This window comes from Sinomonas soli, assembly GCF_054782415.1.
The window spans coordinates 227,479-283,524 of the sequence record NZ_BAAGSN010000006.1 but is presented as its reverse complement, the minus strand read 5'-3'; the positions used below and the strand labels follow the sequence as shown (position 1 = coordinate 283,524).

General features: G+C 73.4%; 47 protein-coding genes, 1 tRNA gene and 1 riboswitch (1 of these 49 only partly in view). Of the genes, 16 read left to right on the top strand and 32 right to left on the bottom strand.

The genetic code is table 11. The features are described 5' to 3' along the window. On the bottom strand, positions 1-732 hold the 5' portion of the coding sequence (locus tag ACYVKZ_RS06935) for a pseudouridine synthase (RefSeq protein ID WP_460991336.1). Its footprint begins 222 nt before the window's first position; the window shows 732 of its 954 coding nt (coding positions 1-732); it begins with the start codon at positions 730-732; its stop codon lies off the left edge, out of view. A 48-nt stretch (positions 733-780) separates the two neighbouring features. On the opposite strand from ACYVKZ_RS06935, the gene ppc reads away from it, so the two are divergent. Then, on the top strand, positions 781-3,639 hold the full coding sequence (ppc, locus tag ACYVKZ_RS06930; RefSeq protein ID WP_460991334.1) for a phosphoenolpyruvate carboxylase: 2,859 nt from the start codon (positions 781-783) through the stop codon (positions 3,637-3,639). Positions 3,640-3,740: 101 nt separating this feature from the next. Further along, a complete protein-coding gene (locus tag ACYVKZ_RS06925) occupies positions 3,741-4,166 on the top strand; it encodes an Hsp20/alpha crystallin family protein (RefSeq protein WP_460991333.1) in 426 nt (141 codons plus the stop codon). A 196-nt stretch (positions 4,167-4,362) separates the two neighbouring features. Here ACYVKZ_RS06925 and ppsA read toward each other — a convergent pair whose 3' ends face one another. Then, entirely contained in the window at positions 4,363-6,771 is a 2,409-nt protein-coding gene (gene ppsA, locus ACYVKZ_RS06920) for a phosphoenolpyruvate synthase (protein WP_460991332.1), read from the bottom strand. 6 nt (positions 6,772-6,777) lie between these two features. Then, positions 6,778-7,188, bottom strand: coding sequence for a four-helix bundle copper-binding protein (locus ACYVKZ_RS06915; RefSeq protein ID WP_307007286.1), 411 nt, complete (start codon positions 7,186-7,188; stop codon positions 6,778-6,780). A 188-nt stretch (positions 7,189-7,376) separates the two neighbouring features. Here ACYVKZ_RS06915 and ACYVKZ_RS06910 point away from each other — a divergent pair, with 188 nt between their 5' ends. Then, a complete protein-coding gene (locus tag ACYVKZ_RS06910) occupies positions 7,377-9,077 on the top strand; it encodes a GAF domain-containing sensor histidine kinase (protein ID WP_460991329.1) in 1,701 nt (566 codons plus the stop codon). 35 nt (positions 9,078-9,112) lie between these two features. Here ACYVKZ_RS06910 and ACYVKZ_RS06905 read toward each other — a convergent pair whose 3' ends face one another. After that, positions 9,113-9,790: a response regulator gene (locus ACYVKZ_RS06905; protein WP_460991327.1), complete on the bottom strand. Its 678-nt coding sequence runs from the start codon at positions 9,788-9,790 to the stop codon at positions 9,113-9,115. Between the two features lie 146 nt (positions 9,791-9,936). Between ACYVKZ_RS06905 and ACYVKZ_RS06900 the strand changes: the two genes are divergently transcribed. From ACYVKZ_RS06900 to mgtA, 3 genes are all read left to right on the top strand, one after another. Beyond that, positions 9,937-10,560 carry a helix-turn-helix domain-containing protein gene (locus tag ACYVKZ_RS06900; protein WP_460991326.1) on the top strand — a complete coding sequence of 208 codons (624 nt, stop codon included), beginning with the start codon at positions 9,937-9,939 and terminating at the stop codon, positions 10,558-10,560. Beyond that, positions 10,557-11,270 (top strand): SRPBCC family protein, encoded by a 714-nt coding sequence (locus ACYVKZ_RS06895; RefSeq protein ID WP_460991324.1) that lies wholly within the window; start codon positions 10,557-10,559, stop codon positions 11,268-11,270. The genes ACYVKZ_RS06900 and ACYVKZ_RS06895 overlap by 4 nt, the downstream gene beginning before the upstream one ends. A 73-nt stretch (positions 11,271-11,343) precedes the next feature. Next, positions 11,344-14,103 (top strand): magnesium-translocating P-type ATPase, encoded by a 2,760-nt coding sequence (mgtA, locus tag ACYVKZ_RS06890; RefSeq protein WP_460991323.1) that lies wholly within the window; start codon positions 11,344-11,346, stop codon positions 14,101-14,103. On the opposite strand, the gene ACYVKZ_RS06885 is transcribed toward mgtA, so the two are convergent. Together ACYVKZ_RS06885 and ACYVKZ_RS06880 are read right to left on the bottom strand one after the other, a co-directional pair. Then, positions 14,100-14,981, bottom strand: coding sequence for a DNA-formamidopyrimidine glycosylase family protein (locus tag ACYVKZ_RS06885; protein ID WP_460991322.1), 882 nt, complete (start codon positions 14,979-14,981; stop codon positions 14,100-14,102). The two genes, mgtA and ACYVKZ_RS06885, sit on opposite strands and share 4 nt — an antisense overlap. Before the next feature lie 12 nt (positions 14,982-14,993). Next, on the bottom strand, positions 14,994-20,093 hold the full coding sequence (locus ACYVKZ_RS06880; RefSeq protein ID WP_460991320.1) for an Lhr family ATP-dependent helicase: 5,100 nt from the start codon (positions 20,091-20,093) through the stop codon (positions 14,994-14,996). 125 nt (positions 20,094-20,218) lie between these two features. Here ACYVKZ_RS06880 and ACYVKZ_RS06875 point away from each other — a divergent pair, with 125 nt between their 5' ends. Further along, positions 20,219-20,350, top strand: coding sequence for a hypothetical protein (locus ACYVKZ_RS06875; RefSeq protein ID WP_460991319.1), 132 nt, complete (start codon positions 20,219-20,221; stop codon positions 20,348-20,350). A gap of 241 nt (positions 20,351-20,591) precedes the next feature. On the opposite strand, the gene ACYVKZ_RS06870 is transcribed toward ACYVKZ_RS06875, so the two are convergent. The 10 genes from ACYVKZ_RS06870 to tadA form a co-directional block, all read right to left on the bottom strand. Beyond that, positions 20,592-21,239 carry a DUF4232 domain-containing protein gene (locus ACYVKZ_RS06870; RefSeq protein ID WP_460991317.1) on the bottom strand — a complete coding sequence of 216 codons (648 nt, stop codon included), beginning with the start codon at positions 21,237-21,239 and terminating at the stop codon, positions 20,592-20,594. Between the two features lie 111 nt (positions 21,240-21,350). After that, the gene (locus ACYVKZ_RS06865) at positions 21,351-22,547 is read right to left on the bottom strand and encodes a sulfite oxidase (RefSeq protein ID WP_460991316.1); all 1,197 of its coding nucleotides are present in this window, start codon (positions 22,545-22,547) and stop codon (positions 21,351-21,353) included. Positions 22,548-22,611: 64 nt separating this feature from the next. Further along, positions 22,612-23,799 carry a cation:proton antiporter gene (locus ACYVKZ_RS06860; RefSeq protein WP_460991315.1) on the bottom strand — a complete coding sequence of 396 codons (1,188 nt, stop codon included), beginning with the start codon at positions 23,797-23,799 and terminating at the stop codon, positions 22,612-22,614. A 273-nt stretch (positions 23,800-24,072) separates the two neighbouring features. After that, positions 24,073-24,157, bottom strand: a tRNA-Ser gene (locus tag ACYVKZ_RS06855). Between the two features lie 103 nt (positions 24,158-24,260). Further along, a complete protein-coding gene (locus ACYVKZ_RS06850) occupies positions 24,261-25,142 on the bottom strand; it encodes a DNA-3-methyladenine glycosylase family protein (protein WP_460991314.1) in 882 nt (293 codons plus the stop codon). A gap of 54 nt (positions 25,143-25,196) precedes the next feature. Further along, positions 25,197-25,793, bottom strand: coding sequence for a DNA-3-methyladenine glycosylase I (locus ACYVKZ_RS06845; RefSeq protein ID WP_460991313.1), 597 nt, complete (start codon positions 25,791-25,793; stop codon positions 25,197-25,199). An 11-nt stretch (positions 25,794-25,804) separates the two neighbouring features. Beyond that, positions 25,805-26,476 carry an alpha-ketoglutarate-dependent dioxygenase AlkB family protein gene (locus tag ACYVKZ_RS06840; protein ID WP_460991312.1) on the bottom strand — a complete coding sequence of 224 codons (672 nt, stop codon included), beginning with the start codon at positions 26,474-26,476 and terminating at the stop codon, positions 25,805-25,807. Then, entirely contained in the window at positions 26,473-27,138 is a 666-nt protein-coding gene (locus ACYVKZ_RS06835; RefSeq protein ID WP_460991311.1) for a methylated-DNA--[protein]-cysteine S-methyltransferase, read from the bottom strand. Before ACYVKZ_RS06835 ends, ACYVKZ_RS06840 begins: the two co-directional genes overlap by 4 nt. Then, a complete protein-coding gene (locus ACYVKZ_RS06830; RefSeq protein ID WP_460991310.1) occupies positions 27,135-27,635 on the bottom strand; it encodes an RNA polymerase sigma factor in 501 nt (166 codons plus the stop codon). Before ACYVKZ_RS06830 ends, ACYVKZ_RS06835 begins: the two co-directional genes overlap by 4 nt. Positions 27,636-27,710: 75 nt before the next feature. Beyond that, complete coding sequence (gene tadA, locus ACYVKZ_RS06825) at positions 27,711-28,208, bottom strand: tRNA adenosine(34) deaminase TadA (protein ID WP_460991309.1); 498 nt, start codon at positions 28,206-28,208, stop codon at positions 27,711-27,713. A 96-nt stretch (positions 28,209-28,304) separates the two neighbouring features. Here tadA and ACYVKZ_RS06820 point away from each other — a divergent pair, with 96 nt between their 5' ends. Then, on the top strand, positions 28,305-29,087 hold the full coding sequence (locus tag ACYVKZ_RS06820; protein ID WP_460991308.1) for a phosphatase PAP2 family protein: 783 nt from the start codon (positions 28,305-28,307) through the stop codon (positions 29,085-29,087). A gap of 59 nt (positions 29,088-29,146) precedes the next feature. Next, positions 29,147-29,782, top strand: coding sequence for a uracil phosphoribosyltransferase (upp, locus tag ACYVKZ_RS06815; protein WP_460991307.1), 636 nt, complete (start codon positions 29,147-29,149; stop codon positions 29,780-29,782). A 30-nt stretch (positions 29,783-29,812) separates the two neighbouring features. Here upp and ACYVKZ_RS06810 read toward each other — a convergent pair whose 3' ends face one another. From ACYVKZ_RS06810 to ACYVKZ_RS06800, 3 genes are all read right to left on the bottom strand, one after another. Continuing rightward, on the bottom strand, positions 29,813-30,628 hold the full coding sequence (locus ACYVKZ_RS06810) for a hypothetical protein (RefSeq protein ID WP_460991306.1): 816 nt from the start codon (positions 30,626-30,628) through the stop codon (positions 29,813-29,815). Next, complete coding sequence (locus tag ACYVKZ_RS06805) at positions 30,625-31,212, bottom strand: RNA polymerase sigma factor (RefSeq protein WP_460991305.1); 588 nt, start codon at positions 31,210-31,212, stop codon at positions 30,625-30,627. Before ACYVKZ_RS06805 ends, ACYVKZ_RS06810 begins: the two co-directional genes overlap by 4 nt. A 110-nt stretch (positions 31,213-31,322) precedes the next feature. Then, a complete protein-coding gene (locus ACYVKZ_RS06800; protein ID WP_460991304.1) occupies positions 31,323-32,015 on the bottom strand; it encodes a protein tyrosine phosphatase in 693 nt (230 codons plus the stop codon). A gap of 200 nt (positions 32,016-32,215) precedes the next feature. On the opposite strand from ACYVKZ_RS06800, the gene ACYVKZ_RS06795 reads away from it, so the two are divergent. Continuing rightward, complete coding sequence (locus tag ACYVKZ_RS06795; RefSeq protein WP_460991303.1) at positions 32,216-32,590, top strand: VOC family protein; 375 nt, start codon at positions 32,216-32,218, stop codon at positions 32,588-32,590. Positions 32,591-32,623: 33 nt separating this feature from the next. Here the strand turns inward: ACYVKZ_RS06795 and ACYVKZ_RS06790 are convergent, their stop codons facing one another. From ACYVKZ_RS06790 to ACYVKZ_RS06775, 4 genes are all read right to left on the bottom strand, one after another. Further along, positions 32,624-34,801, bottom strand: coding sequence for an ATP-dependent DNA ligase (locus ACYVKZ_RS06790; protein WP_460991302.1), 2,178 nt, complete (start codon positions 34,799-34,801; stop codon positions 32,624-32,626). Positions 34,802-34,845: 44 nt separating this feature from the next. Beyond that, a complete protein-coding gene (locus ACYVKZ_RS06785; RefSeq protein WP_460991552.1) occupies positions 34,846-36,933 on the bottom strand; it encodes a mannosyltransferase YkcB-related protein in 2,088 nt (695 codons plus the stop codon). Then, positions 36,933-39,131, bottom strand: a complete 2,199-nt coding sequence (locus tag ACYVKZ_RS06780) for an ArnT family glycosyltransferase (protein WP_460991301.1) — start codon at positions 39,129-39,131, stop codon at positions 36,933-36,935. The genes ACYVKZ_RS06785 and ACYVKZ_RS06780 overlap by 1 nt, the downstream gene beginning before the upstream one ends. 91 nt (positions 39,132-39,222) lie before the next feature. Further along, positions 39,223-40,584, bottom strand: coding sequence for a bifunctional glycosyltransferase family 2/GtrA family protein (locus ACYVKZ_RS06775; RefSeq protein WP_460991300.1), 1,362 nt, complete (start codon positions 40,582-40,584; stop codon positions 39,223-39,225). Positions 40,585-40,814: 230 nt separating this feature from the next. On the opposite strand from ACYVKZ_RS06775, the gene ACYVKZ_RS06770 reads away from it, so the two are divergent. Further along, entirely contained in the window at positions 40,815-41,723 is a 909-nt protein-coding gene (locus ACYVKZ_RS06770) for a DMT family transporter (protein ID WP_460991299.1), read from the top strand. Between the two features lie 49 nt (positions 41,724-41,772). On the opposite strand, the gene ACYVKZ_RS06765 is transcribed toward ACYVKZ_RS06770, so the two are convergent. Then, positions 41,773-43,272, bottom strand: a complete 1,500-nt coding sequence (locus tag ACYVKZ_RS06765) for a HAMP domain-containing sensor histidine kinase (RefSeq protein WP_460991298.1) — start codon at positions 43,270-43,272, stop codon at positions 41,773-41,775. A gap of 2 nt (positions 43,273-43,274) precedes the next feature. Further along, positions 43,275-44,015: a response regulator transcription factor gene (locus ACYVKZ_RS06760; protein ID WP_066495139.1), complete on the bottom strand. Its 741-nt coding sequence runs from the start codon at positions 44,013-44,015 to the stop codon at positions 43,275-43,277. 167 nt (positions 44,016-44,182) lie between these two features. Here ACYVKZ_RS06760 and ACYVKZ_RS06755 point away from each other — a divergent pair, with 167 nt between their 5' ends. Then, entirely contained in the window at positions 44,183-45,184 is a 1,002-nt protein-coding gene (locus tag ACYVKZ_RS06755) for a hypothetical protein (RefSeq protein ID WP_460991297.1), read from the top strand. A 106-nt stretch (positions 45,185-45,290) separates the two neighbouring features. Here the strand turns inward: ACYVKZ_RS06755 and ACYVKZ_RS06750 are convergent, their stop codons facing one another. Beyond that, the gene (locus tag ACYVKZ_RS06750) at positions 45,291-46,097 is read right to left on the bottom strand and encodes an aggregation-promoting factor C-terminal-like domain-containing protein (RefSeq protein ID WP_460991296.1); all 807 of its coding nucleotides are present in this window, start codon (positions 46,095-46,097) and stop codon (positions 45,291-45,293) included. Positions 46,098-46,104: 7 nt separating this feature from the next. Further along, a riboswitch (cyclic di-AMP (ydaO/yuaA leader) is annotated at positions 46,105-46,297 on the bottom strand. A gap of 642 nt (positions 46,298-46,939) precedes the next feature. On the opposite strand from ACYVKZ_RS06750, the gene ACYVKZ_RS06745 reads away from it, so the two are divergent. Both ACYVKZ_RS06745 and ACYVKZ_RS06740 read left to right on the top strand, forming a co-directional pair. Next, a complete protein-coding gene (locus tag ACYVKZ_RS06745; protein ID WP_460991295.1) occupies positions 46,940-47,764 on the top strand; it encodes a winged helix-turn-helix domain-containing protein in 825 nt (274 codons plus the stop codon). A 55-nt stretch (positions 47,765-47,819) separates the two neighbouring features. Further along, entirely contained in the window at positions 47,820-48,356 is a 537-nt protein-coding gene (locus ACYVKZ_RS06740; protein ID WP_460991294.1) for a SixA phosphatase family protein, read from the top strand. Here the strand turns inward: ACYVKZ_RS06740 and ACYVKZ_RS06735 are convergent. The 5 genes from ACYVKZ_RS06735 to ACYVKZ_RS06715 all read right to left on the bottom strand — a co-directional run bounded on the left by ACYVKZ_RS06735 (position 48,319) and on the right by ACYVKZ_RS06715 (position 53,327). Then, positions 48,319-48,936, bottom strand: coding sequence for a hypothetical protein (locus ACYVKZ_RS06735; RefSeq protein WP_460991293.1), 618 nt, complete (start codon positions 48,934-48,936; stop codon positions 48,319-48,321). The two genes, ACYVKZ_RS06740 and ACYVKZ_RS06735, sit on opposite strands and share 38 nt — an antisense overlap. A 37-nt stretch (positions 48,937-48,973) precedes the next feature. Continuing rightward, positions 48,974-49,618 carry a TetR/AcrR family transcriptional regulator gene (locus ACYVKZ_RS06730; protein ID WP_460991292.1) on the bottom strand — a complete coding sequence of 215 codons (645 nt, stop codon included), beginning with the start codon at positions 49,616-49,618 and terminating at the stop codon, positions 48,974-48,976. After that, positions 49,615-51,648: a YhgE/Pip domain-containing protein gene (locus ACYVKZ_RS06725; protein ID WP_460991291.1), complete on the bottom strand. Its 2,034-nt coding sequence runs from the start codon at positions 51,646-51,648 to the stop codon at positions 49,615-49,617. The genes ACYVKZ_RS06730 and ACYVKZ_RS06725 overlap by 4 nt, the downstream gene beginning before the upstream one ends. Continuing rightward, complete coding sequence (locus ACYVKZ_RS06720; protein WP_460991290.1) at positions 51,645-52,325, bottom strand: ABC transporter ATP-binding protein; 681 nt, start codon at positions 52,323-52,325, stop codon at positions 51,645-51,647. The genes ACYVKZ_RS06725 and ACYVKZ_RS06720 overlap by 4 nt, the downstream gene beginning before the upstream one ends. Before the next feature lie 111 nt (positions 52,326-52,436). Next, positions 52,437-53,327 (bottom strand): helix-turn-helix transcriptional regulator, encoded by an 891-nt coding sequence (locus ACYVKZ_RS06715; RefSeq protein WP_460991289.1) that lies wholly within the window; start codon positions 53,325-53,327, stop codon positions 52,437-52,439. Between the two features lie 203 nt (positions 53,328-53,530). Here ACYVKZ_RS06715 and ACYVKZ_RS06710 point away from each other — a divergent pair, with 203 nt between their 5' ends. After that, positions 53,531-53,728 (top strand): hypothetical protein, encoded by a 198-nt coding sequence (locus ACYVKZ_RS06710; RefSeq protein WP_460991288.1) that lies wholly within the window; start codon positions 53,531-53,533, stop codon positions 53,726-53,728. Positions 53,729-53,769: 41 nt separating this feature from the next. Next, complete coding sequence (locus ACYVKZ_RS06705; protein ID WP_460991287.1) at positions 53,770-54,615, top strand: aldo/keto reductase; 846 nt, start codon at positions 53,770-53,772, stop codon at positions 54,613-54,615. Positions 54,616-54,700: 85 nt separating this feature from the next. Here the strand turns inward: ACYVKZ_RS06705 and ACYVKZ_RS06700 are convergent. Then, positions 54,701-56,046 (bottom strand): dihydrolipoyl dehydrogenase family protein (locus ACYVKZ_RS06700; protein WP_460991286.1); only part of this gene is annotated, 1,346 nt, incomplete at its 5' end.

The following is a 56,046-nucleotide window of genomic DNA, read 5'->3' as shown; positions in this document are numbered from 1 at the left end:
GAGCCGGAACAGCGCGCGCGGCGCGTCCGCCGGCCCGCCCACGCGCTCCAGGTTCACGCGGGTCTCGGCGTTCGGCTCGCCCTCCGCCACCGAGGCGAGGAGGTAGTCGCGCCGCTTCTCCATGCGGTTGCGCACGACGACGGGTGCCGCGAACCGCTCGGCCGCCCACCCGGCGTCGTGGGCCCCGGCCCCGGCGGGGGCCAGCGCGGAGACGCACTCGTACTCCTTCTGCACGGCCCGCCGCTCGAAGAGGACCTGGTACTTCCCGCGGGTGGCCGGGTTCACGGAGAACAGCAGCACCCCGGCCGTCATGCGGTCCAGTCGGTGCATGGGGATGAGGTCGGGCAGGTCCAGGGCGTTGCGCAGCCGCACCAGCGCGGACTCCTGGATGTAGGCGCCGCCCGGGGTGGTGGGGAGGAAGTGCGGCTTGTCCGCGACGAGGACGTGCTCGTCGCGGTGCAGCACGGTGATCTCCACCGGAAGCCTCTCCTCCGGCGGCAGCGTGCGGTAGTACCAGATGAACGTGTGCTCCTCGAGCGGGGTGGCCCGGTCCAAGGGCGAGCCGTCCATCCCGACGATCTCGCCGCCGTCGAACCTGGCCAGGATCCCCTCCGGGTCGATGTGCCCCCAGCGGTGCAGCATGTAGTCCAGCGCGGTGTCCCACGGTCCCTCGGCCGGCAGGCGCAGGCGGGTCGCGTTGACGCCGTCGCGTACGGGCAAGGGGGATTTCATCACCTATCAAGGGTATCCTCGCGCTGGAAACCTAGCCTCTGGAGTGCCATGCCCGCGTCTTTCGACGCCCCAGATCCCGCCGCCACGCCGCCGGAGGACGCCGCCCCCGCCGCGGAGCTGCGCGCCGACGTCCGGCGCGTCTCGACTCTGCTCGGCGAGTCCCTCGTGCGCCAGCACGGCCAGGGGCTCCTGCGCCTGGTCGAGGAGGTGCGGCTGCTGACCAAGGAGTCGAAGGAGGCCGCGCGCGGCGGGGCGGGGGCGCTCGGCCCGTGGAACGCGGCCGACGTCGCCGCGCAGGTCCGCGAGCTGCTCGCCTCCCTGCCGCTCGAGCAGGCGACCGAGCTCGTGCGGGCCTTCGCGTTCTACTTCCACCTGGCCAACGCCGCAGAGCAGCTGCACCGGGTGCGGGAGCTGGGGGAGAGGCCGGACGACGCCGGGTGGCTGGCCGCCGCCGTCCGGGACATCGCCGAGCAGGCCGGCCCGGAGGCCCTCCAGCAGGCGGTGGACTCCCTTGACGTCCGCCCGGTCTTCACGGCCCACCCCACCGAGGCCACGCGCCGCTCGGTCCTGGACAAGCTCCGGGCGATCGACCGCATCCTCGAGGTGCCCGCCGCCGAGGGCTCGGCGCTCAGGCGGCGGCAGGACCGGCGCCTGGCGGAGATCATCGACCAGATGTGGCAGACCGACGAGGTCCGCCTCGTGAGCCCGGCCCCGCTCGACGAGGCCCGCAACGCGGTCTACTACCTGGGCGAGATCCTCACCGCGGCGCTGCCGGAGGTCCTCGACCAGCTCACCGACCTCCTCGCCGAACACGGGGTCACGCTCCAGCCGGGGCGCGTGCCGCTGCGGTTCGGCTCCTGGATCGGCGGGGACCGGGACGGCAACCCGAACGTCACCCCGGAGGTGACCCGCGAGATCCTGGGGCTGCAGAACCAGACCGCGGTGCGGATCGCCGTGGGGGTCATGGACGAGCTCATCAGCTCCCTGTCGAACTCGACCGACCTCACGCCGGTGGTGCCCGAGCTCGAGGAGTCGATCCGCCACGACCTGGACCGGCTCCCGGCGCTCGACCCGCGCGTCCTGGAGCTCAACGCCCACGAGCCGTATCGGCTCAAGCTGACCTGCATCAAGGCCAAGCTGCTCAACACCGGCCGCCGCGTGGCCTCCGGTGCAGCCCACGAGGCCGGCCGCGACTACATCAACGCCGCCCAGCTCGCGGCGGACCTCGACGTCGTCGAGCGGTCCCTCCGCTTGCACTCGCCGCTGGCGGCCGACGGCGTGCTGGGCACCGCCCGCCGCGTCCTCGCCTCGTTCGGACTGCACCTCGCGACGCTGGACATCCGCGAGCACGCCGACTACCACCACGAGGCCGTGGGGCTCCTGCTCGACCCGCTCGGCGAGCTGCCGAGGCCGTTCCTCGAGCTGCCGCGCGCCGAGCGCCAGCGCGTCCTGGCCCGCGAGCTCGGCTCGCGGCGTCCCCTCTCCGGCCACCCGGTGGTCCTCCCAGGGCACGCGGGCAGGATCTACGAGACGATGCGGGTGATCCGCCAGGCCCGGCGGCTCCTCGGCCCCGACGTCATCGAGACGTACATCGTGTCCGTGACCCGCGGGCCCGACGACGTCCTGGCGGCCGCGCTGCTGGCCCGCGAGGCCGGGCTCGTCCGGCTGTTCGGGGACGAGCCGTACTCGCACATCGGGTTCGCGCCGCTGCTCGAGTCGCTCGAGGAGCTGCGGCATGCGGCGGAGATCGTGGACGGGCTGCTGTCGGAGCCGGCGTACCGCGAGCTCGTGCGGCTGCGCGGGGACGTGCAGGAGGTCATGCTCGGGTACTCGGACTCCAACATGGAATCCGGTGTGTTCACGAGCCAGTGGGAGATCCATAAGGCCCAGCGGAACCTGCGCGACGTCGCCGCCCGCCACGGGGTGCGGCTGCGGCTGTTCCACGGCCGCGGCGGCTCGGTGGGCCGCGGCGGCGGCCCCACGTACGAGGCCATCATGGCCCAGCCGAACGGTGTCCTCGAGGGCGAGATCAAGTTCACCGAGCAGGGCGAGGTCATCTCGGACAAGTACTCGCTGCCCGGCCTGGCGCGGGAGAACCTCGAGCTCTCGCTCGCCGCCGTCATGCGGGCCACGGCGCTGCACCGGGACCCCCACACCGCACTGCGCGACCGCGAGCGCTTCAGCGCCCTCATGGACCTCGTCTCGGATGCGGCGTTCGCGCGGTACCGGACCCTCATCGACGACCCGGACCTGCCGGCCTACTTCCTCGCGTCGACGCCGGTGGAGCTGATCGGCCGGCTCAACATCGGGTCCCGCCCGGCGCGGCGGCCCGAGGCCGAGCCGGCCTCCGACGGGCTCCCCGGGCTGGAGGGGATGCGGGCGATCACCTGGGTCTTCGGCTGGACCCAGTCGCGGCAGATCGTCCCCGGCTGGTTCGGCGTCGGGTCCGGGCTGCGGGCGGCGCGGGAGGCGGGCAAGGACCGCGAGCTGCGCGAGATGTTCGCGCGCTGGCCCATCTTCGCCTCGGTCATCTCCAACGTCGAGATGACTCTGGCCAAGACGGACCTGGAGATTGCCTCGCACTACGTCTCGACCCTCGTTCCGCCCGGGCTGCACCGGTTCTTCGACGCCATCCGCGCCGAGTTCGAGCTGACGGTGGCCGAGGTGCGCCGGCTCACCGGCGAGTCGGAGCTGCTCGATGCCTCCCCGACGCTCAAGCGGACGCTCGAGATCCGGGACCAGTACCTCGACCCGATCAGCTACCTGCAGGTCGAGCTGCTGCGCCGGCTCCGCTCGGGCGCGGAGGGGGAGCACGACGTCGAGGGGCCGGGGACCGCGGAGAAGCTGCAGCGGGCACTGCTCATCACCATCAACGGCGTCGCCGCGGGCCTGCGCAACACCGGCTAGCCCAGGGGGGACCATCGGCCCTTCCTCCCCGGGCGGCTGCGCGGCAGGCTGGTTCCGGCGGGACCGCCAGGAGCCCCGCCGAGGGAGGAAGGTGAGCAGAGATGACTGAACTGACCCGATGGTTCGACTCGCGTCGCACGCCCTTCGAGCTCATCGAGAGGCTCTTCGAGGGCGACGCGGGCCAGGGCGCGGCCATCAAGGTCGAGGAGGTGCGCGACGGCGATTCCCTCGTGGTCCGGGCCGAGCTCCCCGGCATCGACCCCGAGAAGGACGTCGACGTGAGCGTCTCCGACGGCGCCCTCCACATCAGCGCGCACCGCGAGGAGAAGTCCGAGGAGAAGTCGAAGGGCTCCTACCGCAGCGAGTTCCGCTACGGCTCGTTCTCCCGGACGCTGCCGCTGCCGGAGGGCGCGACGGCCGAGTCGGTCACGGCTTCCTACAAGGACGGCGTGCTCGAGGTCCGGGTGCCGGTTCCCACGACGCCCCCCGCGCCGCCGTCATCCAAGGTCCAGGTCACGCGCGGCTGAGGCCTGGCGTCCGGGCAGCGGCCTCAAGCAGCTGGGACTGCCGCCCGGAAGAGGTGGCCCCGCACCGCACAGGGACATCCTGTGTGATGCGGGGTCACCTCCCTGCGTTGAGGGGTCATGTCCCTGCGCTGACCAGGCGGCGGACCCAAGGCCCCCATGACCCTGGCTCCACAGCCCGGAGTGTGATGGGCGGTGTCTACTCGTGCCGCCGGAGGCGGGCCTCGGCCGCTGCGATGATCGGCACGGTGCGCAGCACGCTGTCCGGATTGAGAGAGATCGAATCGATCCCCTCGCCCACGAGGAACTCGGCGAAGTCCGGGTGGTTGCTGGGCCCCTGGCCGCAGATCCCGATGGGGATGCCCGCGGCGTGCGCCTTGCGGATGGCCTCGGCGATCATCGTCGTGACCGCCTCGTCCCGCTCGTCGAACTGCGCGGCCAGGCGCGCCGAGTCCCGGTCTACGCCGAGGACGAGCTGCGTGAGGTCGTTGGAGCCGATCGAGAAGCCGTCGAAGCGGGCCGCGAACTTCTCGGCGAGGACCACGTTGGAGGGGATCTCGCACATCATGTAGACCTTGAGACCGTTCTCGCCCCTCGCCAGCCCGTGCTCCGCCATGGCGGCGAGGACGGCGTCGGCCTCCGCCGGGGTCCGGCAGAACGGGACCATGACCACGACGTTGGCGAACCCGAGCTCCTCGCGCGCCTTCTTCAGGGCGCGGCACTCGAGCGCGAACCCTTCCCGGTAGCGCTCGTCGTGGTAGCGGGAGGCGCCGCGGAAGCCGAGCATCGGGTTCTCCTCGGCCTCCTCGAAGGCGGCCCCGCCGAGCAGGTTCGCGTACTCGTTGGTCTTGAAGTCGCTCAGCCGCACGATCGCCGGGCCGGGATGGAACGGCGCCGCGATCTTCGCGATGCCTGTCGCGAGACGGTCCACGAAGTACTCGGTCGGGTCCCGGTACCCGCGGGTGAGCGCCGCGATCTCCTCCTGGTCCGCGGCATCGGCGACCTTCTCGGGGTGCACGAGCGCCATCGGGTGGACGCGGATGAGGCCCGAGATGATGAACTCCATCCGTGCGAGCCCCACGCCCGCCGCGGGGAGCCGCCACCAGCGGAACGCGGCGGACGGGTCGGCGAGGTTCACCATGACGTGCGTGCGGGTCGCGGGGAGGGCGCCGACGTCGGCCTCTTCCACCGTGAACGGGATCCTGCCGCCCAGCACGAGCCCCTCGGCGCCCTGGGCGCACGAGAGCGTGACCGGCGCGCCGTCGGCGATGGCCGAGGTGCCGCTGACCGTGCCCACCACGGCCGGGACACCGAGCTCCCGGCTCACGATCGCCGCGTGGCTCGTGGGGCCGCCGTGGTCGGTGACGATGCCGGAGGCCCGTTTCATCACGGGCACCCAGTCGGGGTCGGTCATGGTCGTCACGAGCACGGCGCCGTCGCGGAAGCTGGCGATCTGGGAGGGGTCGGCGATGACGCACGCCTCGCCCGCGGCGATGGCCTCCCCGATCGCGGCACCCCGGGCCAGAACCGGTCCCGTCCCCTCGAGCCGGTGGACCGTCAGCGCGCCTGCGCTGCGCTTGGCCTGCACCGTCTCCGGCCTGGCCTGGACCATGAAGAGCTCGCCCGTCTGGCCGTCCTTGGCCCACTCCATGTCCATCGGCCGGCCGTAGTGCTCGGCCACGGCGGTTGCCCAGCGCGCGAGCGTGAGGACCTCGGCGTCGTCGAGCACGAACGCGGCGCGCTCCGCCTCCGAGGTCTCGAGCAGGACCGTCCCCGAGCCGCCGGGGGCGAAGACGAGCTTGTGCTCCTTGGCGCCCGCGGTGCGCCCGATGATCGGCCGCAGGCCCGGATCAGCCAGGAGCGGGGAGAACACCTCGTACGAGTCCGGGTTCACGGTGCCCTGCACCACCGTCTCGCCCAGCCCCCACGCCGCGCTGATCTCCACCACGCGCGGGAACCCGGACTCCGTGTCGAGGGAGAACATCACGCCCGAGCCAGCAAGGTCGGAACGGACCATGCGCTGCACCCCGATCGAGAGCGCCACGTCCAGATGGTCGATCCCGTGCAGCTCGCGGTACGTGATCGCGCGGTCCGTGAACAGCGAGGCGTAGCACCGCCGGCAGGCGGCGAGCAGCTCGTCCTCGCCGGAGACGTTGAGGAAGGTCTCCTGCTGGCCCGCGAAGCTGGCCTCGGGCAGGTCCTCCGCTGTCGCACTGCTGCGCACTGCCACGGCGGGCCGCTCCTGGCCCACGCGGCCGGCGAGGTCGCGGTAGGCGGCGGCGACCGCCGTCGTGAGCGCCTCGGGGATCGGCGCAGCGAGGACGAGTTCCCGGATGGCTGCGCCGGTCGCTCTGAGGCCAGACTGCCCCGCGCGGAATGCGGTCAGCAGAGAGGCCATCGCGGGACGGATGCCGGCGTCGTCAAGGTAGAGGCGATAGGCGTCCGCGGTGGTGGCGAAGCCCTCGGGAACGGCCACGCCCACCGAGGCGAGGTGCCGGGTGAGCTCGCCGAGCGAGGCGTTCTTCCCGCCCACCCGCGGGACGTCGGCGATGCCGACGTCGTCGAACGCCACCACGAGCTCGGTGCCCGGGCGGGCGGGGGCGCTCATGCTGGCTCAGTCCAGCGCGAGCATGGCCGCGGCGGCTGCGCGGACGCGGGTGCAGGAGTCGGCGGTGACCCGGCAGTGCGGGTAGGCGCCCGCATACACGCGGCACACGTCCTCGCACAGCGCGCTCACGTCGTCGAGAGCACGCAGGACGGACGCGGGCGTGGGCCCGAAGTCCGAGCCGAAGCGGGAGAGGATCTGCGCGGACGCGGAGCAGATCGCCGCGCAGTTCAGCTGGGCCCGGATAACGCGCGTCAGATGGGCGACCCCGGGCTCCTCGAGGCAGCTGTCCGCACCGGTCGTGCAGGCCTGGGTGCAGGCGAGCGCCGCGTCGATGCATTCGCTGAGGGCCGTTCGCTGCGCCTCGGTCATGTCCGGCGCGGCCGGATGCACGACGAGGGCCTGACGGGCGTGTGACATGGGCTCTCCTGGTCATCGGTCACGGTGCGGGACGGACGATGCCGCTCCTCAGAGATTGTGCCGAAGCGTCCCCTGGGAGCGCGAGAGTCTTTGGTCCCGAGGCCTCGAATCATGCGCGGCCACAAGGGTGGTGGAGGGGACCCCTCGTGTGCATACTGATGACGGGGGAGGGGCGGTGGAAGCTTTCCATGGATGATGCATCGATCTTGCCTGGAAGCGCTGCGAGCCGGATCGAGGACCTGCTCCAACAGTTCGTCTCACGGGCCCACGAGCTGCTCGAGACCCAGGAACGGATGCGCGGCCTGCTGGCGGCGGTCGTCTCCATCGCCGAGGACCTCACCCTCGAAGCCGTCCTGGACCGCGTGGTCACGTCCGCGCGGGAGCTCGTCGGGGCCAAGTACGCGGCCCTCGGGGTCCTCGGTCCTGGGGGAACCGCAGTGAGCCACTTCCTCACCGTCGGGATGGACGAGGAGACCGTGCAGCGGATCGGGACGCGGCCCACCGGCCACGGCGTCCTCGGGCTGCTCATCCACGATCCGCGCCCTCTGCGGCTCCACGATCTCGGCACCCACGCCGACTCCTACGGGTTCCCGCCCAACCACCCGCCGATGAGGACCTTCCTCGGCGTCCCGATCCGGGTCCGCGACGAGGTGTTCGGGAACCTCTACCTGACCGAGAAGGCCGACGGCGAGGACTTCAACGCCGAGGACGAGGACCTCGTGGTGGCGCTCGCCGCCGCGGCCGGCGTCGCGATCGAGAACGCGAGGCTCTTTGCGGACATCGGCCGGCGGCAGCGCTGGCGCGAGGCGAGCATGGACGTGGCGGGGAAGCTGTTCGGCCTCGAGGACCTCGCCGGGGGCAGCAGCTTCATCGCCGAGCAGACCGTGGCCATCGCCGGGGCGCAGGTGGTGGCCATTGCGCGCGCCCGGGCCACCGGGATGGGGCACGAGTGGCGGGCCGTCGCGGGCACCCGCAAGGAGTGCTTCGACGAGACGGCACGGGCCGGGGCGATCGCGCTCGCGGCCAGGGTCTCGATGACAGGCGAGACGCTCGAGCTCACGGGCCCCGAGGTGTTCGGCCCCGACACGCCGGTGCGGTACGCCCTCGTGGTGCCCTGCGGGCAGCCGGGGCAGGACGCGGGCGCCGTGCTGATCGGGCGGGTGGAGGGGGAGCCGGCCTTCGACCAGGTGGACATCGAGATGGCGCCCGTGTTCTGCTCCTACGCCTCGCTCGCGCTGCAGGTGGCGCGGCAGCACCGGCAGCGCGAGGAGCTGCTCGTCTTCACCGATCGCGATCGGATCGCCCGCGATCTCCACGACGTGGTGATCCAGCGGCTCTTCGCGGCGGGCCTGAGCCTGCAGGGGCTGCGGCGGTTCTGCACCCCGGGCCCGGACGGCGTGCGCGCTGCGGAGAAGATCGACTCGATCACCGGCGAGCTGGACGAGACGATCGCCGCGCTGCGCAACACGATCTACTCGCTCAACGACGCCAAGTCGGGGGACAGCCTGAGCGCCCGCCTCGTCCGGGTGGTCCAGGAGGTGACCGGGGAGCTGCCCACCACGCCGCGGGTGGAGCTGCTCGGGCCGATCGACACGGCGGTCCCGCCGGCGGTGGCCGACCAGGCGCTGGCCGTGCTCACCGAGGGGGTCTCCAACGTGGTCCGGCACGCCCAGGCGGACTCACTGTGGGTCACGGCGACGGTGGCCGACGGCGAGTTCGAGCTCGTCGTGGCCGACGACGGGCATGGGCTCGGGGCCACGACGAGGCGCAGCGGGCTGAAGAATGTGGCCGAGTGCGCCGAGGCCCTCGGGGGCCGCTTCGAGCTCGGTCCGGCGGAGGACGGCGGCACGCGGCTGTGCTGGACCGTCCCCATCACCGTCATCGGCTGAGGAACCCGCGAACTCGGCTCAGTGGAAGGCGCGGCTCAGTAGAAGTGGGGCGCGTTGCGGGCCACGAACAGCGCGGCCTGGGTCCGCCGCTCGAAGCCGAGCTTGGCCAGGAGGGAGGAGACGTAGTTCTTGACGGTCTTCTCCGCCAGGAACAGCTTCTCGCCGATCTCCCGGTTGGTCATGCCCTCGCCGATGAGCGCCAGGACCCGGCGCTCCTGCGGGCTGAGGAGCTCCAGGCGCGGATCGAGCTCCTCTTCCTGGGGCTTGAGCCCCTCGAGCGCCTTGGCCTTCACCACCGGGTCGAAGAGGGAGGCGCCGTGGGCCGCGCGGCGCAGCGCGGTCACGAGGTCGGTCCCGCGGATCTCCTTGAGGACGTAGCCGCTCGCGCCGGCGAGGATCGCACCCCGGAGGGACTGGTCGTCGTCGTAGCTCGTGAGCATGACGCACGCGAGGGACGGGTCCACCGAATGGACGTCGCGGCACACCTCGATCCCGGTCCCGTCCGGCAGCCGCACGTCCAGTACTGAGACGTCCGGCTTGAGCGCAGGGATGCGGCGCGTGGCCTCGGCCGCGGTCCCCGACGTCCCGACCACCTCGAACCCCTCGCCCTCGAGGAGCTCCTGGAGCCCCCGGCGCACGAGCTCGTGGTCGTCGAGGATGAAGACGCGCAGGCACTCGTCCCCCGGGGCCGGGGTGGGCGTTTCGTGCGGCACGGCGGCGGTCCTTCCCTGAAATGTCGCAGGCGACTGTCGCGTCCATTCTGTCCGCGGGGCGGCGGCCTTGCTAGGGCCTTACGGCGGAAGTGTTGGACATCCTTTTCATCCTTGACAAGAAATATTGTCGGTAGGACCATGGACGCATGCAGGACGTCATGGTCATCGAGGACCCCGCCGCGGCCGCCGCGAGTCTGGACCCGCTCAGGGCCCGGCTCCTGCGGCAGCTGGCCGCGCCGTCGTCCGCGGCGGCGTTAGCCGCGAAGGTGGGGCTGCCCCGCCAGAAGGTCAACTACCACCTCCGCGCCCTCGAGGACCACGGGCTCGTCGCGCTCCTGGAGGAGCGGCGCAAGGGCAACGTCATGGAGCGCGTCCTGCAGGCCACCGCGGCGTCCTACATCATCTCCCCGGCCGCGCTCGCGGTCGTCGAGCCCGATCCCGAACACCTCCGGGACCGCTTCAGCGCCTACTGGCTCCTCGCCCTCGCCGCGCGCACCGTGCGCGAGGTGGGGCGCCTGCTCGCCGGCGCGGTCGCGGCGGGACGGCAGCTGGCCACCTTTGCGGCCGACGGCGAGATCACCTTCGCGTCCGCGGCCTCGCGGGCGGCGTTCGCGACCGAGCTGGGCGCCGAGGTGGCCAGGCTCGCCGCGAAGTACCACGACCCCTCGGCGACCGGCGGGCGGCGGCACCGGCTCGTGGTCGTGCTCCACCCCGCCCTCAAGCCGGACGCCGCCACCGGCCCCGCACCAGACCAGGAGGTCCAGCCATGACCGAGCAGCACCCGTTCGAGATCGTCCACGACGTAGTCCTCCACGCAGCCCCCGAGCGGATCTGGGAGGCCGTCACCGACGGTACCGCCGCGTGGATGTTCCCCACCGACCAATGGCCGGCGGTCCACACGGTCGAGGACTATCCCCGCCACCTCGTCTCCCGCATGGAGGGCCCCGACGGCTGGTACAACCAGCTCGAGCACCTCCTCACCCCCGGGCCGGAGGGGACGAACCTGCACTACGTGCACTCCGGCATCCTCACGGACAACTGGGAGCAGCAGTACGACGGCGCAGCCCAGCACACCCTCTTCTATCTCCACACCCTCGGCGAGTACCTCGAGCACTTCGACGGCCGCGCCGTCTCCTTCGTGGACGTCCAGAGCCCGGACGGCGCCACGGCGCCCGACGCCCTCGAGCGGTTCGTCGCCGCGCTCGCCCTGACCGACGTGATGGCGGGGGAGAAGAAGGACCTCGACCTCCCGGGCCTCGGGCCCGTCGAGGCCACCGTGGACTACGCCACCGGCCCCTTCCTCGGCCTGCGGACCGAGGACGCGATGGTCCGCGTGTTCGGTCGGGAGGCCTTCGGCCAGCGGCTGGGCCTGACCGTCCACGACTTCTCGCTGGACACGGCCGACGACGCCGCACGGTCGGCCCGTGCCCAGGAGCATGCCGACGCGTGGGGCGAGTACCTCAGGGCCCTGTACGCCTGATCCGGCAGCCCGGATCGAGCAGCCCTGATCCGGCGCGGCGCCCGGGCCCCTGCGCCCGGCGTAGCATGGCCCCGTGAGCGTCGAGACCGTCTCCGAGCGGGTCCAGCTGGCCGTCGCCGAGGCCGCGGCCATGCCCATCGAGGGGGTCCTCGCGGTCCTCGGCACGTCCGCCCGCGGGCTCGACGAGGCCGAGGCCGCCCGCCGGCTCGCGCAGGGCGCCAACGTGCTCGAGGCGCGCCGGGTGAGCTGGTTCCACGTGCTCGTGCGCCAGTTCGCGAGCCCACTGCAGGCGCTGCTCGTCGCGGCCGCCGCGATGTCCTTCGCCACAGGGGACCGCCTCAACGCGAGCATCATCGTCGCCATACTGCTCGGCAGCGCGCTGCTCGGGTTCGTCAACGAGTTCCGGGCGGAGAAGACCGCCGCGGACCTCCACAGCCGGATCTCGCACACGGTGGTCGCGGTACGCGGCGGGACCGAGCGGACGGTGCCGGTGCGCGAGCTCGTCCCGGGGGACGTCATCAGGGTCAGCCTCGGCGGCATCGTCCCGGCGGATGCCCGCGTCCTCGAGGCCGTGGGGCTCGAGGCCGACGAGGGCGTCCTCACCGGCGAGTCGGCCCCTGTCGAGAAGTCCCCGGAGGCCGTGCCCCCGGGCTCCGACCTCGCGGACCTGACCGACTGCGTCCTCATGGGGACGGTGGTCCACGCCGGCTCGGCGCGCGCGGTGGTGACGGCGACCGGGCGCGGCACGGAGTTCGGCCGGATCGCCGCCGGCCTCGCCCAGGGCCTGCCCGAGACGGCCTTCCAGCGGGGCCTCAAGGAGTTCTCCCTCATGCTCCTGTGGGTCGGCGTCGCGCTGACCGCCGGCATCCTCGTGATCAACCTGCTCCTGCAGCGGCCGTTCCTGGACTCGGTCCTGTTCTCCCTTGCGATCGCCGTGGGCATCACGCCGCAGCTGCTGCCCGCCGTCGTGAGCACCTCCCTCGCGGCCGGCTCCCGCCTGCTGGCCAAGCGCGGCGTGCTCGTCAAGCGGCTCCTCGCGATAGAGGACCTGGGGAACCTCGACGTCCTCATCACCGACAAGACGGGGACCCTCACCGAGGGCCGGATCGGCTTCGAGGAAGCGGTGCCCGCGGCCCCCCGGGGTGCGGGCGACGCGGCCGGGCCCGACGCGGCCCCGGGCCAGGCCGAGCGGCGGCTCGCCGAGCTCGCCATGCTGTGCTGCGAGGCCGACCCCTCGGTGCCCGGCGCCTCCGGGGCGGGACAGAACCCCGTGGACGCCGCGCTGTGGGAGGCCTTCGAGGGCCTTCCCGCCGCCCTCGCGGACCGCCGCCGGCTCTCGCTGCGGCCGTTCGACCACGAGAGCCGGACCATGGAGACGGTGGTCGCCCCCGCCGTGGGCGGCGAGGGGCCCGTGCGCATCCTCAAGGGGGCCCCCGAGGCCGTCCTCGAGGCCTGCGCGGGCGTCAGCGACGCTGACCGCGCCGCGCTCGAGGGGCTGTTCCGGCGCGGGGCGCGGGTGGTCGCCGTCGCGAGCGGCCCGGCCTCCGGAGCGGCTCCGGCGGCGCACGACGGCCCCGGGAAGCTCGCGCTCGCCGGGTACCTCAGCTTCATCGACCGGCCCAAGGCGGACGCGCGCGAGTCGCTCGCGCGGCTCGAAGGCCTCGGCGTCGACGTCAAGATCGCCACCGGCGACAACGCGCTCGTCGCCGAGCATGTCACCTCGGTGCTCAAGATGAGCCCGGGCTCGGTGCTGACCGGCACCGAGGTCGAGGCCATGGACGACGACGCCCTCGCGGCGGCCGCGCCCGGAACCCGCGTGTTCGCCCGGGTCTCGCCCGAGCAGAAGGCCCGGATCGTCACGGTCCTGCGGCGCACCCACTCCGTCGGCTTCCTCGGCGACGGCGTCAACGACGCGCTCGCGCTCAACAGGGCGGACGTGGGGATCTCCGTCGACTCGGCGACGGATGTCGCGAAGGACGCGGCCGACGTCGTGCTCCTCGAGAAGGACCTCGGCGTCCTGACCGACGGCGTCACCGGGGGCCGGCGGATCTTCGCCAACACGATCAAGTACCTGCTCATGGGCACGAGCAGCAACTTCGGCAACATGTTCTCGGCCGCGGCCGCGAGCGCGTTCCTGACCTTCCTGCCCATGCTCCCGGGCCAGATCCTGCTCAACAATCTGCTCTACGACTCGAGCCAGCTCGCCATCCCGACCGACAGGGTGGACCGCGAACAGCTGCGCAAGCCCGCCCACTGGGACATCGGGGCGATCCGGCGGTTCATGGTCGTGTTCGGGCCCATCTCCTCGCTGTTCGACTTCGCGACGTTCGGGCTCATGCTGTGGGTCTTCAACGCCGCGCCCGAGGAATTCCGGGCCGGCTGGTTCGTGGAGTCGCTCGCGACCCAGACCCTCATCGTGTTCGCGATCCGCACGCGCCGCATCCCGTTCCTGCGCTCCCGGGCCTCGGTCGCGCTGACGGCCAGCGTGCTCGCCGTCGTGGTGGTCGGCGCGGTGCTGCCGTACACGCCCGCCGGGGCCCTCGTCGGGTTCCACCCCCTCCCGGCGGACTTCTTCCTCGCGCTCGTGGGGATGGTGCTCCTGTACCTGGTCCTCGTCGAGGTCGCCAAGCACTTCTACTACCGCGCCGCCGACGCCCGCCTGGCCCGCGAGGCCCCCGCCCGCGCGCAGGCCCGCATGGCCGCCCGCGTCGCCCTCGGGCTGCACCACGGCGGCGCCCGGGTGCATCGGCGCGCGGCGCCGTTCCTCGTGCACACGGGCAGGCCGAAGTTCCGGCGTCCGCCGGGCCACGGGGTTGCCCCGGGCCGCCGCTAGCTGCGCCCCCGGCCGGGCTGGTCCAGCCGCGGCGGCTGGCAGCTGGGGCAGTAGTAGATGTCGCGCTCCCGGCTGTCCCCGAGGCGCGTCCCCGTGCCCGGCACCGGCTCGGCGAGCGTGCTGTGCCGGATCCGGGTCCTGCAGCGCAGGCACGGCTGCCCGGCGCGCCCGTACACCCAGGTGCCGTTGCGCGGGCCGAATCCGCCCACCGTGTTCCGGGACCGCGCCTTGTTCGCCTCGAGGAGCCGCTTGGCCGTCGCGACCATCCCCGCGAGGTCCGGGACCTCGCCGACCGGGGTGTCCGGATGCACGCGGGACAGGAAGCACAGCTCGCACCGGTAGATGTTGCCGACTCCGGCGAGGTTGCGCTGGTCGAGCAGCGCGAGGCCGATGGCGCGGTCGGGCTGCGCGCGCAGGTTCGCCTCGGCGCGCTCAGGGTCCCAGTCCGGGCCGAGCAGGTCGGGGCCGAGGTGGCCGACGGCGTCGCCCTCCTGTGCGGTCCCGATCACCTCGAGCATCCCGAGGGAGAAGCCCACGGCGCTCGTGCCGTCCTCCGCAGTGAGGGCCGCGCGCGCCGTGTGCGCGGGCTTGCGCCACCGCTCGCCGGGGCCATAGACCTGCCAGCTGCCCTCCATCGAGAGGTGGGAGTGGATGCTGAGGCGGCCCTCGGGGGCCATTGCGGCGGCGCCGTCGGGCCCGGGCGGGGCGAGGCGGTGGAGGAGGTGCTTGCCGCGGGAGACGACCTCGAGGACGGTCCAGCCGGACAGGTCCAGGGTCGCGAACGCGGGCACGCGGAAGTCGCTCGCGGCGAGGCGCTTGCCGGCGAGGGCCGCGTCCATCCTGCGCGCGGCCTGGTAGACGTTGTCACCCTCGGGCACCAGGCTGGATCCTCACGCTCTGATCCTCACGCCGCGAGGGGTCGAGTAGGCCCCGGCGGCGGTGAGCGCGCCCGCGAGCGGCGTGCCGAGGAGGTCGTGGCCGTTGACCTTCTCCATGGCGAGCTTGTCCACCGCCCCGCCGCGCACGACGCCGACGAGCGCCTCCGCGGCGGCCACCAGCACGGCGTCGTCCTCGGTGAAGGCCAGCAGCGTCTTCCCGCCGCGCTCGACGTACAGGGCGAGCGCGCCGTCGACCGTCACGACGAGCGCGCCGGCCTTGCGGCCGGGCCGGTGGCCGGTGGCCGCCCCGGGGACCTCCGGCCAGGCGAGGGCGGCTCCGTAGGGGTTCGCCGGGTCCGTCGCGGCGAGGGCGAGCGCGTCGAGCGGCGGGGCGGCGCCCGGGTCCTCGGAAACGTCGTCGCGCGTGAACTGCCGCAGCCGGTCCACGGTGGCGGGGACGGCGAACTGCGCGGCGCCGAGCCGGTCCACGAAGTAGCCCCGGCGGCACACCCCGGACTCCTCGAGGCGCGAGAGGACCTTGTAGAGCAGCCCGAAGCCGCCGGGGACGTTCTCGGCCATGACGGATCCGCGCGTGAGGACGCCGTAGCGGTCCATGAGCAGCTGCGCGAGCGCGTGGGTCTTGATCGTCGTCTCGAGCTGGACCGAGTGCACGGCGGACCAGCGCCCGGCGGCCATGGGAGGGGCCGTGGCCGAGGGCGCGTCGAAACCGCGGGCCCCGGCGGCGCCGAGACGGCTGACGCCCCGGAGCGAGGTGCCGATCCGGCCCCCGCGGAGGCCTGCGTGGCCGAGTGAGCGCACGCGCGGCGTCCTGGAGGGCTGGCGGTGGGCGGTGTGGCCGGAGTCGAGCATGGCCCGCACGGGGCCGAACGTGTCTCCCGTGAGGCGTCCTGCCCACACGAGGCCCCAGATCGACTGGAGCACGGCCTCGTCGGTCGGGACCGGCCCCGCCTGGCCGCCCTCGCCTCCCGGGTCGCGGGCGGCGTCTGCCACCTGGCGGAAGAAGTAGCCCCCACCGCCAGCGAGGAGGTCGAGGACGCGCTGCTGCGCGGCGTCGGGCGCGAACTCGGGGTCCGGGGCCAAGGTGAGCGCGGCAGACTCCGCCAGGTGCAGGCTGATCCAGCCGTCGTTGCCGGGGATGGGCCCGGCCCCCGTCCAGAGAACCTCCCCGCTGGCCATGAGCTCGTCCAGTAGCGCGGGCGCGTAGTCGGAGACGCGCGAGGGCAGCACGAGCGATTCCCACGCGCTCGCCGGCACCGGCACGCCCGCGAGCTGGTCCACGGCCGTGAGCACGCCGTCGAGCCCCTTGAGGCCGCCGCGCGGGCGCGGCCTGCCCCGGCTGTCCTTGGCATCGCCGATGTGCTGCCAGGCGGCGAGGAAGCGGGCGAACGCGGCCTGCTCCACCGGCTCGACGTCGGCCCGCAGCGCGGCGAGCGAGCGCCGGCGGACCCTCCGCAGGACCTCGGCATCGCACCATTCCTCGGCAGGGGACGCCGTGGCGTCGCCGGCGCGGGGGCGGAAGGAGCCCTCGATGACGCGGCCGTCCGCGGCGAGCCGCTTGAGGGTGGTGTGCACGACGGCGACGCCGAGCCCGAGCCTGGCCGCCGCCTCTGGCGCGGTGAACGGCGCGTGCGTTCGCGCGTACCGGCCCACGAGGTCGCCGAGCGGGTCGGCGACCGGCTCGATGAACGCGAGCGGAATACCCACCGGCAGGGGCACCCCGAGCGCGTCCCGCAGCCGGGAGGCGTCCTCGACGGCGGCGTACCGCTCCGCGCCCCCGACGCTCACCACCAGGGCCCGGCGCGCCGACACCAGCTCCTTCAGGTCCGCCTCGACGACGGCGACGTGCAATGGAGGGCTGGAGAGATCGACGGTGGCCGGGGAGTGGCTTCGGGCGTCCGCGTAGCGGGCGCGGCCCCCGTCGGTCTCGGAGACCTGGAGGCGGGCGGCCACCTCGTCGACCGATAGCGGCCCCAGCAACCGGAGCAGGTCTGCCGCGCCCTCGAGGCCCTTGAGCTTCCGGTCCTCGGCCAGCCGCTGGAGTTCGCGCTCGGTCTGCTCGATCACCTTGGGGTCGAGCAGCTCGCTGAGCTCGGCGCGCCCGAGGAGCTCGTTGAGGAGCGTCGAGTCGAGGGAGAGTGCAGCCGCGCGCCGCTCGGCCAGCGGCGAGTCGCCCTCGTACAGGAACTGGGCGACGTAGCCGAACAGCAGCGACCGCGCGAACGGCGAGGGCTGCTGGGTGGTGGTCTCGACGAGCTGGAGCTCGCGCCGTTCCACCGCCGAGGCCACGTCGCGGAGGGCAGGGAGGTCGTAGACGTCCTGGAGGCACTCGCGCACGGCCTCGAGGATGATCGGGAACTGGGGGTACTTCTTGGCCACGTCGAGAAGCTGCGAGGCGCGCTGGCGCTGCTGCCACAAGGGCTGGCGTTTGCCGGGGTTGGGCCGGGGGAGCAGGAGGGCGCGGGCGGCGCACTCGCGGAAGCGCGCGGCGAACAGGGCGGACCCGCCGACCTCCTCCGTGACGATCCCCTCGAGCTCGTCGGGGTCGAACACGAACAGCTCGGCGCCGGGGGGCTCGTCCTCCATCATGGGCACCCGCAGGACAATGCCGTCGTCGGCCGCCATCGCGGAGCCGTCGAGGCCGTACCGCTCGCTCAGCCGGCGCCCCACGGCGAGGGCCCACGGTGCGTGGACGGGCATCCCGAAGGGGGAGTGCAGCACCACGCGCCAGTCGCCGAGCTCGTCCTGGAACCGCTCGACCACGAGGGTGCGGTCGTTCGGGACCAGATTGGTGGCCTGCTTCTGCTCGTCGAGGTACTGCAGGAGGTTGCCTGCGGCGAAGGCATCGAGCCCCGCGGCTTCGATGCGGGCGAGGGCGTGCTCCCGGTCGGCACCCGAGACCTCGCGCTGGAAGGCGCCGAGGGCGCGTCCGAGCTCGACCGGCCGGCCCGCGCCGTCGCCCTTCCAGAAGGGGAGCTTGCCGGGCTGGCCGAAGGCGGGGGAGACGAGCACCCGGTCGTGGGTGATGTCCTCGATCTTCCAGCTCGTGGCCCCGAGCGCGAACACGTCCCCCACCCGGGACTCGTAGACCATCTCCTCGTCGAGCTCGCCGACGCGGCGGCCGCCGCGCGCGGCCTGGGACGCCGTGGTGCCCTCCTCGTCGCTGCCGACGATGAACACGCCGAAGAGGCCCCGGTCCGGGATGGTGCCGCCGGAGGTGACCGCGAGCCGCTGGGCGCCGGGACGGCCCTCGATGGTCCCCTCCGTGCGGTCCCAGACGATGCGGGGGCGGAGTTCGGCGAACTCGTCGGAGGGGTACTTGCCGGAGAGGAGGTCCAGCGTCGCATCGAAGGCGGAGCGCGGGAGGGTGGCGAAGGGGGCGGAGCGGCGGATGACATCGAACCACTCCTCGACGTCGACGGGCCCGAGTGCCGTGGCCGCCACCGTCTGCTGGGCGAGGATGTCGAGCGGATTGGCCGGGACGCGCAGGGCCTCGATCTGGCCCGCCAGCATGCGCTCGACCGTGATGGCGGTGTGCACGAGGTCCGCGCGGTGCTTGGGGAACAGGACGCCCTGGGAGACCTCGCCGACCTGGTGGCCGGCGCGGCCCACGCGCTGGAGGCCGGAGGCGACCGAAGGCGGGGACTCGACCTGGATGACGAGGTCCACGAGCCCCATGTCGATGCCGAGCTCGAGGCTGCTCGTGGCCACCACGCAGCGCAGGCGCCCGGTCTTGAGGTCGTCCTCGATCTGGGCGCGCTGCTCCTTCGAGACCGACCCGTGGTGGGCCCGGGCCAGCACCGGGTCCGCGCCGGCGCTCTGGCCCGCCTGCGCCATCATCTCCGCGGGGGTGCGGCGGGACAGCGTCGCGGCGACAGCCTCGGCGGCCTGCCCCGCGGTGGTGGGCCCGCGCTCCTGTCCCGTCCCGGGGCCGTCCGCGAGGGGCTCGTCCCACACGCTCGGCTGCATCCGCTCGGCGTAGATCTCGTTCAGCCGGCCCGTGAGCCGCTCGGCGAGCCGGCGCGAGTTGGAGAACACGATGGTGGACCTGTTGGCGAGGATCAGGTCGACGATCTTCTCCTCGACGTGCGGCCAGATCGAGGCCTGCGGCTGCAGGCCCGAGGCGGGCCCGGCGTCGTGCGCTGCGGCGGCGCCCTGCAGGTCGCTCATGTCCTCGACCGGGACGGTGACCGTGAGCTCCCAGGTCTTCGCGGCCGGGGGTGCCACGACCTCGCAGGGGGCCCGGCCGGCGAGGAACTGGGCCACGAGCTCCTTGGGCTCGACGGTCGCCGAGAGCCCGATGCGCTGCGCCGGCTTGGGCAGGATCGCGTCGAGGCGCTCGAGGGTCACCGCAAGGTGCGCGCCGCGCTTGGTCCCGGCGACCGCGTGCACCTCGTCCACGATCACGGTCTCGACCTCGGAGAGTGTCTCGCGGGCCTGCGAGGTCAGCATCAGGTACAGCGATTCGGGGGTCGTGATGAGGATGTCCGGCGGGTTCGACAGCAGGGCGCGCCGGTCCGACGCCGAGGTGTCGCCGCTGCGCACGCCCACGCTCACCTCGGGCACCTCGACGCCGAGGCGCCGGGCCGTCTGGGAGATGCCGATCAGCGGCGCGCGCAGGTTCCGTTCGACGTCGACCCCGAGGGCCTTGAGCGGGGAGATGTACAGGACCTTCGTGTGGTTCTTCGGCGTACGACGCCGGCCCCCGCCGCGCGCGGTCGCCGCTCCGGGCGTGGTAGCCGGCTCCAGGTCCGCGGCGCCGAGACCGGGAAGCGCCGCCTCCTCGGGCCGGGACGGGACGGGCGGCGCCCCGGACGCCCCGGGCGGGGCGGCGCCGTCGTGCGCCAGGAGGCGGTCGAGCGAGAAGAGGAAGGCCGCGAGTGTCTTGCCGGAGCCGGTGGGCGCCACGACGAGCGTGTGCCGCCCGGAGGAGATGACCTCCCAGGCACCGGCCTGGGCGGGCGTCGGGCGGCGGAAGGCGCCCAGGAACCACTCGCGGGTGGCAGCGCCGAAGCGGTCCAGCACCGCCACGTCTCCGGCTGCCACGGCCGGGTCCTCCTGAACACCCTGTCTCACCCGACCATCATCCTCCATGCCTACGACATTCCTGTCCGTGGCCCTGCTGCCGCCGCCGCGCACGGCTGGCTTTTATTTATTTCTCCGGTATGGTCGTGGGCACAGGTATTCCAGTTTTCGAATTCACACATCAGGGAGCTGAAATGTCGGGAAAGTCGCCGCGAAATTCGAAGAACCTCAAGCAGGGGCGGTCCATCAAGGAAAAGCGGGCCGACAAGAAGGCGAAGGCCGCCACGGAGCAGTTCCTGCCGCGGCGGCGCAAGGGCGCCCTCTGAGCGAGGCCCGGCCCAGTGCCGGGCTCCCCAGGGGGTCGGCCGGCAGCCCGGCTCCGCGGCTTCGCCGCGTTGAGCAGTCCACGGGTGCCGGCGCGGACGGCCGGAGTGCTCTGAGCCTCCGGCCGTCCCTCTCGCGCCGCACGTGGGCTGCGCATGAAGAAGCCGAGGCCGGAGAATTCCCTGAACAATTGTCCTCAGGCAATTTCCCGGCCCGGATGCGCAGAATATCCCCGCGCGGAAATCAGGAAGGCTGGAAGGCGCGCAGCGTCAGCAGATGGATGTCGCCATTCGAGCAGGCCGTGACCTGGGCGGGAATGAACAGCGACCCGTAGTCCTCCGGCGGGTACACCCGGTAGCCCGCGGCGGTCACCGCCGTGCACCCCGTGTAGTTCCGCGCCTGGTGCAGCCCGAAGTCCGCCGCGCCGCTCTGGCCCGGCTGGAGCACGATCGGCACGACGGGCACCGTGGTGTCCCGGTCGGCCGGTGCGCCGATGGGGGCGCCGTTGGGGCCGTCTGTCAGGGAGACGCCGGCAAAGCCCTCGAGGAGGCAGGGCGACTGGGAGACGTTCTTGAGGGCGATCTTCTGGTACACGGTCCCGGCGGCACCGCCCGCGCCGGGCTGCAGGCTGCCCTGGAGCTGGTTCGAGACGCACCGGGCCACTCCGCCGGCAGCGGGGGTGGAAGCGGCCGGGCTCCCCGTGCCCGGCGTCGCGCTGTCGGATCCCGTCGGGGTCCCGCTGGAGGAGGCGCTCGCGCTCGAGGACGCGGGGCTGGGCGAGGCGGACGAGGGCGACGCGGCCGACTGGGCGCCCCCCGTGCCGCAGCCGGCCAGCACCGCTGCGAGGGCGAGCGGTGAGAGGAGAGCAAGGCTGCGCTGGACGCGGTTCATAATCCCACAATTCACTCCCGTCACACTGGCGTCAAGGCACGACACGGCCACAGTCCGGCCACGGCGTTCTGCAGCCCGTGGCCCCGCGGGCGGCCGTGGGAGGGGGCCGCCTCAGGCGCGGACGTCGACCACGGTCTCCTGGACGGCGTTGTTGCCCATTCCCTGGAACGTCCAGGCCTGCTCGAGGGGCTGGACGTTGCCGCCGGCGTCGGTGGCCCGGCTGGCGAGCGCGTGGGTGCCAGGAGCAGCGATCCAGGGCAGCATGAACTCCTGCCAGGCGTGCGCTGCGCCCGGCGGCTCCACCTGTGCCTCCGCCCAGGCCCCGTCGATCGCGACCTCGACCCTCACCACCGGCCCCTCGCCCGACCAGGCCCTGCCGTGGAGCGTCGTGGGCCCGGCCCCGAGGGTCCGGCGCCGCGTGAAGAAGTCGGGCATGCCGGGCGGGACCATCAGCGAGCGCACTCTCATGCGGCCCACCGGCTCGCCCGGATCGTCCGCGTCCCGCGAGTAGCGGTAGGTGCTCTCGTTCTGGAACACGTGCGCTGGCCGGTCGAGCACCTCGATCGAGGTGAGCCACTTCACGCTCGCCATCCCATACCACCCCGGCACGAGGAGCCGCAGCGGGTAGCCGTGCTGGGGCGGGAGGGGCTGGCCGCCCATCTCGTAGGCGAGGAGCACCTCTGGGGCCATTGCCTCGTCCGCCCGCAGCGAGCGGGCGTAGTCCTGCTCGAGACCGCCCTGGACGCCGCGGTCGGCGCCGGTGAAGACGACGTCGACGGCCTCGGCGCCGATGCCGGCCTCGGCCAGGAGCGGGGCGAGGGGAGTCCCGGTCCACTCCGCGGTGCCCACGGCGCCCGTGTCCCACGGGATGCTCTGGGGGCGGGGCTCGAGGCGCCCCCGTCCGTTGCCGGCGCACTCGAGGGTGACTGCCGCCGTGCGGCGGGGGCGCCGTCGGATCTCGCTGAGGGTGAGGTCGAGGGGGTGCCCGAGTGACCCGTGGATCCTCAGGCGCCAGTCCTCAGGGTGCAGGTCGGGGATGTCGAAGTGGACCACGGTGTAGTGCAGGCCGGGGGGGGTCAGGGGCCAGCGGAGGGCCTCGAGCGGAGCGGAGTGGTTGCGGCGGGCCAGCTCGAGCTCTTCGCCGGTGACCGGCCCCGTGAGGGGCGGCCGCGGCGGGGCGGGGGCGGCCGCGGCGGAGCCACCGGCTTCTGGCGTGCGGACGCCGGCCCGGGCGGCGTCCTGGACCGTCGCGGCCCGGGCCCTCTCATGGTGGTGCGGCCGGTGCGGGGTGCTGATCTTGGCTCGCATGCGGCCAGTGTGGGCTCGGACGCGGACGGTGTCCAGAGCCGCGTCCCGGCCGTGGGGTGCGGTCCTACTGGGCCGGTCGGGCGCCCCCGTCGGCGGGGGCGGCCGGCCCCGGCGCCGGTCGCGCCCCGGCGGCGCGCTGGGCAGCCCAGGAGGCTGCCGCCGTCGTGCTCCCGATGGTGAGGAGCGCGCCGAGGAGGAGCGCGGAGTCCTCGCCAGGCGCGAGGACTCCGAGGCTGCGTCCGATCGTCGCGGCGGCGACCGGGACCCCGAGCTGGGCAGCCGAGCCGATCGCGAACGGCAGGGGGAGGCCCGTCATGCGGCCCACGGCGTGGGCGACCACCGCGCCGCCGCCGAGCAGCAGGCCGAGCACGATCATCTGCGGGTGGCCGCCGAGCTGGCGCAGGTCGATCGAGGCGCCGAGCCACACGAAGAACACGGGGCCCAGGAAGCCGTCGTTGAGGGCGAACAGCTGGCGCGCCAGCCTCCGAGGCTCGCCCACGGCGGAGACCGCGAGGCCGAACGCGAAGCCCGAGAGCATGACCGACACGTGCGTGAACACGGCCAGCCCTGCCAGGGCGAACAGGATCGAGAGCTGGATGCGCAGCTCCAGGGCGAACTTGCGCTCCTCGGAGAAGCTGTGGAGACGCTGCCGCGAGCCGTCCCTTTCGAAGTGCCGCAGCGCCCACCAGAGCACGAGGGCGCAGACGGCCACTGCCAACGCCCCGATCGCCTTGGGCCCGGCATTGGCCGGGTCGATGGCGAGCGGCAGCGCCACGATCGCCGCCACGTCCGCGAGCGCGACCTGGGCCGTGAGCTCGAGGACGCTGCGGCCGGTGAGTTTGAGCGAGTCGACGATCGGCAGCACGAGCGCTGCGGAGGACGAGGCCATGAGGACCACATACAGGGGAGCATGGGCCGAGCCGATCAGGAGGGCGATCCCGATCCCGAGCCCGGCGGCGACGGCCGATGTCACGGCCATCCGGAGGGCGCCCTTGCCGACGGCCTCCCGGATGGTCCGGTCCCGCACCGGCACATGGGTTCCCGCCACGAACATCATCAGGGCGAAGCCGAGGTCGGCGAGGAAGACCAGCGTCTCGTTGCCGGAGTCGACCCAGCCGAGCAGCGACTTGCCGACCACGACGCCGGCGATGAGCTCGCCGAGCACGAGCGGCAGGTGCCAGGACCTCCTGGCCGCGAGCGCCGGACCGAGGAGCGCGACGATGCAGATGAGGGACAGCTCGACGAAGGACACCTCTCGTGCCCTCACTCGCTCCGGGGCGGGAGGTCCGCGGTCTTGACGGGGCTGAGGTCGGAGCGGACGTGGGCGTTGGCCTCGTCGAGCCATCTCGCGGCCATGGGTTCCCTCTCGTTTCAACGCTGTGGGCGGCATACTACGCCGTGGGCCATGGAACGAGCAGGTACAGCCGGCGAGCGGGCCGCCGCCTGCCGGGCGCGGTCGGCGCAGGGAATGACGAAGGCCTCGCGATCCCCGGCATTCCGGGGAAGGCGAGGCCTTCGTGCTGGGCGGTGGTGGAGGGATTTGAACCCCCGTTGGGTTGCCCCAAACATCATTTCGAGTGATGCACCTTCGGCCGCTCGGACACACCACCAGCAGGCATCTACTCTACCGAGTCGGGCCGCTGAGTCCAAACTGGGGCGATGTGCCCGGACCGGCCCCGGTCTCCGCTGTGCCCTGCCTCGGCCGCCGGGTGCTCAGCGCGTGTAGGCCGTGGCGGTCCACAGGTGCACGAGTGCATACGCCCGGAACGGCCGCCACGCCTCGGCGCGGCGGGCGGCCTCGGCCGCGCTGATGCCGCCGAGGGCGCGGCGCAGCACGAGGTCGCCGGGGGCAAAGGCATCCGGTTTGCCTGTGCGGACCTCGAGGTAGTCCGCGGTCCAGGGGCCCACGCCGGGGACCGCGAGGAGTTCCTCACGCGTGAGCCGCAGGGCGGTGTCCCCGGGGGAGTGGCTCCGGTCTGCGAGGGCCTGTGCGAGGGCGCGGACCGTGCGGGCGCGGGAGGACGTCAGGCCGACGGCGGACTGGAGGTCCTCGGCCCGGACCCCGGCGAGGGCGGCGGCGGTGGGGAACTGGGCCAGCCGGTGGGGGCCGGGCTCGCCGTAGGCGGCGACGAGCCGTCCCGCGAACGTGCGGCCCGCAGCGAGCGAGACCTGCTGGCCCAGCACGGTCGTCACGGCCGTCTGGAAGGCGTCCGTCGTTCCGGTGACCCGCAGCGCGGGCCGGGCCTCCACGAGGGGCCGGAGGAGGGGGTCCGCCCGCAGCGCCGCGCGGACGGGGCCCAGGTCGGTTGCGAGGTCCAGCCACGCCCGCACCGCCGGGACCACGGACGCGACGACCTCGTGGGCCGCGCGGATGGCGAGGTCCACGCCGTCGGCATCGAGCTGCACCGAGACGGCGACGGGTCCGCCGGCGGTGTGGACGAGCCGCTCGTGGGTGCCCGCGGCGAGGTCGGTGCGCTCGGCGCCCGGCACGGTGTGGGCGGCGAGGCCCGCGAGCATCGCGGCGGGAGCGAGGCCGCCCGGCGCCTCCAGCCGGAGGGGAGCAGCGGCGGCCTCCGGAGGGCGGGGCTCTGGCACCGTTCCGCCGTGCTCAGGCACTGTGGACCCCGCGCTGTGCGCGACCACCGGGGGCTACGCCCACACGCCCGAGCTGCCCCGGCGATGGCTGCCCACGAGGTGGGTGTCGATGATGCCGATGGCCTCCATGAGCGCGAACATCGTGGTCGGGCCCACGAACGCGAAGCCCTTCTTGCGCAGCGCCTTCGAGAGCGCGATCGATTCCGGCGATGTGGACGGGATCTCGGCGAAGGAGGCGGGCGCCGGAGTCTCGGCGGGCTGGAACGACCACACGAACTCCGCCAGGCCGCCCTCCTCGCGCAGTGCGAGCGTGGCCGCGGCGTTGGTGACGGCGGCGTTGATCTTGGCCCGGTTGCGGACGATTCCCTCGTCGAGCATGAGCCGCTCGACGTCCTCCGGCGTGAACCGTGCGACCGCCTCGGGGCCGAAGCCGGCGAAGGCCGCGCGGAACGCGGGCCGCTTGCGCAGGATCGTGGCCCAAGAGAGGCCGGCCTGGAAGCCCTCGAGGCAGATCCGCTCGTAGACGCCCTGCTCGTCGCGGACGGGCATGCCCCACTCGGTGTCGTAGTACTCGCGCATCAGCGCGTCCGCGCTGGCCCACACAGGCCGGGACAGGCCGTCCTCGCCGGTGATCAGTGCTGCCTCGGCCATGGGGTGCTCCTTCAGTCCAGTCCGGTCACGCGGAGGGTGATGTTGATGCGCCCGGCCTCGAGGCCACACCCGGAGGGCGCGGTGCCCGGGTAGGTCTTCATGACGCCGTGGAAGGCGAGCCGCGCCGGACCGCCGAACACGAAGAGGTCGCCGGAGGCCAGCACGAGGTCCTCATGCGGCCGGCCCCGTGACTCGGAGTTGCCGAAGCGGAAGAGGCAGCTGTCCCCGACGGACAGGGACACGACCGGCTCGCGGGAGACCTCATCCTTGTCCTGGTGCATGCCCATTCGCGCTGCGTCGTCGTAGTAGTTCACCAGGGCTGTGTCGGGGGCGTACTGCTGGGCCGCCTCGCCGGGGCCGTAGGCCTCGGCGACGGCGAGCCGGCCCACGCGCCCGAGCCAGCCGGGAAGCGGCAGCACGCGGGCTCCGTTGACGTCGGTGGCCTCGCGGGAATAGCGGTAGGGCTGCCAGTGCCAGCCCAGACACACGGTCTTCACGGACATCTCGTGTCCCCGAACGGCCGCGGCCCGAGGTGGCACCGGTCCCGCAGACCACTGGCGGAACTGCCCGGTGATCCATGCCTGCTGCTCGAGGGTGAGCCACCCGGGCACATGCACGGCGCCCGGCGCGAGCTCGCGGCGGGGCCGCTCGAGCAGGTCGTCGCCGAAGAGTGTGCCGCTCACGCGGCCGCCTCGAGGGAGAGGAGCGCCGTCTTCGCCTCCAGGCCGCCGATGTAGCCGCCGAGGCTCCCGTCGGAGCGCAGCACCCGGTGGCACGGGATCACGAGCGGGAGGGGATTGGTCGCGCAGGCGGTGCCGACGGCGCGGACGGCCTTCGGGTTCCCCACGGCCCGGGCGACCTCGGTGTAGCTCTCGGTGGCGCCGAAGGGGATCTCGCCGAGGTGGGCGAGGACGGTGCGGCGGAACCCGGCGGAGAGGCTCAGGTCCAGGGGCAGGTCGAAGCGTGTGCGCCGTCCGGCGAAGTATTCCTCGATCTCCCGGGCGGCGGAGCCCAGGCGGCCGGGGGCCTCGAGGATGCGCGGGCTCAGCCGGTCGGCGAGCGTCTGCAGGACGGCGTCGAGGCCCTCGCGTTCGAAGGCCACGCGGACCAGGCCGCGTTCGGTCGCGGCGACGAGGAGCTGGCCCAGCGGCGAGTCGACCACCCGGTAGGCGACGTCGAGCAGTCCCTCCCGGCCGGCCTCGGCCGCCAGCGTTCCGCGCAGCCGCTCGAGGGTGCCGGGCTCGATGGCCGTCAGGTGGGGCGCGACGGCCAGGTCCACGGTGCCGAGGGCCAGCTCGGCGGGATCCGCGCCGGTCGCGGTCGTGTCGGTGTGGGGGCGGTTCATGAGGGATCTCCTTCGGGCAGCAGATCTGCCGAGACGAGGGCGCGCAGCTTCCTGAGCCCGTCCGCGGCGGAGCGGCGGGCCGCGGCGGGAGTGCCGCCGACGATCGCGGCGATCTCCCCGAAGGGCAGGTCGCCGAGGTAACGGTAGGCGATGACGCGCCGCTGCTTGTCCGGCAGGCGCGCAACCTGGCCCCACAGGCCGCTGTCCGGCGGGGCGGGGTTCCCCAGGGGCGAGCGTCCCTCCGGCACCGACTCGACCGGGACGGCGCGGCGCCCCGCTGCCCGGACGGCGTCGAGGGAGCGGCGGTGGGCGATGGTCACGAGCCAGGCCTCGACGTTGGCATCGGGCGGGAGGTCGGTGTAGGCGCGCAGGGCCGACAGGAAGGTCTCCTGCCAGACGTCCTCGGCGTCCAGCGGGCCGACGACCGCGCGGCACACCCGCAGCACCGAGGCTCCGTGGAGCTCGACGAGCTTTTCGAAGGGCTGTTTCGTGTCCATCACCATGAAGACGCCGGGGAGGCCGGAAATGTGAGGTCGCCGGCCGAGGTCATGGCCATCATTCCACCCAGGGGCTCAGCGGTGCTGGGCGAAGAACCCGCGCAGGAGCGCCCCGCACTCCTCCTCGAGCACACCCGGGTAAACCTCGACCCAGTGGTTGAGGCGCCGTTCGCGGAGGATGTCGAACACGCTGCCTGCCGCGCCGGCCTTCTCGTCCCAGGCGCCGAAGACCACGCGGGGGATTCTCGCCAGGACGATCGCGCCCGCGCACATCGCGCAGGGCTCGAGGGTGACCACGAGGGTGCAGTCGGCCAGCCGCCAGCCGTCGCCGTCGCCCTGATGCGCGAGCACAGCCGCCGCGGCGCGGATCGCCTGGACCTCCGCGTGCGCCGTCGGGTCGCCCAGCGCCTCGCGTTCGTTGCGCCCGGCCGCGACCACCGCGCCGTCGGGCCCCACGACGACGGCCCCGATCGGCACGTCCCCGGTCGTCTCTGCGGCCCGGGCCTCCTCGAGGGCGCGCCGCATCCACGAGACGTGGGCGCGGTCCTGCGTGTGCGGTCCGGGGGCGGGCATGGCTCCAATGATAGGTTCGGGCGCAGACGGCACAGACGGCACGCCCTGCGGCAGCCGGCCGCATCCGGCCGGAACGCCGGGGGAGAGGAGGCGCGCGTGGACGAGGGAGGCGCGCTGGGCCGCTGGGCGGCCGAGATCGGCCGCCGGCTCGGCCCCAACACCACGATGTGGGTGCTGCTCGCTGTGGGGGCTGCCCTGACCCTCGGGTTCTCCTGGGCCGGCGGCGAGGTGTACGAGTCGGTGGTGAAGCGGGACGAGCTCGCGGCGCTGGACCAGCCGGTGCTCGATTGGGCGGTCTCCGCCCGGACCCCGACGCTCGACGCGGCGGTCACCGTCGTCACCGACATCGGCGGTGGGGTGATCGCGCCGATCGTGGCGGCCGCGGCGATGGTGCTCCTGGCCGTGTGGATGCGCCACTGGCGGCCCCTCGTCCTCGTGCCGGCGGCGGCCCTCGGCTCGCTGTCCGCGACCGTCTTCGGCAAGCAGCTCACGGGCCGGGCCCGGCCGCCGCACGAGCTCGCGGTCCCCCCGTACGAGTACTCCGCATCCTTCCCGAGCGGGCACACCCTCAACGCAACGGTCATCGCCGGGATCGTGGTCTACCTCGTCTGCCTCCGGGTCCGCAGCGCGTGGACCCGCACCGCGGTGATCTGCCTCGGCGCGGTCTATGCCCTCGCGATCGGCCTCTCCCGGGTCTTCCTCGGCCACCACTGGCTCACCGACGTCGTGGCCGCCTGGTTCCTGGGATGCGCGTGGCTGACGGTGGTGATCATTGCCCACCAGGTCTTCCACCTCGTGCGCCGCTCACGGGCGGAGCACGCCACTGCCGAGGCCGCGCCCGACGGCGGCGGGCGGGTGCCGCCGTCGTCCTCGCTCTGACGAGAAGGCGAGGGCCGGACGGGGTGAGCCGGGCAGACGGGACTGGTAGGTTCTCTGCCATGCGAACTCTCGTCGTCGACCACCCCCTCGTCGCGCACAAGCTGACCGTGCTGCGGGACAAGAACACCCCCAGCCCGGTGTTCCGGCAGCTGGCCGAGGAGCTCGTGACCCTCCTGGCCTACGAAGCCACCCGCGAGGTGCGCACCGAGCCCGTGACGATCGAGACTCCTGTCACCACCACCGTGGGGACGGCCTTCACCAAGCCCACCCCACTGGTGGTGCCGATCCTGCGGGCGGGCCTGGGCATGCTCGAGGGCATGGTCAAGCTCGTGCCGACGGCGGAGGTCGGCTTCCTCGGGATGGCCCGGGACGAGGAGACGCTCGACATCGTCACCTACGCGGAGCGGCTGCCGGAGGACCTCACGGGCCGCCAGGTGTTCGTGCTCGATCCCATGCTCGCCACCGGGGGAACCCTGAGCGAGGCCGTGAAGTTCCTCTTCCGCCGCGGGGCCAGCGATGTCACGTGCATCTGCCTGCTGGCCGCGCCCGAGGGGCTCGAGCGCCTCGGGAAGGGCCTGGGGGATGCGAACGTGAAGATCGTCCTCGCCTCGATCGACGAGCGGCTCAACGAGAAGGCCTACATCGTTCCCGGGCTCGGGGACGCGGGCGACCGCCTCTACGGCCTGGCCAAGTAGCGGGCCGCCCGCGCCGGAGGGCCTGCCGTCCTACGGCAGCTTCGGCAGCAGGCCGGAGAGCAGCGACGGCGACGTGGGCGCGGGCGGCAGGTGCGGCATGGTGGGCACCGCGCTGGGAGCCAGCGAGGGCGGGCTGAGCGGCAGCTGCGGGAGCGGCACCCCGGGGACGCTCGCCGCCGGAGCGGGAACGGACGGTGTGACGGGCGACGCCGCCCGGGTCGACTTGGGGACGACGCCGGCCGGGCCCTGGGTGCCCTCGGGGGCCGACGTGCTCGCCGGTCCCGGGACGGCGGGCGCTACCCGGGCCGGCAGCGGCGCGTGGCCGGTACCGTCCGGGGACGGTGACTGGCTCGGCGCGTTGTCCACAGCGGTGGTGCCGCTGCCCGGCCAGAGGTGGAAGCCGTCCTGGGCCACGGCGGCCGCGCCGGCGGAGGCCGCACCGGCGGTGATCGCGATGATGAGCGCTGTCGTGGCTGGGCGGCCGCGCCGCCGGCGGGGCCGCGAGCGGGTGCTGCGGGCCGCCTCGAGGTCCACCACGGTGGCCGGCGCGGGCTCGTGCCCGGCCTCCGGGAGCTGCTCGGGTGCGGCAGGCTGGAGGGCGGTGACGGCGGCCGGGAGCTGCACGGGTGCGGCAGGCTGGACAGCGGTGACGGCCGCCGGGGCGGCCGCGGCGGCGCCGGCGGCGAGGACGCTGCTGATCCGGCGGTTGGGGAGCACAGGCTCGGACTCTGCGAGCCCGCGGAGCTCGGCGAGGACCGGACGGAGGGACTCGGCGTCCTCGGAGTCCAGTCCCTCGAGGAGCTCGTCGACGACGTCGAGGTCGTCCGGGTCAAAGGCGGAAGTCATGGCCTGCTCAGTTCTGTGGTCGGCACGTGCGTGCGGAGTTCGTTCAGGGCCCGGCGCTGGAGCTGCTTGACGGCGCCCGTGGTCCGACCCATGACCGCGGCGGTCTCCTCGATCGAGAGGTCGGCGACGATGCGCAGGAGGAGGACTTCGCGGTAGTCCTCCGAGAGCCTGCCGAGCAGGGCGAGTGCGCCGCTGTCCGCGACGACGGCATCCTCGGGGGTCGTGGCCGCGCGGCGGGGATCCGTCTCTGCCTCGTGGGGCACCAGATAGGGGGTCCTCGCCCTGCGCCGGTGATGGTCGACGGCGCGCCCGTGGGCGATGGTGAAGGCCAGGGCCTTCGTTCCCGCGAGGCCGCCGGTGAAGCCGGGCCCCTCGTCGGTGCCGCCCTGGGTGAGCCGTGTGTAGAGGGCCAGGAAGACGTCGTGCGTCACGGCGTCGGGGTCGTCAATGCCCCGCGCGCGCAGGTAGCCCCTGACGGGGCCCGAGTACTCGCGGTAGGCGGCGGTGAAGAGTGCTTCCGGGCTGTCCTGATCGTCCGCGGCGATCACCACTCCGGGGTCCTCGCTCGTGTGCAACCACTCCATCCTGTCCATCGGCCACGGCGCATGGCGCCCGTGGGGGACGGGCACTGTGCCGGTTCGTGCCGGAGCCGCCGCAGGGGCGGCTCCGGCACGGTCAAACACCCTACCGCAGGTTACTGGTGAAGGGTGCTGCCGAGATCGGAGGGCACGGCGGGGACGCTCGGGGCGGCCGGGACGCTCGGCAGCGAGCCCTGGGCCGGCACGGCGGGGACGCTCGGGAGGGCCGGCGTGCCGGGGACCGCGGCCTTGGCGGCCGACGCGGCGGTGCCGACGGCCTGCTTCACGGAGCCTGCGGCGGTCTGGGCATCGAGGCCCTGGCAGTAGGCGGCGATGTTGGCCTGGCCCTTGGCCGCGACCTCGAGGCTCTTGAAGCCGGCCGAGGAGGCGTTGAGCGAGCCGTTGGCGTCCGCATGGCACAGGCCGACGAGGTCGAGGTCCGCGGCACCGGTGGAGCTGCCCTCGGCGGACGAGCCGGCGGTGCCGGCGGCCTTCTGGGCGGCGGCGGCCGCGCCCTGGGCCTGGGAAGCGGCCTTGGTGGCGGCGTCCTTGGCCTGGGCGGCACCCTTGGACGCGACGTCCTGGACCTTCTGGCCCGCGGCGGTCGCATCGCCCTTCGCCGCGTCCACGGCGGTCTGGGGCGCCGGGGCGCCGAGGACCTGGTGGGCCACGCCCTGGGCCTCGGCCGGAAGGGCGCCGGCGTACGCGGCGGTTCCCACGCCGCCGACCGTGAGGACACCCAGCGCGGCGGCGCTGGCGGCGATCTTGCCCGACGTGAGGCCAGAGGTGATGACGGTGAGGATCGACATGGATCGGCTCCTAAGGATCGAAGTCAGTGGACAGGACGCCAAGCACGCGCCCTACACCCCTTGAACCGACCGGTGCCGTGGAAAGGTCACTCGCTCCCGAGAATTCTTTTGAGAAGTTTCCCGACGGCTGCGGACCGTCCCTGTCCGCAGCCGTCCGCCGGTCCCTTCCGGGGCCGTCCGCCCGCGTCTAGCGTGGGCGCATGGACTGGAAAATCGAACTGGCCTTCATCCCCGTGAGCGACGTCGACCGATCCATCGACTTCTACGTCAACAAGGTCGGCTTCCACCTCGACTACGACCAGCGGGTCAGCGAGGAGCTGCGCTTCGTGCAGATCACCCCGCCGGGGTCCGCGTGCTCGATCGCGTTCGGCGAGGGCCTGTCCGAGAAGCCGCCCGGCACTGCGGCCCTGCAGATCGTGGTCGCGGACATCACCGCGGCGCACGACGAGCTGGCCGCCCGCGGCGTCGAGGTCAGCGACGTCCAGGTCCTCGACTGGGGCCACTTCGTGAACTTCGAGGACCCGGACGGCAACCGCTGGGCGATCCAGTACCTCCCGAACCGGCCCAAGGGCTGACTCGCCTGCGCGCCGGCAGCCGCTGCGGCAGGCCTACCGGTCCCCGCTCAGCACCGAGGACAGGTCGTAGCTGACCGGTTCCTCCAGCTGGTCGTAGGTGCAGGACGAGGGCGAGCGGTCCTCCCGCCACCGCACCCACTGGGCGGTGTGCCGGAAGCGGTCCCCCTCGGTGTGGTCGTAGCGCACCTCGGCGACGCGTTCCGGCCGCAGCGGGATGAAGGAGAGGTCCTTGTTCGCGTTCCAGCGGGAGTGGGCGGCCGCGGTCGGGGTGCGCGGGATCGACTGGTCCCGGTTGTCCGGCGACTCCTTCGCGGGCTGGGCCCACGCCCACGGATGGTCTTCGAAGGTCGTGACGAGGGGCTGCAGCTCGGTGAACAGCTCGCGCCGGCGAGCCATCGGGAACGCCCCGACGACCCCCACCGAGTGGAGCTGGCCCTTGTCGTCGTGCAGGCCAAGGAGCAGGGAGCCGATGGCGTCGGGCTCGTCCTTGTACAGCCGGTACCCGGCGACGACGCAGTCCGCCGTCCGCTCGTGCTTCAGCTTCGACATGATCCGCTTGTCCTCGGCGTAGGGCTCCCCGAGCGGCTTGGCCACGATGCCGTCCAGGCCTGCCCCCTCGAAGGCGGTGAACCACTCCAGCGCGAGGGCGGGGTCCCGGGTCGCGTCGGTGAGGTAGACCGGCGGCTCTGCGCCCTCCATGGCCTCCTCGAGCGCCGCCCGCCGCTCCGCGAACGGGCGCTCGACGTAGTTGGCCTGCCCCAGCGCCAGCAGGTCGAACGCCACGAAGCTGGCGGGCATGGCGGCGCTGAGCTTGGCGATGCGTGATGCCGCCGGATGGATCCGCTGCTGCAGCGCGTCGAAGTTCAGGCGGTCCCCGGACTCGGGGTCCACCAGGATGATCTCGCCGTCGATGACCGAGTGGTCGGGGAGGTTCTCCACGAAGGCGGCGACGAGCTCCGGGAAGTAGCGGGTCATGGGCAGGGCATTGCGCGAGCCGATCTCGACCCTGTCGCCCGAGCGCCAGACGATCGCGCGGAAGCCGTCCCACTTGGGCTCGTAGAGGAAGTCCCCTTCCGGCAGCTTCTTGACCGGCTTGGCGAGCATCGGCCCGTACGGGGGTGCGATGGCGGTGCCCCACTCGGCGTCCCGCTCCGCCTTGGGCGCCAGGTAGTCGGCGTCCGAGCGGTCGGCCTTGCGCTTGCTGGGCGGCACGCGCGGCGGTTCGCCGGGCATCTTGGGGTAGTCGGGCGGGAAGTTCAGCTCGCCGAGCCCGCGCTCGAGGTCCCGCTCCCACAGTGCCAGTGCCCCGCCGACGTCGCCCGCGGTGCGGTCGATGTCCGTCCAAGGGCATTCCCGGCTGGCCAGGAGCGCCGGGACCGTGCGCACTGTGAAGTCGCGCGGGTCGGCGTCGGCCAGCTCGTCCCAGGTCAGCGGGGTCGAGACCGGCGCGTGCGGCAGGGGCCGGGGCGAGTACGCGGCGGCGATCGTGCGGTCCCGGTTGGCCTGGTTGAAGTCGACGAAGACCCGCTCGCCGCGCTCCTCCTTCCACCAGGACGTGGTGACCAGCTCCGGCAGCCGCCGCTCGAGCTCGCGGGCGATCCCGATGACGCCGTGGCGCACGTGCTGGAACTCGTGCGTGGGCCGGATCCGCGCGTAGACGTGGACGCCCCGGTTGCCGGAGGTCTTCGCGTAGGCCGTGAGCCCGGCCTCGGCCATGACCTCGCGGAGGGCCTGGGCCGCGGCGACGGCGTCTGCGAAGGTCCGTCCCGGCTGCGGGTCCAGATCGATGCGCAGCTCGTCCGGGTTGTCCAGATTGGCGGTGCGCACCGGCCAGGGATGGAAGGTCACCGTTCCCATCTGGGCGGCCCAGGCCAGCGCAGCCGGCTCGTCGAACACGAGCTGGTCGTGGCGCCGGCGGGACGGGTAGGTGCACGTGACCGTCCTGAGGTAGGCCGGCGCGCCCCGCGGCGGCCGCTTGGAGAAGAACTCCTCGCCGTCGATCCCCTCGGGGAAGCGCTGCAGCGTCATGGGCCGGTCCCCGTTGAGGTGGAGGAACGGCGCGGCCACCGCCAGCAGATATCCCGCAAGGTCCCGCTTCGTGAGGGGGCCACCGCCGTCGGTGCCGGGCCAGAGCACCTTGTCCGGGCTGCTCAGCTTCACCTCCCGCACGCCGTCGGGGCCGTCCACGCGCAGGATCTCGGAATCCGCCATGGGCCCACCGTAGCCGCAGCACCCGCCGTTCCGGCACCCCACTCTCACCCGAGTCGGTAGACCGTGGTCCCGCCGATCGTCTGGGCGGCGTAGTTGGCCTCGACCCACTGGGCAATCTGGCGGGCAGCGTCGGAGCCCGAATCGCCTCCCATGAGCGAGGCCGCGATGAACCAGTGCACCCTGCCTTCCGCGACGAGCCGCTGGAACTGCTCGAGCGTGGGGGAGGGGTCGGTGCCGTTGAAGCCGCCCAGTGCCATGACGGGCTGCCCGCTCGCGAGCTGGTAGCCGGCGGCGTTGTTCGACCCGACCACGGCCGCGGCCCATGTGTACTTCGAGGCGTCCGCGGTCAGGGCCGCGACGAGCGCGGCCGACGGCCTGCTGGCACTCAGGAGGCCCGCCCCGCCCCCGCGCCCCCCGAAGCCTGCTGCGGCCCCGCCCTGCGGGCCGAAGCCCGTCGCCGCCGGGCCGCCCGTGCCCTGGCCGAACTGGCCCTGGATGAACTGGCGCCGGCCCCCGAACCCGCCCGGGCCCCCGAACCCGCCCGGGCCGCCGAACCCGAATCCCGAGGACGGGCCCGCGCTCACGATCGCCCCGGTGTGCGCGGTGGACACGGTCTGCACCGTGAAGGACAGCGGGCCGGCGAGGCCCGCGAGGAGGGCGAGGGCCGCCGTCGTCCGCGAGGCCCGGCCGCTCCAGCGTGGGGCGACGGGCACGCCGAACGGTCCCGCGAGCACACCGAGCGCCGCGGCGATCCCCGCGACCGCCGCCGCCGGGGCCAGCCAGGGGACGAAGCCCGTGGCGCGGCCCAGCAGGACGGCGCCCATGGCCCCCGCCGCGAGGACGGCCGCGGCCAGGACCGCCGCCTCGGTGCGCCGGGCGCGCCGGTGCCACAGGACGCCCGCGCCGAGACCGGCGAGCGCCGCGATGGCGGGGGCGAGTGCCACCGTGTAGTACTCGTGGATGATGCCTGCCATGAGGCTGAACGTGAGGCCCGTGACGAGGGCCCAGCTGCCCCACGCGATCACGGAGGCGCGCACCGGGTCGGTCCGTGGGGCGCGGCGCCCCACCCAGAGGAGGGCGGCCCCCAGGATGAGGGCGGAGGGCAGGAGCCAGGCGATCTGGCCGCCGAACGACTCCGAGAAGAGCCGGAGGAGCCCCGGCCGGCCCCAGCCGTTGCCGCCGCCCACCGAGCCGACCTCGTTGCCGTCGAGCCTGCCGAACCCGTTGTAGCCGAAGGTGAGCTCGAGGATCGAGTTGGTCTGGGACCCGCCGATGAAGGGCCGGGCGCTCGCGGGGGTCAGCTGGACGGCGAGGATCCACCAGCCCGCCGCGGCCACCATCGCGGCGAGTGCCCCGGCCAGATGGATCAGCCGTCGCCCCAGCGGGTGCGGTGCGGCCCACAGGTAGGCGAGCCCGAAGCCCGGGACCACGAGCAGGACCTGGAGCTGCTTGGCCAGGAACCCGACGCCGAGCAGGGCACCGGCCGCGATGAGCCAGCGCGCCGTCCCGTCCTGCACCGAGCGCACCGTGGCGTAGCCGGCCGCCGCCATGAGCAGCACGAGCAGCGCGTCCGGATTGTTGAACCTGAACATGAGCGCCGCTACGGGGGTCAGGGCGAGCGCGACGGCGGCGAGGAGGCCGCCGCGGTGCGCGGCGGCATCGCTGCCGGTCGCCGCCCGGACGGCCCTGCGCACCGCGAGGTAGAGGATCCCGGCGGTGGCGACGCCCATGAGGACCTCGGGGACGAGGATCGAGGCCGAGCTGAGCCCGAACACGCGCACGGAGAGGTCCACGATCCACAGCGACGCCGGCGGCTTGTCGACCGTGATCGAGTTCCCGGCGTCCGATGAGCCGAAGAAGAACGCCTCCCAGTTCTGGCTGCCGGCCTGGGCCGCGGCCGAGTAGAACGCGTTCGCCCAGCCGTTGGCGGTGAGGTTCCACAGGTAGAGCGCCGCGATCGCCGCGAGGACCACCGCGAGCTCGGCACGCCGGCGCGACGCCCCCGCCACCCCGGCACGCCCGGCGGCCGGACCCGCAGGACGTGGCCTCCAGGAGGTGACTCCCAGACGGCCGGGGCGGCGCGGGGGTGCCCCGGGCGCCCCGGGGGGCTCGTAGCCGAGCGTGCTGGCCATCACTTCACCAGCTTATAGACGGTCGTGGAGCCGACGGTCTGGGCCTGGAAGTTCGCCTCCACCCACTGGGTGATCGCGGAGGCGTCCGTGGTCCCCCCGCCGCGTCCGCCGAAGCCGCCGCCTCCTGCGATGTAGTACGTGACGTCGCCCTTGGAGACCAGGGCCTTGAACTCGTCGAGGCTCGGGTAGGGGTCGCTGCCCATGAAGCCGCCCATGGCGATGACGTTGGTGCCCGAGGCGAGCTCGAGGGAGGCCGCCGAATTCGCACCGGTGGTCGCCGCGGACCACGTGCTGGTGGTCTGCTTCAGGAGCGCCACCAGCGCGCTCGACGCCGTCGCCCCGCCGCCGGGGCCGCCCTGAACCTGCCCGCCGAAGCCGCCCGCTTGGCCAGGAGTGCCCGCCGGACCCGTGGCCGCGCCGCCGAAGGCCTCGCCGGCGGAGCCGTCGCGCGGGGCTCCCAGACGGTCGCGGAACTGCGCGAACCCGGCTCGCGTCCCGAAGCCGCCGCCACTGGACGGCCCCGAGGTCGGGATCGCGCCGCTGTGGCCCACCGAGGCCGTGGCGATCGTGAACGCCGCGGAGCCGAGCCCACCGGCGAGGAGCGCCGTCACGGCCAGCGCCACCGCACCGGCGCGGACGCTGCCCGCCCGGAAACGGTCCACCCGCACCAGGAAGCCCAGCGCGGCGAGGACGCCGAGCACCACCACCACGACCCGCAGCCACGGCAGCCACGACGCGTCGCGGCCCAGGAGCACCGCGGTCCAGACGCTCGTGCCGAGCACCGCCACCGCCAGGACGATCCGGGACGGCCAGTAGGACCTGCCCCTGAACAGCTCGGCGGCGCCGATGCCCACCACTCCGGCGATCCCGGGCGCAAGGGCGATCGCGTAGTAGTTGTGCACCGTTCCGGTCATGAACGAGAACACCAGGGCCGTGAGGATGGTCCAGCCGCCCCAGATGATCAGGGAGGCACGCACCCGGTCGGTGCGGACGGCCCGCCGGGTGAACCAGAACCCGGCCGTGAGCAGGATCAGGGCCGCGGGCAGGAGCCAGGAGATCTCCGTGCCGAAGGTCGGGCCGAACATGCGCGTGATCCCGGCTGCTCCTCCGAATCCGCCGCCCGGGCCCCCGCCCCCCGGCACGGCGCCGGCGAAGCCGCCGAAGCCCGCGCCGGCAGTCGCGCCCGAGCCGGCGGCAGCACCGGCGTCGGACGCCCGGTCCCGCACCGCGCCGCCGAAGCCGCCGCCGCGGTTGCCGAAGATGCGGGCGAGCCCGTTGTACCCGAAGGTGAGCTCGAGGAAGCTGTTGGTCTGCGAGCCGGCCATGTACGGACGCACGCTCGTGGGGGTCAGCGTGAACGCGGCGATGTAGGCGCCCGCGACGGCAACGAGGCCGCCCAGCGCGCCGAGCAGGTGCACGATCCGCCGCCGCAGCGTGGTCGGGGCCGCCCACAGGTACGCGAGGCCGAGCGCGGGGACGATGATGAGGCCGGCGAGCATCTTGGTCAGGAACGCGAGGCCGAGGACGGCGCCCACGCCGACGAGCCACTTCCAGCCGGCCTTCTCGATCGCCCGGACGGCCAGGTAGGCGGCGAGGACCAGGCAGAACGTGAGCATCGCGTCCGGGTTGTTGAACCGGAACATGAGCGCGGCGACCGGGGTCGCCGCGAGGGCGCCGCCCGCGATGAGGCCGGCGCCCGGCCCGCTCACGCGCTTCACTGCGGCGTACATGAGCGCGACCGAGGCCACGCCCATGAGCGCCTCGGGCAGGAGCATGGTGAACGAGTTGAAGCCGAAGATCCGGCCCAGGAGCCCGGGGATCCAGAACGCGGCCGGGGGCTTGTCCACGGTGATGGCGTTGCCGGCGTCGAGGGAGCCGAAGAACCACGCGGTCCAGTCCTTGCTCCCGGCCTGGACGGCCGCGGCATAGAACTCGTTGCCCCAGCCGGAGTTCGTCAGGTTCCACAGGTAGAGGAAGCCCGAGGCGACGACCAGACCGAACGCGGACGGCCGGGCCCAGCGGGGCTGGTCCGCGCCGAAGGCGACGCGGCGCCAGGAGGGCCGGGCGGGCGGACGACGGCGGGAGGAGGCCGCCGCCGTCCAGCCACCCGGGGCTGCGGGGGACGCGGTATCCGGGGTGCCCGCGCCAGCGGTGGGGATGGCGCCGGTACCGGTGTCCGGCGAGAGCGAGGTGGTCATGGGAGGGCCTTTCGGTCGGCAGGCTACGTCTGGGAGTCACCTTCTGGAGGTCACCTTCTGGGAGTCACCTCCTGGAGGTCGCCCCCGTGGGTCACGCGCGGCGGCGGAACACCCAGTGGCGGAAGAGGAGGAACTTGAGGGCTGTCGCGGCGAGGTTGGCGGCGACGAGAACGCCGAGCTCGAGCCACATCGCGGGGTCGGCGACCGTGTGCATCCAGGCGAGCGCGCCGGCAGTGAGGGCCCAGCCGAGGCCGAACACGATGAGCCCCTCGAGGTGGTGCCGCCCCAGCCGCTCTGCGCCGAGCACGCCGAACGTGAAGCGGCGGTTCGCGGCGGTGTTCGCCACCGCGGTGATGAGCAGGGCCACGAAGTTCGAGGCCTGCGCGTCCATGAACTCCCGCCCCAGGACGAACAGGGCCGCGTACGCGAGCGTCGAGGCGAGCCCGATGACCGCGAACCGCGCGAGCTGGCCGAACAGGCTCTGCCGTCGCCCGGCTTCCGCGGCGCGCTCGCCGGCCGGGAGAGGCCCGCGGGCGAGGGCATCGCGCAGCTCGGTGAGGGGGATGCGGCCGCGGGCCATGTCCTTGGTGAGCCGGTACATGCCCCGGAGGTCGTCGAGCGCCGTGCGGACCACGTCGACCTTCGAGTCCGGATCGTCCGTCCAGTCCACCGGGACCTCGTGGCAGCGCAGGCCGCAGCGCTCGGCGAGGACCAGGAGCTCGGTGTCGAAGAACCACGCGGTGTCGAGGGTGTGGGGCAGGAGCTGCTGGGCCACGTCCGCGCGGATCGCCTTGAACCCGCACTGCGCGTCGGAGAATCCGGCCCCCATGAGGGAGTGCAGCAGGAAGTTGTAGGAGCGCGAGACGAACTCGCGCTTGGGCCCGCGGATCACCCGCGAGGTCCGCGCCAGCCGGGTGCCGATCGCGAGGTCCGAGTGGCCCGAAAGGAGCGGGGCCACGAGCGGGCCGAGCGCCGCGAGGTCGGTGGAGAGGTCCACGTCCATGTAGGCGAGCACCGGGGCATCCGAGGCGAGCCACACCCGCCGGAGCGCGTTGCCGCGGCCCTTCTGCTCGAGGTGGACCGCGCGGACCTCGGGCAGCTCGCGCGCGAGCCGCTCGGCCACGCGGAGCGTCGAGTCGGTCGACGCATTGTCGGCGACCGTGATCCGGAACCCGTGCTCGAACGTGCGGGAGAGATGCGAGTGGAGACGCCGGACGCACTCCTCGAGGTCCTCCTCCTCGTTGTAGACGGGAACCGTGACGTCGAGGACGGGGATGCCCGCCGCGTCGAGCGCGTGCGCGTCGATGGCGGTGCCCGGGCGGAGTCCGGACACGAGGGAGGGGAGGCTGCCGGGATGGACGACGCCGCCGGCCGCCTGCGCGGTCGGCTCGCCGGAGGCCGGGGCCAGGGAGCCGGCGGCTGCGTCCGTGATGCTGGGGTCGGTGAGCGTCATGTACTGACTGTCGCGGGCTACCTTTTGACCGCCTTAGCGCGATGCTGTGGCGCTGCTGTGAGCGTCGGGGCGACCTCGCGCTCCCGCGGGGTGACCTCGCGCTCCCGCGGGGCGACCTCGGCGGGCGTGGGACGGGGACGATTCGGCCCAGCCCGAATCGTTTCGGAGGTCCGGGCCCCCGCCTAGAGTGTCATCGTGATCCACTCCACCGCCCGCCAGGACCGGGTCCGATGAGCCGCCGCGCCTGGGTCCTCTTCGCGGCGATGAGCCTCATCTGGGGCGTGCCGTACCTGCTCATCCGCGACGCGGTGCACGAGGTGAGCCCCGCCGTCGTCGTGTTCTCGCGGACGGCGATCGGCGCCGTCGTGCTCCTGCCGTTCGCCCGCCGGGGGATGCGCATCGTGTGGGAGCACCGCTGGCCCGTTCTCGCGTTCGCGCTGCTCGAGATGGTCGGCCCGTGGTTCCTCCTCAGCGACGCCGAGCGGTTCCTCACGAGCTCGCTGGCCGGGCTCCTCATTGCCTTTGCACCGGTGCTCGCCCTCGTCGTCGCGCGGCTGATCGGGCTCGAGAAGCGCATCGGCCGGCTGCGGATCGCCGGCCTCGCTGTCGCGGTCGGGGGAGTGGCCGCTCTCGGCGGCGGCGGCATGGAGGCTGCCGGGCCGTGGCCCGTGGTCGAGATGATGCTCGTGGCGGTGGGCTACGCGATCGCGCCGCAGATCGCCGCCACGAAGCTGCGCGATGTGCCGGCCCTGCCCATGACGGCGGCGTGCCTGACCGTCGCTGCGGCCATCTCCTCGCCGTTCGCCCTCATGTCCTGGCCCGCCCAGGCGCCGTCGGGGCTCGCGACCGGCTCGCTCGTGCTCTTGGGGCTGCTGTGCACCGCCCTCGCGTTCCTGCTCTTCTTCCGCCTCATCGCTGACGCCGGGCCGGCACGGGCGACGGCGATCGCCTACGTCAACCCGGTCGTGGCCCTCGCGCTCGGGGTCGCCCTCCACGGCGACCCGCTCACGCCGCTGATCGGCGCCGGCGCGGTGCTCGTCCTCGCGGGGACCTTCATGGCCACGCGCCGCAGCGCCCGCGAGGCCGAGCCTGCGCCGGCCGGCCCCGCGCAGGCGCCCTCCGGGCAGGCTTCGGGATGACCGAGCCGGCGCGCGATCCTCGGCGCGTGCGGCTCCCTCGGCGCGGGGGCTACGCGGCGGGCAGGTAGACGGCGAACTCGGTCCGGCCGGGCCTCGAGGTGACGTCGATGGAGCCGCCGTGGGCCTTGACGATGGCGTCGACGATGGAGAGCCCGAGCCCCGTGGAGCCCTCGCCCGTGGAGGTGCGCGCCTTGTCGGCGCGGGTGAAGCGGGAGAAGACGGTGTCCCGCAGATCGGCGGGGATGCCCGGGCCGTCGTCCGTGACGGTCAGCACGGCCTCTCCGGTCGCCGACCGGGCCGCCGCCGCGGTGACCGTGGTCCCCGCGGGCGTGTGCTTGCGGGCATTGCTCAGCAGGTTCACGAGCACCTGGTGGAGCTTCGCGCCGTCGGCCGTGATCTCGACGGGCTCCTCGGGCAGGTCGAGGCGCCACACATGGTCCGGTGCAATGACCTTCTGGTCCGTGACCGTCTCCACGAGCAGCTGGGTGAGGTCCACCGGCCCCCGCTTGAGCGGCTGGCCCTCGTCGAGCCGGGCCAGCGTCAGCAGGTCCTCCACGAGCCGGGACATCCGCAGCGACTGCGACTCCACACGCCCGAGCGATTCCGCGCCCTGGTCGGTGAGCGGCTCCGTCAGGCGCAGCATGTCCGTGTAGCCGCGGATCGCCGTGAGGGGGGTGCGCAGCTCGTGCGAGGCGTCGGCGACGAACTGGCGCACCTTCATCTCCGAGGCCTGGCGCGCCTCGAGGGCGCCGGAGACGTTGTCCAGCATCCGGTTGAGCGCGTTCCCCACCTGGCCGACCTCGGTCCCGGGGTTGGCGGCCGAGTCGGGAACCCGCACCGCGAGCGCCACCTCGCCGGCCTCGAGCGGCAGCTGCGCCACCTGTCCGGCCACGCGGGAGAGCTCGTCCAGGGGCTTCATGGTGCGCCGGATGATCACCGTGCCGAGCAGCCCGACGAGCACGAGCCCGCCGAGGGACACAGTGACGGTGGTGAGCACGAGCGATCCGAGGGTCGCCTGCATCGAGGTCAGCGGGAGACCGGTCACGACGACGTCGCCGTTGGCGACCTGGACGGCGACGAGCCGGAACGACCCGGCGCTGAGGTGCCGGTCGACGGCGCCGGTCGCGCCGCCCGGTCCGCCGGGGCCCTGGCTGCCAGCAGGGATCGCGGCGAGCGCATCGGCGTCGGACTGCGTGATCGAGACGATCTTGCCGTCGGCCGTGCGCAGCCCGCTCGTGACGAGGACCCCGTTGCTGATCCTCGCGCTGAGGGTGCCGGCGCCCTGGCCGGGCGCATCCAGCGGGTCGCGGCGGAGGCCGCCCGAGGGGGTGCCGAATTCCACGGCACGGTGGCTCGCCTGGGCCAGCTGCCCGTCGAGCTGCTGGGTGAGCACCCGGTCCATGGTCGCGTACAGGAGGGTGCCCACCACGGTGCAGATGCCCACGAGCAGGAGCATCACCACGAGGACGAGCTTGGTCCGCAGGTGCCACGTGTCGGGGTGGAGCCAGCTGCGCCCCGAACGCGGTTCCGCGCCCGAGAGCTTGCTCATGGTCATGCCTCTGCTGGCTTGATGACGTACCCGGCGCCGCGGACGGTGTGGATCATCGGGGCGCGGTCCACGTCGATCTTCTTGCGCAGGTAGGAGATGTAGAGCTCCACGATGTTGGCCTGGCCGCCGAAGTCGTACTGCCACACGCGGTCGAGGATCTGGGCCTTGCTGACCACGCGCTTGGGGTTCTCCATGAGGTAGCGCAGGAGCTCGAACTGGGTTGCGGTGAGCTGGATGTCGTCGCCCCCACGGGTTACCTCACGGGTGTCCGTGTTGAGCACGAGGTCGCCGACCACGAGCTCGGCGTCGTCCTGGGCGGCCACGCCGGAGCGCTGGACGAGACGGTGCAGGCGCAGCATGACCTCCTCCATGCTGAACGGCTTCGTGACGTAGTCGTCGCCGCCGGCCGCGAGGCCCGTGATGCGGTCCTCGACCGCGTCCTTGGCGGTGAGGAACAGCGCGGGCACCTCGGGCATGAACTGGCGGATGCGCGTGAGGGCCTCGACGCCGTCGAAGCCGGGCATCATGACGTCGAGCACGAGGACGTCGGGCCGGAACTCCCTGGCGGCCTTGACGGCCGAGGGCCCGTCCGAGGCCACCTGCACGCTCCAGCCCGCCATGCGCAGGCCCATGCTCATGAGCTCGGACAGGCTCGGCTCGTCGTCCACCACGAGGGCGCGGATCGGCGTGCCGTCGGGGTGCGTCAGCGCCGGCAGATTGTTGGTGGAGAAGGGGCTTGCCATGGTTCCAGCCTCCCTGTGACGGATTGTCCGAGCCTGAGCGCGGGCTGTGAACGCCCTGTGCACGCAAGCCTAGCCCGGTCACAGAAGCCGCAGGCGGCCGGCACAGCCCGGACACAGCATCCGCGCCAACCCTGATACCAGAACGCCGCACCCTCGAGGAGGACACCATGGACCACAACGATTCACCCCGCCCAGACGGGCACCGCCCCACCGAGCCGACCGTCCCGCAGGAGACGGTCGCCTCGCCGTACGGCGAGCACGGCGGCTACCGCGAGCACGACGACGCGTCCCGCCCGGGTGCCGCGCCCTCCGCCGGCTGGGGCGCGGCGCAGGAGCAGACCCAGCAGTACCCCGGCTGGGGCGCCCCGCAGCAGGGCGCGCCGCAGCAGGGCGCCCCGCAGCAGGGCGCGCCGCAGCAGGGCGGCGTCCGGCAGACCGACCAGACCCAGCAGTACCCGGGCTGGGGCGCCCCGCCGGAGCAGCTCTACGCCCAGCCCGCCCCGGGCTGGGGTGCGGCGGGGGGCAAGGGGCCGCACGCTCCTGCCGGGCGGTGGCGCGGCCTCACCTCGACCCAGAAGGGCGTCGCGGCTGCGGCGGCAGCCGTCGTGATCGCCGGAGGAGCCGGCGCCGCCGTGTGGGCGGCGAACTCCTCCAACGCGTCCACGGACAGCAGCGCCGCGAACGGCTTCGGCGGCGCGGCCGGCCAGGGCGGGTTCGGCCCGCAGGGCGGCACGGGCGGCCAGGGCGGAACCGGCCAGCAGGGCGGCAGCGGGGCCCAGGGCAGCACGCGCGGCTTCGGGGGCGCCGGCGGGGTCGGCATCGGGATGCTCGGCCAGATGCTGCACGGCGAGTTCGTCGTGGTCCAGGGCAGCACGAACGTCACGATGGTCGAGCAGACCGGCACGGTGACGGCCGCATCCGGGCAGTCCGTCACGGTCAAGAGCAGCGACGGCTTCCAGCAGACCTACGCGCTCTCGTCCTCGACCCAGATCGCCGCCCGCGGGATGCGGGGACGCGGTGCCTCCGGCAGCGGGACCTCCGGCACCGAGACCCTCGCCCAGGGCGAGACGGTGAGCGTCATGGCACTCAAGGACGGCCTCGCGGCCCAGACGGTCATGATCACCGGCACCGGAACTGGAACCGGGACGGGTTCCGGCACCTCGAGCTGAAGCGGCCCTCCGCGGGATACCACAACGGCGCCGCCGGCCTCGAACGTGAGGCGGGCGGCGCCGTCGTGCGCAGCGGGGCGGCTCAGGCCGTGCCCGGCAGCAGCCCTCAGTACCAGTTGTGGGCGAGGTGGAACGCGAGAGCGTTCGCGGGCGAGCCGTAGCTCTTCTTGATGTAGTCAAGGCCCCAGTCGATCTGGGTCTTGTAGTTGGTCTGCCAGTCCGCGCCCACGGACGCCATCTTGCTGCCCGGGAGAGACTGCACGATCCCGTAGGCCCCGGAGCTGGCGTTGGTGGCCGTGGTCGACCAGCCGGACTCCTTGTTCCACAGCGTGACCAGGGCGCTCATCTGGTCCTGTCCCCAGCCGAACGCCGAGAGCCGGCTCGCGGCGTAGGCCTGGGCGGCCGCCGGGTCGTTGACCGGCTGTGCCGCCGCGGCGGCCTTGGCTGCGGCTGCGGCTGCCTGGTCGGCTGCGGCCTTGTCCGCCGCCGCCTTGTCGGCTGCGGCCTTGTCCGCGGCACTCTTGTCGGCTGCGGCCTTGTCCGCGGCAGCCTTGGCAGCGGCGGCCTTGTCGGCTGCCGCCTTGTCTGCTGCCGCCTTGTCCGCAGCGGCGCGCGCATCGCTGCTCGCCTGGGCGAGCGCGCTCGGCTGGCTCGGGCTCGGGGTCTGCGCGGCGGCGGACGCCGAGGGGGCCGTCACCGAGGCGGTGCGGGCGAGGTCAGCCGAGTTCGCGGTGGCTGCCGCGCCTCCGCCGGCAACGGCGAGGAGGCCGAGGGACAGGGCGACGACCGCGCTCCGGTTGCCGAAGCGGTCAGTTCCCTTCTTCGCGGCACGGGCCAGGGCGGAACGGTTCGGGGCGACGGCTCGGCGTCGGCCATGAGGGCGCGCGGAAGCGCGGTCAGGGGTCTTGCTCACAAGCGTAAGGGCCTCTCGTTTGCGCCTGCGAAGTTAGCTGTCGGGTTCGGATGAGAGTCATCCGGCCCGGCCAGTGGCACGGGCTTCACCCCGAGGCCGCCATGAATGCGCGTAGCACTGGGCGCGGCCGCTGAGTGGGTCCTCCGTCTCTGCCTCCTACGTCCCCCCAGGCCGTCGGCAGAGCTCGGCGGACAGGGCCTGAGGGATGCCAGCCGTGGGGCGGGCACCAGACCACTGTAGGGGAACCGACCCCTGATTGTCACATTTGGGTAACAGCAGATTCGTCAGCTGCCGGACCGGGCAAGCAGCCGCGCCCGCGTGCGGTGTAGACCATGTGGTCCGGCCATGTCCAGCCGCGCGAAGCTGCGGCGCGCCTGCGTGTCGAGTCACGTCCACGGTGTGAGATCGGCCGCGCACGGCCTCACCCGCCCCCAAAGGCCAGAGTGGTCGAATATTGTTCGACAAAGAGCCGACCGCTTCTCGAAACTGTGAAAATATCTGTTCACATTCTCAGATCACCGAATTGTGATTCCTATCACAACCCTCGCGGTCTGTCTCGCATGGTGAGACAAACCCGACAATGTTACTTGCCTGTAGCCATTGTTACGGGACACACTCTCACTGTGAACAAAGACTCAGCAGCACCTGCAGCCGCAGACCGCCGCCTCGCCGGGACACCCTCCGGCCGAACCGCATGCTGCTGTCGAATGCCGAGCTAACTGCACCACCCCAGCACTCAGCCCCAGTCTTTTCGCCGCCCAGCGTCGGGCATCCACCGCCAGGCGGGCGCTTCTGCTCCGCATTCGAAGCCTTCACGGCTAGCAGTCTCACGAGGTTCATCCATGTCTGTTGCATCCGGCTACGTCCACATCTCTGTCCGCAACGCCCAGAAGGCCCAGAAGCCGGGCCACCGCCAGCCCTTCAGTGCCCACTTCGGCGGCGCCGAGGCGTACCAGCACGGCGCCGCCGCGGCCCGCACCCCGTCCCTGGGCGCCGTCCAGGACGCCGCGCCCATGACAGCCCCGACCCCGGTCATCCAGCCGGGCGCCGAGCCGGTCCGCGCGGTCACGGCGGACAACGTCGCCCACGGCTTCGTGCTCTACGTGGGTCTCTCCGAGCAGCAGGCCGCCGCCGCCGGGACCTCGATCGCGCGCATCGCCCAGGAGCTCCGGGCCTACGCCCAGTCGCTCGTCGAGGGCGTCGAGAGCTACGCCGCGGTGGCCGTGGCGCCTGCGAGCGCGCCGGGCTCCCCGCTCGACGTCGTGCGCTCCACCTTCGGCGACCCGACCGTGTCCGTCCGGCAGCCGCGCCCGGAGCCGCGCCCCGCGGTGTCCGATTCCCGCCCTGCCGGCGTGCTCATCGACCTCGCCCGGCGGGAGGTGCACCTCGACGGCGAGACGCTCAACCTCACGTTCAAGGAGTTCGAGCTCCTGAACTACCTCGTCGAGAACGGCACGCGCACCGTGAGCCGGGACGAGCTCCTCGAGAGCCTGTGGAAGAACGCCGAGGAGGTGCCCAACGAGCGCACCATCGACGTCCACATCCGCCGCCTGCGTTCCAAGCTCGGCAGGCTCGCGAACACCGTCCGCACGGTGCGGGGCCAGGGCTACCGCTTCTACGAGCACCCCGAGGTCATCGTCTGGGCCGCGCCCGAGTACTCGATCTGACGGTCCGCCGATCCGGCCGCGGCCGGGCCCTGCTGCCCGGCCGTAGGCTGGTGGCGTGAGCAAGCACCACCTCAAGCGCCTCATCGTCCTCCGCCACGCGAAGGCCGCGTGGCCCGAAGGGGTCCCGGACGCCGAGCGGCCGCTCGCCGAGCGCGGGCACGCGGACGCCCCCGAGGCGGGCAGATGGCTCGTCAAGCACCACGTCATCCCCGACTTCATCCTCTGCTCGACGGCGCTGCGCACCCGCCAGACCACCACGTGGGTCTGCGAGGAGCTCGGGGACCGGGCACCCACGCCGAAGCTTGAGTCCGGCCTCTATGCGGCGAGCGCCGCGCGCATGCTCGCCGTGGTCAACCACGTCCCGGAGACGGTGCGGTCCCTGCTGATCGTCTCCCACATGCCCGGCGTGCAGGACCTCGCGCTGCGCCTCGCCTCGCGCGACTCCGACCAGGACGCCTACATGGACGCCGCGAGCCACTTCCCGACCACCGGTCTTGCCGTCTTCGAGACCGAGACGCCCTGGGCCGAGCTCGACGGCCAGGATGCCCGGCTGGTCAGCTTCGCCGTGCCGCGTTCGAAGAAGAAGGGCTGACGCGGCTCCGCGTCTGGGCTGGCGTGCGCGGCGCTCCGGCGCGCTGGGGCGTCCGTGCCGCGGTGCTGCGGGCCCGGGCCGGGGCCGCTCTCGTGGGGGCAGGCTTTGCAGCGGACGACGGCGCGCGGTTCGGACGGCGCGCGCCCGCACCGGCGGCGGGGCGGGCCCGCACGGCGGGCCTGCGGGACTCGGGCCAGACGGCTCCGCCCAGCAGCATCGCGAGCGTGGCGGCGGCGGCCACCAGGGCGCCGAAGAAGAACGGATCGGCGTCGCGGCTCGAGACCGTCGTGACGCTGTTCGGATCCTGGTCCCAGGCGAGGCCGAGCAGGCGCAGGAATGCGAGTCCGGAGCCGATGGCCAGCGACGAGCCCACCGCGGCGAGCCCCGCGATGAGGTAGCGCGACATGCCCAGCACGGCATAGAGGGCGCAGGCCACGAACGCGCCGAGGCCCGCGAGCGCGAGGGCGGCCGCGCCGCCGTCCAGGGTGAGGCCCGCGACGACGCACAGGAGGACGGCCGCGCCCGCGGCCCAGAGCGTCGCCCGGGCGCTCGTGCGCAGGGGGCGGAAACGGCTGGCCATGCCTCCAGTGTGACAGCAGCCAGTGCTGTTGCTGCTGTTACTGCTGTTGCTGGGGCGATGACGTGTCGCCTGCCGGCCGCCCGAGGCCGAAGGCTCCGGCCGCCACGGCCACGACCGCCTCGACGGCAGGTTCCGCCGGCTTCGCCGGCACCGCGGAGACCCGGTCCACGCCGACCATGAACGCCGCCCCGAAGAGGGCGGTGGCGACCACCTCGAGGTCCTGGCCCGGAGCCGGCCGCACCTGCGCGGCCACCCGCTCGAGGGCCGCGCGGATCTCGGCGAGCACCACGGCCCGCATCCCGGCGAGTACCGGCTGCCACGTGCCGCCGGCGCGCCACTGCTCGCCCATCCACAGGCGCACGAACGCCGGGTACGCCTCGATGAAGTCCAGCGCCCGGCCGACCATGCCGCGGACCTCGGCGAGGGGCTCCGGGCCCGCCCCGGCCGCCTCGGAGGGGCGTCGCAGGGCGTCCATGAGGATCTCCATGCCGTAGTCGAGGAGCTGGGCCACGAGCTCGTTCTTGCTGCCGAAGTTGTAGTAGACCGTGCCCTTGGCGACTCCCGCAGCCGCGGCGATCTCGTCCACGGTCACCGCCTCGGCCCCGCGTTGGCCGATGAGCTCGATTGCGGCGTTGAAGAGCCGCTGCCGGGTCGCGAGGGTGCGGGGCGTCGCGCGGCTCATACCGTGATCTCCGGTTGGAGGGCCTTGAGCCGCCAGGTCATGTTCTTGCGGGTGCCGAGGAGGTTGAGCACCCCGCCCAGCAGGGTGTAGCCGATCAGGCCCAGCACGATCGGCAGGATGCCGGACGTGTCCCCGCCGTAGATGAGGTGCCGCATGCCCGTGACCACGTAGCCCATGGGGAGGACCTGGTGCGCCACCTGGAACGCGGCGGGCGTCACCTGCCAGGGGAACGTCCCGCCCGAGGAGACGAGCTGGAGGATGAGCAGGATCAGCACCACGAACTTCCCGCTCGTCCCCAGCAGCGAGATGATGCCCTGGATCAGGGCGCTGAACGCGATCCCCCCGAGCATGAGGAACAGCCACATGAGCAGCGGGTGCGCGGGGTCCAGGCCGAGCGCGAAGTCGACCACCGCCGTCAGGAGGGTCGCCTGCGCCGCCGAGACCACGGCGAACGGCAGCCAGCCTCCGAGCGCGACCTTCCAGGCCGGGGCGTTCGAGGCGAGGGCGCGCAGGGTGAACGGGCGCATCGCCTGGGTCAGCATGAAGATGCCCACCCACATCGCCAGGGAGAGGAAGAAGGGGGCGAGCCCCGCGCCGTAGGAGGCGGCCTTGGTCTGCGCCGCGTGCTCGACGGCGACCGGGTCGCCCATGACGTTGGCGAGCTGCTGGGTCTGCTGCTGGGAGGGGTTCGGTACCTTCCCGGCCCCGGCCGCGAGGCCCCGGGCGAGGTCGTGGGAGCCCGCGTCGGCCTGCGCGGCGCCGTCTCGGAGCTGCGCCGCGCCGGTGTCGAGCTTCGCCGCACCGGCATCGAGGGTGCGGGTCCCGTCCAGCGCCGCGTGTTCGCCGGAGGCGAGCTGCGCCGCCCCCGCGGACAGCGAGCGGGCGCCATCGTCCGCCTGCCCGATCGCCCCGGTGAGGGCCGGCATGCCCGCGGCGAGCTGCGCGGCGCCGTCGGCCACCTGCTGGGAGCCGGCCGCGAGCTGCTGGACCTGCCCCGCGGCGGTGTGCAGCTGCTTCGCGGCGTCGGCGGCCGGTGCCGAGGCCTGGGCGGCGAGGTCCGAGACGACCGCGTCGGCCTGGGCCTGGGTGAGCACGCCCGATGCCACGAGGGCCTGCGTGCTCTGGCGGGCGCGGTCCGGCAGTGCCGCGTTCGCGGCGTCTGCGGCAGCCACCGCGGCCTGGACCTTGCTGCTGAGGGCGGCGTTGCCCGCGGCGACCTGCGCGGCACCGTCGGCGAGGCGCCGGGTCTCCGCGGGAAGCGGGCCGGTGGAGGTGCGCAGCGTGTCGAGGCCGGAGGCGAGCTGGGCGGACCCGTCGCGCAGCTGGTCGGCACCGCTGCTGAGCCGCTCCTGTCCGGCCAGGAGCTGGCTCGTCCCGGTGTGCACCTGGGCGGCCCCGTCGGCGAGCTGTGCCGAGCCGCCCTTGAGCGAATCCAGCCCGGCGGCGAGCCTGTCCGCGCCGTCGGAGGCCGTGGCCAGCTGGGCGTGGATGGTGCCGTAGCCCGAGAGGAGCCGGGCGGCCGTGTCCGTGCCGACCTCCTTGGCCACGGAATCGTGGACGGCGGTGGTGACCTTGTCCACGATCGTGGACAGGAGGTAGTTGTTCGCGTCGTTCGTCGTGACCTTGAGCATGGCCTGGTGCGCGGCGTCGAAGCCCGCGGGGGAGGCGAGGTTCCTGGAGAAGTCCGCCGGCAGGGTCAGCGAGAATGAGTAGGTGCCCTTCCGGACGTCCTCGTCGGCCTCGGCGGTGCTGGCCACGCGGTGCCAGTCGAACAGGTGCCCGTCCACGAGGCTCCCGGCGACCTGGCCGCCGGCGTCGAGGCGCGAGCCGTCGGGCAGCTGCGCGCCCTGGTCCTCGACCACGAGGGCGGCCGGGATCCGGTCCAAGTTCTTGTACGGGTCCCAGTTCGCGTACAGGTACACGGCACCGTAGAGGAGGGGGACCACGGTGAGCGCGAGGATCGTCAGCTTCGGCAGCAGGCCGTAGGTCATCCGCTTGAGCTCGGAGCGCGCCAGGCGCAGGACAGTCATGCGTGCACCTCCGTCAGGTCCGCGTCCTGGGCGTCCTGCTGGACCGCGTTGCCGATCTCGGCCGTCGGTCCGGCCCAGCCGTCCGGGACGTCCCCGACGGCGGCGACGACGGCGAGCGGCCGCCCCGGGCGGGCGGCGGTGGCAGCGAGGAAGGGCAGCCACGCGGACGGGTCGTCCGTGTGGCGGTCGGGGGAGTCGAGCACGAGGATGGCGGTCTCCGGATTGGCGAGCGCGAGTGCGGTGAGGAGCTCGGTGCGGCGCGCGGCCGGGAGGTCCTGGGCCCACTCGCCCGCGATGTCGGCGAAGGCGTTGACCGTCAGCCACGCCTCCGGCCGGATGGCGCCGCGGTAGCGGCGCGGGAGGAGGGCGAGGTCCTCGGCGACGAGGTCGCGCACCCGCAGGTGGAGTTCGGCCTCGTTGACCTCGGGGGCGTCGACGATCGCGCTCACGCGGCGCAGCGCACCGAGGTCCCGGCGCGCGTTCGCCTGCGGGGCGCCCCAGCGGACCGTTCCACTGCTCGGCGCGCAGCGGCCGGTGGCCGCGAGGGCGAGGGCGGTGCGGTGCTCCTGGCCGTCCCCGCGCACGAGCGTGAGCTCGCCGGGGGCCGCGTCGAAGGAAGTGAGGGGAACGAGGTCGCCGTGCCGCCCGGCGACTCTCAGGGCACTAACTGAAAGCATGCTACCGATTCTAGTAAAACTGACCGGTCAGTACAAAGTTGGCACCGTAGGGCCGCCCATCGGGCCGTCGGCGCGGCGGGGGCGCGGCGCGGAGGGTTGGTGGCCCCGGCGTCAGGGGAGGCGGGGAGCGGCGGGGCGGGCGGCGTCGTCGGGCGACCCCTCCGTCGAGCCGTCCGCGCCGAAGCTGCCCAGCAGCGCGAGGGAATCCGCCGAGGCCGAGCCGGGCGCGGCGGTGAAGACCCTCAGGGTCTGGTCGGGGTCGTGCCGCGGGGCGAGGTCCTCGAAGGCCAGCTCAAGGTCTCCCACCACCGGGTGGCGCAGGCGGAGCGTCCCGGCGTGCGTGGTGACCACCCGGTGGCCGGCCCACCACTGCCGGAACTCCTCGCTGTGCACGGCGAGGTCGCCCACGAGCTGGTTCGCCTGGGGATCGTTGGGATGCCGGCCGATGTCCACCCGCAGGGCGCCCGCCGCCTCGGCCGCGACCGCCTGCCAGTCCGTGAAGAGCTCGCGCGCGGCGGGGTCCAGGATCATCCAGCGCGTGAGGTTGCGCTCGCCCACCGGCATGGCGGGGAAGTCCGCCAACAGCAGGAAGGCCAGCCGGTTCCCGGCGAGGACGTCCGTGCGGCGCCCCAGCACGAGGGCCGGCACGCTGGCCACCGAGGCCAGCAGCTGCCGGAGCGCGGGGCGCACGGTCTCCGCAGGCACGGGGGTCCGCTGCGAGAGGGCGCAGTGCTCGAGCAGGTCCACCATGTGCGCGCGCTCGCCCTCGTCGAGGCGCAGCGCGCGCGCCACCGCGTCCAGAACCGAGCGGGAAGGGTGGATGTTGCGGCCCTGCTCGAGCCGGGTGTAGTAGTCGGTGCTGACCCCGGCCATGAGCGCGATCTCCTCCCTGCGCAGGCCCGGTACCCGCCGGCTGCCCGCCGCCGGGAGCCCCGCCTCCTGGGGCGAGAGCCGCCCACGCATTGCCCTGAGGAACCGACCGAATTCCGCGCTCTGACCCATGGGTCCATTCTGGCCGGGAGCCGGCCCCGGTTCCACGGCCAGCGGACGCTGAGGGTAGGCCTGCCACTCCTAGGAAGCGCAGGGTACCGCTTGCGCGATGACAATCGTGTGCCGGCCGCCGTAGCGTGGAACGCGTACCGCACCGGGGCGGAGGCCGCCCCGCGGGGGCGGTCCGCCGTCCCACTCCTCGCAGAAGAAGGACCATGGACCACTCGGCGTCGATCGCCTATGCCCTCGTCATGCCCCTCCGCCACCATGAGGCGCGCAGCGCCCTGCCGGACGCCCCCGTGGTGGACGACCGCGGGGACCTCAGCCGCCGGACCGCCGCTGTCCGGGCCCGGCTCGCGACCGCGCTCCACCGGCTCGCCTGGGCCGTGGAGCCCGGGCAGCAGACCCTGTAGCAGCCAGAGCAGGACCACCCACCAGAGAAGGAGGAGACCCCATGTCCCCAGCACCGCAGAGTTCCGTCCCCACCCTGGCGCTGAACAACGGCGTGGAGATCCCGCAGCTCGGCTTCGGCGTGTTCCAAGTGCCGCCCGAGGAGACCCAGCGCGTGGTCGAAGAGGCGCTCGAGGCCGGGTATCGGCACATCGACACCGCCGCCGCCTACCGCAACGAGGCCGGCGTCGGGGCAGCCCTCGCCGCAGCCGGCATCCCGCGCGAGGAACTGTTCATCACCACCAAGCTGCGCAACGGCGACCAGGGCCGGGCCCGCGAGGCGTTCGAGGACAGCCGCTCCGCCCTCGGTCTGGAGTACCTGGACCTCTACCTCATCCACTGGCCGGTTCCCTCGCAGGACCTGTACACCACGGCGTGGGGCCAGCTCGAGGAAGTCTATGCACAGGGGCTGGCGCGGGCCGTCGGCGTCTCGAACTTCCTCCCGGAGCACCTGGACAGGCTGCTCGGCGAAGCGACCGTGACCCCGGCCCTGAACCAGATCGAGCTCCACCCGACCTTCCAGCAGCGCGCGCTCGCGGACCTGTGCCGCTCCCGGGGCATCGCCGTCGAGGCCTACAGCCCCCTCGGCCAGGGGGTCGACCTCGACGCGCAGGCGGTGCGCGATGCCGCGGCCGCGCACGCCGCCACCCCGGCGCAGGCGGTGCTCGCGTGGCACCTCGCCCAGGGCACCATCGTCATCCCCAAGACGGCGACGCGGGAGCGGATGGCCGAGAACCTCGCCGCCGCCGCGCTGACGCTCACCGGTGCCGAGGTCGAGGCGATCAGCGGGCTCGAGACGGGCGAGCGCATCGGCGGCGACCCGGCCACCGCCGCCCACACCCAGTTCTGACGGCTGGCCCGCGCCGGGCGCCGGGTGCTGGCCGGCGCGGGCGCCGCGCTCTGGCCCGGGCTCCCCGCACCTTGCGGGGTCCGGGTCAGAGGCCGTACGCCTCGAGGAATCGCAGCCAGACCTCGCTGATCGTCGGGAAGGCCGGCGTGGCGTGCCAGAGCCGCTCGAGCGGGACCTCGCCGGCAATCGCGATCGTGGCCGCGTGCAGTAGCTCGGCCACGTCCGGGCCGGCGAAGCACGCGCCCACGAGCGTGCGGGTGTCCTCGTCGACGAGGAACTGGGCCCAGCCCTCGTAGCCCTCCGCGTGCTGCCAGGCGCCTGCCACCGAGATCGGAAGCTCTACCGGGCGCACGCGGATGCCGGCCTCCCATGCGTCCTCCTCGGTCAGTCCCACCGAGGCGATCTCCGGATCGGTGAAGACGACGTGGGGCACGGCGAGGACGTCCGCGGTGCGTGCCCAGCGGCTCCATGGGGCCGGAGCGGCGCCGCCCAGCTCGCCCCTGGCGCGGGCCACGATCGCGTCGCCCGTGATGCGGGCCTGGTACTTGCCCTGATGGGTCAGCTTGGGGCCGCCCGAGCAGTCGCCCACCGCGTACAGCCACGAGAGCCCCTGCACGCGGCCGGACTCGTCGACCTTGAGGGACGGCGGCTCGATCCCGAAGGCGGGCAGGCCCAGCCCGTCGAGTGCCGCGCGGCGGCCCGCGGCGACGAGGACGCGCTCTGCCACGAGCTCGCGGCCGCCCGGGAGCGTGAGGCGGGCCGCGCCGTCGTCCGTCAGGTCCGCGCGCTCGGGGCTGACGCCTTCGAGGATCTCCACGCCGTCGGCGCGCAGCCCGTCGGCGACGAGGGCGCGTGCGTCCTCGGGGAACGCGCTCAGGAACGACCCGCGCGCGAGGACGGTGACCTTGGAGCCGAGCCGTGCGAAGGCCTGCGCGAGCTCGGCGCCCGCCACGCCCGCGCCGATCACGGCGAGGCTCTCGGGGATCTCCTGGGCGCTCGTCGCGTCGGGGGTGGTCCAGGGGTGGATGCCGGCCAGGCCGGGGATCTTCGGGAGGGAGGGCACCGAACCCGTCGCGAGCACGACGGCGTGGCGCGCCGTGAGCGCGAAGTGGTTGCCGTCGTCGCCGGTCACCCATAGCCGCTTGGCGCCGGTGAGGCGGGCGGTCCCGCGGAGGACGGCGATGCCCGCGCCCTCGGCCCACTCGACCTGCGAGGAGTCGTCCCAGTTGCTCGAGGCCTCGTCGCGGTGGGCGAGGACCGCCCGGACGTCGAGGTCCCCGGTGACCGCCTCGCGCGCGCCGGGGACGCGGCGGGCGGCGCTGAGCGCGGTCCCCGGGCGCAGGAGCGCCTTGGACGGTTCGCAGGCCCAGTAGGAGCAGGCGCCGCCGAGGAGGCTGCGCTCCACGATGGCCGCCGTGAGGCCTCCCTTGA

Bases quoted from the DNA above. Each gene is read 5' to 3' on its own strand.
- ACYVKZ_RS06900 (WP_460991326.1), top strand. From the start codon at position 9,937: ATGCAGGACGTCATGGTCATCGAGGACCCCGCCGCGGCCGCCGCGAGT.
- upp (WP_460991307.1), top strand. From the start codon at position 29,147: ATGCGAACTCTCGTCGTCGACCACCCCCTCGTCGCGCACAAGCTGACC.
- ACYVKZ_RS06830 (WP_460991310.1), bottom strand. From the start codon at position 27,635: ATGGACACGAAACAGCCCTTCGAAAAGCTCGTCGAGCTCCACGGAGCC.
- ACYVKZ_RS06725 (WP_460991291.1), bottom strand. From the start codon at position 51,648: ATGACTGTCCTGCGCCTGGCGCGCTCCGAGCTCAAGCGGATGACCTAC.
- tadA (WP_460991309.1), bottom strand. From the start codon at position 28,208: ATGCCCGCCCCCGGACCGCACACGCAGGACCGCGCCCACGTCTCGTGG.
- ACYVKZ_RS06790 (WP_460991302.1), bottom strand. From the start codon at position 34,801: ATGGCGGATTCCGAGATCCTGCGCGTGGACGGCCCCGACGGCGTGCGG.
- ACYVKZ_RS06730 (WP_460991292.1), bottom strand. From the start codon at position 49,618: ATGAGCCGCGCGACGCCCCGCACCCTCGCGACCCGGCAGCGGCTCTTC.
- ACYVKZ_RS06875 (WP_460991319.1), top strand. From the start codon at position 20,219: ATGTCGGGAAAGTCGCCGCGAAATTCGAAGAACCTCAAGCAGGGGCGG.
- ACYVKZ_RS06715 (WP_460991289.1), bottom strand. From the start codon at position 53,327: ATGGGTCAGAGCGCGGAATTCGGTCGGTTCCTCAGGGCAATGCGTGGG.
- ACYVKZ_RS06770 (WP_460991299.1), top strand. From the start codon at position 40,815: ATGAGCCGCCGCGCCTGGGTCCTCTTCGCGGCGATGAGCCTCATCTGG.
- ppc (WP_460991334.1), top strand. From the start codon at position 781: ATGCCCGCGTCTTTCGACGCCCCAGATCCCGCCGCCACGCCGCCGGAG.
- ACYVKZ_RS06810 (WP_460991306.1), bottom strand. From the start codon at position 30,628: ATGACTTCCGCCTTTGACCCGGACGACCTCGACGTCGTCGACGAGCTC.
- ACYVKZ_RS06745 (WP_460991295.1), top strand. From the start codon at position 46,940: ATGTCTGTTGCATCCGGCTACGTCCACATCTCTGTCCGCAACGCCCAG.
- ACYVKZ_RS06710 (WP_460991288.1), top strand. From the start codon at position 53,531: ATGGACCACTCGGCGTCGATCGCCTATGCCCTCGTCATGCCCCTCCGC.
- ACYVKZ_RS06705 (WP_460991287.1), top strand. From the start codon at position 53,770: ATGTCCCCAGCACCGCAGAGTTCCGTCCCCACCCTGGCGCTGAACAAC.
- ACYVKZ_RS06925 (WP_460991333.1), top strand. From the start codon at position 3,741: ATGACTGAACTGACCCGATGGTTCGACTCGCGTCGCACGCCCTTCGAG.
- ACYVKZ_RS06780 (WP_460991301.1), bottom strand. From the start codon at position 39,131: ATGACCACCTCGCTCTCGCCGGACACCGGTACCGGCGCCATCCCCACC.
- ACYVKZ_RS06805 (WP_460991305.1), bottom strand. From the start codon at position 31,212: ATGGAGTGGTTGCACACGAGCGAGGACCCCGGAGTGGTGATCGCCGCG.
- ACYVKZ_RS06870 (WP_460991317.1), bottom strand. From the start codon at position 21,239: ATGAACCGCGTCCAGCGCAGCCTTGCTCTCCTCTCACCGCTCGCCCTC.
- ACYVKZ_RS06910 (WP_460991329.1), top strand. From the start codon at position 7,377: ATGGATGATGCATCGATCTTGCCTGGAAGCGCTGCGAGCCGGATCGAG.
- ACYVKZ_RS06760 (WP_066495139.1), bottom strand. From the start codon at position 44,015: ATGGCAAGCCCCTTCTCCACCAACAATCTGCCGGCGCTGACGCACCCC.
- ACYVKZ_RS06835 (WP_460991311.1), bottom strand. From the start codon at position 27,138: ATGAACCGCCCCCACACCGACACGACCGCGACCGGCGCGGATCCCGCC.
- ACYVKZ_RS06775 (WP_460991300.1), bottom strand. From the start codon at position 40,584: ATGACGCTCACCGACCCCAGCATCACGGACGCAGCCGCCGGCTCCCTG.
- ACYVKZ_RS06765 (WP_460991298.1), bottom strand. From the start codon at position 43,272: ATGAGCAAGCTCTCGGGCGCGGAACCGCGTTCGGGGCGCAGCTGGCTC.
- ACYVKZ_RS06865 (WP_460991316.1), bottom strand. From the start codon at position 22,547: ATGCGAGCCAAGATCAGCACCCCGCACCGGCCGCACCACCATGAGAGG.
- ACYVKZ_RS06720 (WP_460991290.1), bottom strand. From the start codon at position 52,325: ATGCTTTCAGTTAGTGCCCTGAGAGTCGCCGGGCGGCACGGCGACCTC.
- ACYVKZ_RS06845 (WP_460991313.1), bottom strand. From the start codon at position 25,793: ATGGCCGAGGCAGCACTGATCACCGGCGAGGACGGCCTGTCCCGGCCT.
- ACYVKZ_RS06735 (WP_460991293.1), bottom strand. From the start codon at position 48,936: ATGGCCAGCCGTTTCCGCCCCCTGCGCACGAGCGCCCGGGCGACGCTC.
- ACYVKZ_RS06915 (WP_307007286.1), bottom strand. From the start codon at position 7,188: ATGTCACACGCCCGTCAGGCCCTCGTCGTGCATCCGGCCGCGCCGGAC.
- ACYVKZ_RS06785 (WP_460991552.1), bottom strand. From the start codon at position 36,933: ATGGCCAGCACGCTCGGCTACGAGCCCCCCGGGGCGCCCGGGGCACCC.
- ACYVKZ_RS06800 (WP_460991304.1), bottom strand. From the start codon at position 32,015: ATGTCGATCCTCACCGTCATCACCTCTGGCCTCACGTCGGGCAAGATC.
- ppsA (WP_460991332.1), bottom strand. From the start codon at position 6,771: ATGAGCGCCCCCGCCCGCCCGGGCACCGAGCTCGTGGTGGCGTTCGAC.
- ACYVKZ_RS06755 (WP_460991297.1), top strand. From the start codon at position 44,183: ATGGACCACAACGATTCACCCCGCCCAGACGGGCACCGCCCCACCGAG.
- ACYVKZ_RS06795 (WP_460991303.1), top strand. From the start codon at position 32,216: ATGGACTGGAAAATCGAACTGGCCTTCATCCCCGTGAGCGACGTCGAC.
- ACYVKZ_RS06895 (WP_460991324.1), top strand. From the start codon at position 10,557: ATGACCGAGCAGCACCCGTTCGAGATCGTCCACGACGTAGTCCTCCAC.
- ACYVKZ_RS06880 (WP_460991320.1), bottom strand. From the start codon at position 20,093: ATGGAGGATGATGGTCGGGTGAGACAGGGTGTTCAGGAGGACCCGGCC.